Annotated in this window: 51 protein-coding genes and 1 pseudogene (2 of these 52 only partly in view); 16 read left to right on the top strand and 36 right to left on the bottom strand. The window is 52.8% G+C overall.

All coding sequences use genetic code 11. The features are described from left to right. Positions 1 to 2,555: the 3' portion of an EAL domain-containing protein gene (locus C2M36_RS08385; protein ID WP_105254514.1), read on the top strand. 1,999 nt of this gene lie to the left of the window's left edge; 2,555 of the gene's 4,554 nt are visible here — the last part of the coding sequence; its start codon lies beyond the left edge, outside the window; its stop codon occupies positions 2,553 to 2,555. A gap of 91 nt (positions 2,556 to 2,646) precedes the next feature. On the opposite strand, the gene C2M36_RS08380 is transcribed toward C2M36_RS08385, so the two are convergent. Beyond that, complete coding sequence (locus C2M36_RS08380; protein WP_105254513.1) at positions 2,647 to 3,570, bottom strand: cation diffusion facilitator family transporter; 924 nt, start codon at positions 3,568 to 3,570, stop codon at positions 2,647 to 2,649. 262 nt (positions 3,571 to 3,832) lie between these two features. On the opposite strand from C2M36_RS08380, the gene C2M36_RS08375 reads away from it, so the two are divergent. Then, a complete protein-coding gene (locus C2M36_RS08375) occupies positions 3,833 to 4,675 on the top strand; it encodes a patatin-like phospholipase family protein (protein ID WP_105254512.1) in 843 nt (280 codons plus the stop codon). A 57-nt stretch (positions 4,676 to 4,732) separates the two neighbouring features. Continuing rightward, a complete protein-coding gene (locus C2M36_RS08370; protein WP_158678892.1) occupies positions 4,733 to 6,028 on the top strand; it encodes a hypothetical protein in 1,296 nt (431 codons plus the stop codon). A 97-nt stretch (positions 6,029 to 6,125) separates the two neighbouring features. On the opposite strand, the gene ahpF is transcribed toward C2M36_RS08370, so the two are convergent. Both ahpF and ahpC read right to left on the bottom strand, forming a co-directional pair. Then, positions 6,126 to 7,679, bottom strand: coding sequence for an alkyl hydroperoxide reductase subunit F (gene ahpF / locus C2M36_RS08365; protein ID WP_105254510.1), 1,554 nt, complete (start codon positions 7,677 to 7,679; stop codon positions 6,126 to 6,128). Positions 7,680 to 7,753: 74 nt separating this feature from the next. Continuing rightward, positions 7,754 to 8,323, bottom strand: a complete 570-nt coding sequence (gene ahpC, locus C2M36_RS08360) for an alkyl hydroperoxide reductase subunit C (protein WP_105189139.1) — start codon at positions 8,321 to 8,323, stop codon at positions 7,754 to 7,756. Between the two features lie 315 nt (positions 8,324 to 8,638). Here ahpC and C2M36_RS08355 point away from each other — a divergent pair, with 315 nt between their 5' ends. Next, a complete protein-coding gene (locus C2M36_RS08355) occupies positions 8,639 to 9,658 on the top strand; it encodes a PliI family lysozyme inhibitor of I-type lysozyme (protein ID WP_158678891.1) in 1,020 nt (339 codons plus the stop codon). A gap of 247 nt (positions 9,659 to 9,905) precedes the next feature. Here C2M36_RS08355 and C2M36_RS08350 read toward each other — a convergent pair whose 3' ends face one another. The 9 genes from C2M36_RS08350 to C2M36_RS08315 all read right to left on the bottom strand — a co-directional run bounded on the left by C2M36_RS08350 (position 9,906) and on the right by C2M36_RS08315 (position 14,421). Next, positions 9,906 to 10,268 carry a hypothetical protein gene (locus C2M36_RS08350; protein ID WP_105254508.1) on the bottom strand — a complete coding sequence of 121 codons (363 nt, stop codon included), beginning with the start codon at positions 10,266 to 10,268 and terminating at the stop codon, positions 9,906 to 9,908. A 144-nt stretch (positions 10,269 to 10,412) separates the two neighbouring features. Beyond that, on the bottom strand, positions 10,413 to 10,868 hold the full coding sequence (locus C2M36_RS08345) for a macro domain-containing protein (RefSeq protein ID WP_105254507.1): 456 nt from the start codon (positions 10,866 to 10,868) through the stop codon (positions 10,413 to 10,415). A gap of 68 nt (positions 10,869 to 10,936) precedes the next feature. After that, positions 10,937 to 11,182, bottom strand: a complete 246-nt coding sequence (locus C2M36_RS17125) for a DUF6868 family protein (protein WP_105254506.1) — start codon at positions 11,180 to 11,182, stop codon at positions 10,937 to 10,939. 111 nt (positions 11,183 to 11,293) lie between these two features. Beyond that, on the bottom strand, positions 11,294 to 11,584 hold the full coding sequence (locus C2M36_RS08335; protein WP_105189144.1) for a DUF6966 domain-containing protein: 291 nt from the start codon (positions 11,582 to 11,584) through the stop codon (positions 11,294 to 11,296). 15 nt (positions 11,585 to 11,599) lie between these two features. Continuing rightward, entirely contained in the window at positions 11,600 to 12,088 is a 489-nt protein-coding gene (locus C2M36_RS08330) for a DUF523 domain-containing protein (RefSeq protein ID WP_105254505.1), read from the bottom strand. Between the two features lie 149 nt (positions 12,089 to 12,237). Beyond that, positions 12,238 to 12,555: a hypothetical protein gene (locus tag C2M36_RS16800; protein WP_158678890.1), complete on the bottom strand. Its 318-nt coding sequence runs from the start codon at positions 12,553 to 12,555 to the stop codon at positions 12,238 to 12,240. A 21-nt stretch (positions 12,556 to 12,576) separates the two neighbouring features. Next, positions 12,577 to 13,215: a Vat family streptogramin A O-acetyltransferase gene (locus tag C2M36_RS08325; RefSeq protein ID WP_105254504.1), complete on the bottom strand. Its 639-nt coding sequence runs from the start codon at positions 13,213 to 13,215 to the stop codon at positions 12,577 to 12,579. Positions 13,216 to 13,276: 61 nt separating this feature from the next. Further along, on the bottom strand, positions 13,277 to 13,786 hold the full coding sequence (locus C2M36_RS08320) for a GNAT family N-acetyltransferase (protein WP_105254503.1): 510 nt from the start codon (positions 13,784 to 13,786) through the stop codon (positions 13,277 to 13,279). A 176-nt stretch (positions 13,787 to 13,962) separates the two neighbouring features. Next, entirely contained in the window at positions 13,963 to 14,421 is a 459-nt protein-coding gene (locus C2M36_RS08315; protein ID WP_105189149.1) for an HPP family protein, read from the bottom strand. Between the two features lie 96 nt (positions 14,422 to 14,517). Between C2M36_RS08315 and C2M36_RS08310 the strand changes: the two genes are divergently transcribed. Next, positions 14,518 to 15,102: a TetR/AcrR family transcriptional regulator gene (locus tag C2M36_RS08310; RefSeq protein WP_234399127.1), complete on the top strand. Its 585-nt coding sequence runs from the start codon at positions 14,518 to 14,520 to the stop codon at positions 15,100 to 15,102. 22 nt (positions 15,103 to 15,124) lie between these two features. Here the strand turns inward: C2M36_RS08310 and C2M36_RS08305 are convergent, their stop codons facing one another. The 14 genes from C2M36_RS08305 to C2M36_RS08235 all read right to left on the bottom strand — a co-directional run bounded on the left by C2M36_RS08305 (position 15,125) and on the right by C2M36_RS08235 (position 33,049). Then, entirely contained in the window at positions 15,125 to 15,532 is a 408-nt protein-coding gene (locus tag C2M36_RS08305; RefSeq protein WP_105254502.1) for a GFA family protein, read from the bottom strand. Between the two features lie 425 nt (positions 15,533 to 15,957). Next, positions 15,958 to 16,623, bottom strand: coding sequence for a SapC family protein (locus C2M36_RS08295; protein WP_158678889.1), 666 nt, complete (start codon positions 16,621 to 16,623; stop codon positions 15,958 to 15,960). A 22-nt stretch (positions 16,624 to 16,645) separates the two neighbouring features. Continuing rightward, positions 16,646 to 18,217: a tryptophan halogenase family protein gene (locus tag C2M36_RS08290; RefSeq protein WP_234399126.1), complete on the bottom strand. Its 1,572-nt coding sequence runs from the start codon at positions 18,215 to 18,217 to the stop codon at positions 16,646 to 16,648. Next, entirely contained in the window at positions 18,214 to 19,707 is a 1,494-nt protein-coding gene (gene nhaC / locus C2M36_RS08285; RefSeq protein WP_234399125.1) for a Na+/H+ antiporter NhaC, read from the bottom strand. The genes C2M36_RS08290 and nhaC overlap by 4 nt, the downstream gene beginning before the upstream one ends. Positions 19,708 to 19,789: 82 nt before the next feature. Then, entirely contained in the window at positions 19,790 to 20,944 is a 1,155-nt protein-coding gene (locus tag C2M36_RS08280) for a saccharopine dehydrogenase family protein (protein WP_105254499.1), read from the bottom strand. A gap of 11 nt (positions 20,945 to 20,955) precedes the next feature. Next, positions 20,956 to 22,023: a saccharopine dehydrogenase gene (locus C2M36_RS08275; protein ID WP_105254498.1), complete on the bottom strand. Its 1,068-nt coding sequence runs from the start codon at positions 22,021 to 22,023 to the stop codon at positions 20,956 to 20,958. A 98-nt stretch (positions 22,024 to 22,121) separates the two neighbouring features. Then, a complete protein-coding gene (locus tag C2M36_RS08270; protein WP_105254497.1) occupies positions 22,122 to 24,842 on the bottom strand; it encodes a TonB-dependent receptor in 2,721 nt (906 codons plus the stop codon). A gap of 217 nt (positions 24,843 to 25,059) precedes the next feature. Further along, on the bottom strand, positions 25,060 to 26,034 hold the full coding sequence (locus C2M36_RS08265) for an aldose epimerase family protein (protein WP_105254496.1): 975 nt from the start codon (positions 26,032 to 26,034) through the stop codon (positions 25,060 to 25,062). Further along, complete coding sequence (gene galE / locus C2M36_RS08260; RefSeq protein WP_105254495.1) at positions 26,031 to 27,053, bottom strand: UDP-glucose 4-epimerase GalE; 1,023 nt, start codon at positions 27,051 to 27,053, stop codon at positions 26,031 to 26,033. The genes C2M36_RS08265 and galE overlap by 4 nt, the downstream gene beginning before the upstream one ends. A gap of 24 nt (positions 27,054 to 27,077) precedes the next feature. Beyond that, positions 27,078 to 28,343 carry an NAD(P)/FAD-dependent oxidoreductase gene (locus C2M36_RS08255; RefSeq protein ID WP_105254494.1) on the bottom strand — a complete coding sequence of 422 codons (1,266 nt, stop codon included), beginning with the start codon at positions 28,341 to 28,343 and terminating at the stop codon, positions 27,078 to 27,080. Between the two features lie 21 nt (positions 28,344 to 28,364). After that, the gene (locus C2M36_RS08250; RefSeq protein ID WP_105254493.1) at positions 28,365 to 29,933 is read right to left on the bottom strand and encodes a sodium/sugar symporter; all 1,569 of its coding nucleotides are present in this window, start codon (positions 29,931 to 29,933) and stop codon (positions 28,365 to 28,367) included. 16 nt (positions 29,934 to 29,949) lie between these two features. Beyond that, on the bottom strand, positions 29,950 to 31,101 hold the full coding sequence (gene galK / locus C2M36_RS08245; protein WP_105254492.1) for a galactokinase: 1,152 nt from the start codon (positions 31,099 to 31,101) through the stop codon (positions 29,950 to 29,952). Beyond that, positions 31,101 to 32,159 (bottom strand): UDP-glucose--hexose-1-phosphate uridylyltransferase, encoded by a 1,059-nt coding sequence (locus tag C2M36_RS08240; protein WP_105254491.1) that lies wholly within the window; start codon positions 32,157 to 32,159, stop codon positions 31,101 to 31,103. The genes galK and C2M36_RS08240 overlap by 1 nt, the downstream gene beginning before the upstream one ends. Positions 32,160 to 32,323: 164 nt before the next feature. After that, on the bottom strand, positions 32,324 to 33,049 hold the full coding sequence (locus C2M36_RS08235) for a FadR/GntR family transcriptional regulator (RefSeq protein WP_105254490.1): 726 nt from the start codon (positions 33,047 to 33,049) through the stop codon (positions 32,324 to 32,326). Positions 33,050 to 33,255: 206 nt separating this feature from the next. On the opposite strand from C2M36_RS08235, the gene C2M36_RS08230 reads away from it, so the two are divergent. The 7 genes from C2M36_RS08230 to C2M36_RS08200 all read left to right on the top strand — a co-directional run bounded on the left by C2M36_RS08230 (position 33,256) and on the right by C2M36_RS08200 (position 43,335). Further along, complete coding sequence (locus C2M36_RS08230) at positions 33,256 to 36,450, top strand: glycoside hydrolase family 2 TIM barrel-domain containing protein (protein ID WP_105254489.1); 3,195 nt, start codon at positions 33,256 to 33,258, stop codon at positions 36,448 to 36,450. Between the two features lie 68 nt (positions 36,451 to 36,518). After that, positions 36,519 to 38,843, top strand: coding sequence for an aminotransferase class III-fold pyridoxal phosphate-dependent enzyme (locus C2M36_RS08225; RefSeq protein WP_105254488.1), 2,325 nt, complete (start codon positions 36,519 to 36,521; stop codon positions 38,841 to 38,843). Positions 38,844 to 39,200: 357 nt separating this feature from the next. After that, positions 39,201 to 39,614: a DUF3429 domain-containing protein gene (locus tag C2M36_RS08220; protein WP_105254718.1), complete on the top strand. Its 414-nt coding sequence runs from the start codon at positions 39,201 to 39,203 to the stop codon at positions 39,612 to 39,614. 64 nt (positions 39,615 to 39,678) lie between these two features. Next, a complete protein-coding gene (locus C2M36_RS08215; protein WP_105254487.1) occupies positions 39,679 to 40,050 on the top strand; it encodes a hypothetical protein in 372 nt (123 codons plus the stop codon). 6 nt (positions 40,051 to 40,056) lie between these two features. After that, the gene (locus tag C2M36_RS08210; protein ID WP_105254486.1) at positions 40,057 to 40,866 is read left to right on the top strand and encodes a Rossmann-like fold-containing protein; all 810 of its coding nucleotides are present in this window, start codon (positions 40,057 to 40,059) and stop codon (positions 40,864 to 40,866) included. A gap of 215 nt (positions 40,867 to 41,081) precedes the next feature. Further along, positions 41,082 to 42,575, top strand: a complete 1,494-nt coding sequence (locus C2M36_RS08205; RefSeq protein ID WP_105189154.1) for an FG-GAP repeat domain-containing protein — start codon at positions 41,082 to 41,084, stop codon at positions 42,573 to 42,575. Positions 42,576 to 42,768: 193 nt separating this feature from the next. Continuing rightward, positions 42,769 to 43,335 (top strand): DUF2799 domain-containing protein, encoded by a 567-nt coding sequence (locus C2M36_RS08200; RefSeq protein WP_105254485.1) that lies wholly within the window; start codon positions 42,769 to 42,771, stop codon positions 43,333 to 43,335. Here the strand turns inward: C2M36_RS08200 and C2M36_RS08195 are convergent. Together C2M36_RS08195 and C2M36_RS08190 are read right to left on the bottom strand one after the other, a co-directional pair. After that, positions 43,315 to 43,980, bottom strand: coding sequence for an SGNH/GDSL hydrolase family protein (locus C2M36_RS08195; protein WP_158678888.1), 666 nt, complete (start codon positions 43,978 to 43,980; stop codon positions 43,315 to 43,317). The genes C2M36_RS08200 and C2M36_RS08195 overlap by 21 nt on opposite strands. 39 nt (positions 43,981 to 44,019) lie before the next feature. After that, the gene (locus C2M36_RS08190; protein WP_199774868.1) at positions 44,020 to 44,835 is read right to left on the bottom strand and encodes an MBL fold metallo-hydrolase; all 816 of its coding nucleotides are present in this window, start codon (positions 44,833 to 44,835) and stop codon (positions 44,020 to 44,022) included. Between the two features lie 53 nt (positions 44,836 to 44,888). On the opposite strand from C2M36_RS08190, the gene C2M36_RS08185 reads away from it, so the two are divergent. Then, on the top strand, positions 44,889 to 45,854 hold the full coding sequence (locus tag C2M36_RS08185; RefSeq protein ID WP_105189157.1) for a GlxA family transcriptional regulator: 966 nt from the start codon (positions 44,889 to 44,891) through the stop codon (positions 45,852 to 45,854). Positions 45,855 to 45,890: 36 nt separating this feature from the next. Here the strand turns inward: C2M36_RS08185 and C2M36_RS08180 are convergent, their stop codons facing one another. The 5 genes and pseudogenes from C2M36_RS08180 to C2M36_RS08160 form a co-directional block, all read right to left on the bottom strand. Continuing rightward, on the bottom strand, positions 45,891 to 46,538 hold the full coding sequence (locus C2M36_RS08180) for an NAD(P)H-dependent oxidoreductase (protein ID WP_158678887.1): 648 nt from the start codon (positions 46,536 to 46,538) through the stop codon (positions 45,891 to 45,893). A gap of 212 nt (positions 46,539 to 46,750) precedes the next feature. After that, a pseudogene (locus C2M36_RS08175) lies at positions 46,751 to 48,198 on the bottom strand (SLC13 family permease). Between the two features lie 12 nt (positions 48,199 to 48,210). Next, complete coding sequence (locus C2M36_RS08170) at positions 48,211 to 49,158, bottom strand: porin (protein ID WP_105254483.1); 948 nt, start codon at positions 49,156 to 49,158, stop codon at positions 48,211 to 48,213. Positions 49,159 to 49,323: 165 nt separating this feature from the next. Continuing rightward, positions 49,324 to 50,664 carry a sigma-54-dependent transcriptional regulator gene (locus C2M36_RS08165; RefSeq protein WP_105254482.1) on the bottom strand — a complete coding sequence of 447 codons (1,341 nt, stop codon included), beginning with the start codon at positions 50,662 to 50,664 and terminating at the stop codon, positions 49,324 to 49,326. Further along, positions 50,661 to 52,358, bottom strand: a complete 1,698-nt coding sequence (locus tag C2M36_RS08160) for a sensor histidine kinase (RefSeq protein WP_234399124.1) — start codon at positions 52,356 to 52,358, stop codon at positions 50,661 to 50,663. Before C2M36_RS08160 ends, C2M36_RS08165 begins: the two co-directional genes overlap by 4 nt. Positions 52,359 to 52,579: 221 nt before the next feature. On the opposite strand from C2M36_RS08160, the gene C2M36_RS08155 reads away from it, so the two are divergent. Next, complete coding sequence (locus C2M36_RS08155; RefSeq protein WP_105254480.1) at positions 52,580 to 53,452, top strand: EamA family transporter; 873 nt, start codon at positions 52,580 to 52,582, stop codon at positions 53,450 to 53,452. Here C2M36_RS08155 and C2M36_RS08150 read toward each other — a convergent pair. From C2M36_RS08150 to C2M36_RS08140, 3 genes are all read right to left on the bottom strand, one after another. Beyond that, positions 53,449 to 54,381, bottom strand: coding sequence for a patatin-like phospholipase family protein (locus C2M36_RS08150; RefSeq protein WP_105254479.1), 933 nt, complete (start codon positions 54,379 to 54,381; stop codon positions 53,449 to 53,451). The genes C2M36_RS08155 and C2M36_RS08150 overlap by 4 nt on opposite strands. Before the next feature lie 60 nt (positions 54,382 to 54,441). Continuing rightward, entirely contained in the window at positions 54,442 to 54,837 is a 396-nt protein-coding gene (locus C2M36_RS08145) for a DUF4019 domain-containing protein (RefSeq protein ID WP_105254478.1), read from the bottom strand. Between the two features lie 75 nt (positions 54,838 to 54,912). Next, the gene (locus tag C2M36_RS08140; RefSeq protein ID WP_105254477.1) at positions 54,913 to 55,362 is read right to left on the bottom strand and encodes a hypothetical protein; all 450 of its coding nucleotides are present in this window, start codon (positions 55,360 to 55,362) and stop codon (positions 54,913 to 54,915) included. Positions 55,363 to 55,871: 509 nt separating this feature from the next. Between C2M36_RS08140 and C2M36_RS08135 the strand changes: the two genes are divergently transcribed. Further along, entirely contained in the window at positions 55,872 to 57,107 is a 1,236-nt protein-coding gene (locus C2M36_RS08135; protein ID WP_105254476.1) for an HlyD family secretion protein, read from the top strand. Between the two features lie 5 nt (positions 57,108 to 57,112). After that, positions 57,113 to 57,671, top strand: partial view of an ABC transporter ATP-binding protein gene (locus tag C2M36_RS08130; protein WP_234399123.1) — the 5' portion only. The gene runs 116 nt beyond the window's last position; 559 of the gene's 675 nt are visible here — the first part of the coding sequence; it begins with the start codon at positions 57,113 to 57,115; its stop codon lies beyond the right edge, outside the window.

The raw sequence follows: 57,671 nt of genomic DNA, 5'->3' as shown, positions 1-57,671 counted from the left end.
TTAACAGCAATAATCATTATATTGCCCCGGCGCCGCAAATTACCGACATTAACCTGCTCTCACGGCCTCTGGACTATACGCCCAGCAAATATGCCAACACCCCGTTACAGTTACAACATGACGATCTGGGCCTGACCATTTCCTTTTCCAGCTTCGATTATATTCATCGCGATCAGGTACGCTATAAAATCAGCCTCAGCGGTGCCAGTGAGTTTAAATACCCAAACTACGCCAGCAACAACTTGCAATTTGCTACCTTGAACCCTGGCGCTCACCAACTCAGTATTAGCGCCTTCGATCCGGTCTCGGGAAAGTGGTCCCGTACCCTACACCTGGGTATTGAAGTGGCCTATGCGCCTTGGCGCTCACCGCTGGCGATCACCCTCTATATTGTTATCAGCGCCCTGCTCCTTGGCAGCTGGATGCTGTGGCTAAGACGACAACAAAGACGCCTGCACAGTGCTCACGGCAAGTTGCTGGCCTCGCAACAACAAACCGACCTGGCACTGCAAAGCTCCAACAGCGGCATCTGGCACTATCAGGTGCAGGAACGGCGCTTTATGCAGCGTCGCTTGGCGGCGGAGCTGGGTTATCGCGAAATCCAAAATCGATGCACATTCGAGCAATATGTGGAGTTAATCCACCCTCAGGATGTCGACCGTTATCGCCTAAACTGGAAGCGCTTTTTAAATCAGGGCGAACAAGCCACCTGGGATTTCACCTACCGCTTATGCCATAAACAAGGCACCTGGCACTGGTATCACGAGGTGGGACGGATCACCGAATACGATGCCACAGGCCAACCCAAGGAAGTATCGGGAATTTACACCAATATTACCGATGCCAAGGCCTCGGCCCAGCAGGCCACGGTCCTTGGTGAGGCCATAGGCCAAATCAGCGATTGGTTGTTAATTCTAGACGAGCATCTGCAGCCGTTTTCCGCCAATGACAGTTTCTTACGGGCGTTTTCCGATCCCAACAGCCCGGGACTGAGTATTCAGCCCTTCGTGCGTGCCCTGGGTAAGCAAAAGTTCCAGCGTTATATGGGACTGATCGGCAAGTTAGCGGCGGGTGATAACTGGCGAATAGAGGAGCAAATTCGCACCAAGCATGATATGCGCCATCCGGTGCAGATCAGCGTGACGGCGGTATGTCGTGACAAGCAAGAGCAAAGTGATGAGATCAGCTACTATGTGGTGGTGATCACCGACCTGACCGAGCAAAAGCGCGCCGAAGACGAGCTGCGTTACCTGGCCAACTACGACCCCCTCACCGGGCTTCCCAACCGCACCATGATGCGCGGCAAAATAGCCCAGGCCATCGACTACGCGAAAGAAAATTCATCGCTTCTGGCCCTGCTGTTTATAGACCTGGATAAATTTAAACCGGTGAATGACTCCTTCGGCCATGCGGTGGGCGACCAAGTACTCTGTTGTATCTGCGAGCGCATCAGTGAGCAACTCGATGATAACTCGCTACTGGCCCGCCAAAGTGGCGATGAATTCTTATTACTGATTGAGCAGGTACAATCGCCGCAGTCACTCAGCGAGCTTTCCGAGCACCTGGCCAAGACCTTGGAAAAACCGATTAAAATCGGCAACATCACCATCAATATTTCCGTCAGTATCGGTATCGCCCTGTCTCCTTTTGATGCCGACAATGCCGAAGACCTGATCCGTAACGCCGATATGGCGATGATATACGCTAAAAATGCCGGACGTAATGGCTATAAGTTCTTCACCGAACAGATGAACAACCGCATCACCCATAAACTGATGCTGGAAAATGCCCTGCAAGATGCCTATCGCGACGAGCTACTGACCAACCACTATCAACCCATAGTGCATATTCACCAAAAACGCATCGTCGGCGTTGAGCTCCTGCTGCGCTGGCAAAGCGAGGGCCAGTTTATATCGCCCGCCGAGTTTATTCCGGTGGCCGAGGAGATAGGGCTGATCGATGCCATCACCGAGCAGGCGCTGCACCGCGCCCTGCGAGAGCTCAAACAATGGTTTAGCACCTATGATGACTTCTATCTGTCGGTGAATCTCTCGCCCATACATATTCTTAAGTCCAACCTCACCGAGCGCCTGGTGGATATTCTCGCCATGCATGATGTCAGCCCAGGGCAATTGCGCTTAGAGATCACCGAAAGTACTCTATTGGACGACAAGACCAAGGCGGCGGCTCAGCTTAATAAGTTGCGTGCCGCCGGCTTAAAACTCTTCTTGGACGATTTTGGTACCGGCTACTCGTCGCTGACCTATCTGAATCAGTTCCCCATCGATGTGATCAAGATAGACCAAAGCTTTGTGCGCCAAATTGGTATCAACCCCACCAACGAGGCCATTATTCGCACCATACATAACCTGGCCAGCAGCCTGGGACTGTACTGCATTGCCGAAGGGGTGGAAACACGAGAGCAAATCTTCTTCTTAAATAAGCTCGGTTGTCACCACTTGCAGGGCTTCTTCTTTGCCAAGCCGTGTGATGCCGCGACCCTGGCCGCCAAGTATTATCTGGAAAAGACGCTGGATAAGATGAATAGCCTGTAGCAAGGCGGTATTTTTAGAGCGGTTTTTGTCGCTTTGGGACGGACAGAGCACGACGTCGGCATGGCCCGCAGGGTATGTTGAAAAGCGCCTGTTAGCTTGCCTCGCTGGCGCCGCAGTGCTGATGATGAGTGCCGTTGGCACTGGCCTCGATTTGTAACACGCTGTGGCGGATATTAAATTTGCTCGCCAGCATCTGCTCCGCCGCAGCGCGGCAGATGGCATCGTGGGCGGCCACGGTACAATGATGCTTCAAAACGATATGCGCACCGACCGCGGGGGCATTATCCATCATGGACACGGTGACATTATGGACACTGGCAACATGATCGAGTCGGCTTAAGGCCTTCTCTACCCGGGTCGCCTTAGGCAACGCCTCGGCAGACGCTCGCAAACGCTGCAAGCACTGGAATATCAGGCGCAAGCCGGTCACCAGCACAAATACCGCAATCAACATGCTAAAGAGCACATCCACCTGCTGCCAGCCGGTCAGCACAATAATCACGCTTGCCACCAAGGTAGTGACCGTGGAGAGCAAATCGAAAAAGGTATGCAAAAACACCGCATACACATTAATGCTTTCTTTGCGGCCCTTATAAAGCACCCAGGCGGCGGTGCCATGAAACACAAAACCCAGCATGGACACCAACGCCATAATTTGCGGGTTCACATCGCCACGCTCATGGCCGTGTTGCAAATCGACAAAGCGATCCGTCCCCAGGGTGAGAATGGTCAAACTAATGGCCAGATATAAACTACCGTTGATCAGGCCCCCAACCAACTCCGCCTTATTAAAGCCATCGTTAAAATTGCGCGCCAAGTGAATGGCGATGGACGAAGCCAGAATAGCGATAAACAAGGTGCTGTTATGCACAAACAGATGTCCGGCATCGGCAAATACCGCCAGGGAATTAGCAAAATACGCCGCCACCAGCTGAATAACCATAAAGCTGCACGTGATGCTCAAAGCCAGGAGCAAGCGTTTACGTGAAGCCTGATGGGTGGTGATGTCGGTCATGGGCGCAAAGTCACTAAAGAGGAGAAATGATATATAGTAGCAATTGTAATTGTTTTGCGACAATATTACACCCGTTTTCAGCACTTCGCCGCAGCGAATGCTGTAAAATCAGCCATGATGACATGAGTGACGCGCAACAGCTTCTGAGCCCTCACAAAGTAAAGCCCCGGCGCTGGTCCCATTTTCTGGCTCCTCTGAACGTTAGGTGGTAGGCTGAATTTAAAGATAAACTCCACAATAAACAAAGTGTTGGTTTTTAAACATGGCAACTTCTTCTCTTAAGCATGCCCTAGTCGTAGAAGGCGGCGCAATGCGCGGTATCTTTGCCACCGGCGTACTCGATGCCTGGCTCGCGGCCAATTACCAACCCTTTGATATGTATTTTGGCGTGTCGGCGGGCGCCACCAACATCGCCGCCTTTTTATGTGCCCAGCACGGCCGTAATTATAAGGTGATCACCGACTACTCCTGTCGCCCCGAATTTATCAGCTATGGGCGCTTTATCCGCGGTGGGCACCTGTTTGATTTGGACTGGTTGTGGCATAAAACCATCAGTGACATTCGTTTAGACCTGCAGACCTTCGCCAACCAAAGTGCCCCTTTTTATGTGGTGGCCACCAATGTGCATAGCGCCCAGGCCGAGTATATTCAAGGCACGGCTGAAAACCTGGAGCAGGTGTTAAAGGCCTCCTGCGCCTTGCCATTAGCGTACCGAGATTACCCCGAGTACCAGGGACAATACTATACCGATGGCGGCATTGGCGACTCCATTCCCGTGCGCCAGGCCTACGCCATGGGCGCTCGTAAGATCACAGTGATCCTCTCTCAGCCCCTGGGCTATCGTAAAAAACCGGCGAAATTCAACTGGCTCACCCAACGCCTGTTGAAAAACACGCCGGCACTGGCCAAAAGCATGGCTACCCGCTGGGCCGATTATAATGCCAGCCTGGATTTCATTATGCAGCCGCCAAGCGACTGCGAGATCCATATTATTGCTCCACCGACTGAGTTTGACATCTCCCGCACCACCCGGGATTTAGCCAAACTCGATGCCGGTTATGCCATGGGCCGCAACGCCGCACAGGCGTTTATCAGTACACCCTAACGGTGCCTTCTACGCCCATTTCTCAGCCTTAATGGCCAATACGACAGGATGTCAGATATGAATAACGCAGTTACTAAACCCGCCACCGCATCGACTTATTCTCGAGGGACGTCTCCCTGGCAGGGGCCAGAGCAACACACACTCAGCCTGGCAGAAGCTGTGGCCGACGAATTTGACTTCCCACGGCCGCCCTCCGCCTATCGCACCCTGGACAAGGTGTTCTTTATACTTGCCCTGCTTGCGGTCCCCGTACTGCTCATTGGCACAGGAGTAAGCGTCGGCCTGGCTCTTAGTCATGGCCTGTTTTGGCAAAACATCATCGCCGATAGCCATGCCTGGCAATTTGCCGGTTATTGGTTTGCGGTCGCAATAGCGGCGGGAGCACCTTGGTTGCTTTCTCACCTCTACCTGCGTTGGCGGTATCAAGAATATCTGGATGCCGGCGGGGATATGCTCTGTCCCGAGGAGCACGTTAATATGCATAGGCTCGACTACAGCACGCTGATCAATTTGCAGCCGCTGCATATCCTATCTTTGCTAGACATCAAGCCGTCACAAAGGCTGGATAAAGCCCATTTTATTGCCAAGTACCGTTATTACTGGAGCGATACATCCCTGACTTTCTATGGTTGGAAACGATCTTGGCTTGGCAAGTTGCTGTGGGGGCTAAATGCCCTGAACTTCTTGATGATCTTTTTAGGCTGGCCTTTTATGCTGATCCAGGTGTTGTCAGAGCCCGTCAATACTCCCGCCTATATCGCGCTTTTTCTAATCTCCGCCGCACTGCCCTTTATCTATAAAAAGACCAAAATGAAGGTAGCACGCTTTTATCCCTACTTGGTGTTCCAGCGCAACAAAGGCATGGTCGAGCATTACCATAATGAGGTGCTGCAGTGGCGCTGCCATTTTTCCGAGCTGAACGCCTACGCGAATTTTAGCCCGGGCAATCAGACCCAGCCGCCAAGCACCACCTTGGAAATGTACCCGCGCTACCCACAAAAAACGCCTAGACGGCGCGTGCCCTTGAGCACCTGGTGCGCCATTAACGTCAGCGCCGCCACCGAGCTATGGGGCGTTTTACAAGCCTTTATGAATATCAATTGCCCCCTGCCCTTGGTGTTGCCGCTTCTGGATAAACGCGACAAGGACGGCGCCAGTCGCGCTCACGCACAGGCGTTTGCAGAGCTCACAACTAATGCCATGGGTCCAGACTCCTTTGAGATGACCCCCACGGACGATGGTGACTATCGGGCCTGGGTTAAAAAACGCCTGACCCAGGAAATAGGCGCTTTTTACTGGCATGTTGGCGAGTTAGATGTGCAAGAGGAAGAGCAGGCAATGGCCGTACAATAAGCTCGCTCAACTAAAACAAAAAAAGCCGCTCAATTGAGCGGCTAGGACACTGCACCACTGGAGATTTCAGGGTGTAAGTGCAGTAGCTGGTTAGGCTTTACTCCTGGTGATGACGGATCAGGTAGTCAAAGGCGCCCAGGCTGGCGGTGGCACCTGAGCCCATGGCAATAATAATTTGCTTAAAGGCGGAGTTGGTGGCATCGCCCGCCGCATACACGCCCTCTACATTGGTGGCACCGCGATTATCCACTTCGATTTCGCCGAATTTTGACAAGGTCACGCCGCTTTCTTTCAACCATTCGGTGTTGGGCACCAAACCGATTTGTACAAATACCCCGGCAATGCTGAGCTGATGCTGCTCGCCCGTGTTGCGATCGGTATAGGCCAGCGCCGTTACCTTATTGCCATCGCCCAGCACCTGTGTGGTTTGCGCGCTTTTAATGATGGTGATATTGGCCATGCTCTGCGCCTTGCGCACCAAAACCTCATCGGCACGCAGGGTATCGGCAAATTCAAGTACAGTGACCTGCTCTACGATATTGGCCAGATCAATGGCCGCCTCAATACCCGAGTTACCACCGCCAATTACCGCCACGGGCTTGCCTTTAAACAAGGGGCCGTCACAGTGCGGGCAGTAGGCCACTCCGCGGCCGCGATATTCGCGCTCACCGGGCACGTTCATTTCACGCCAACGGGCACCGGTGGCCAGGATCACGGCCTTAGCCGTTAAGGTGGCGCCGTTTTCAAGCTCAATGTGGTTGCCATTGTCACTGTAAAGTCGCGATGCACGCTGGTTATCAATCACGTCCACATCATAGTCTTTAACATGCTCCTCAAGCTGGGCCACCAGCTTAGGGCCTTCGGTGGCCTTGACCGAGATAAAGTTCTCAATCGCCAGGGTATCGGCAACCTGGCCGCCAAAGCGCTCCGCCACCACGCCGGTGCGCAACCCCTTACGAGCCGCATAAATGGCCGCGGATGCACCGGCCGGACCGCCACCAACAACCAGTACGTCATAGGGGTCTTTTTCATTTAACAGCTCGGCCTGACGGGCACTGGCGCCTTCGTCCACCTTGGTGAGGATATCGTTTAGGCTGATGGCGCCCTGGCTGAAAACTTCACCGTTTAGGTATACCGTGGGCACCGCCATAATATTGCGGGCCTCCACTTCCTCCTGGAATAAGGCGCCATCGACCATGGTAGTGGTGATCCGTGTGTTCAGTGCCGCCATGGTATTAAGGGCCTGCACCACGCCCGGACAGGTCTGACAGCTTAAGGAGATATAAATCTCAAAATTCAGTTCCTTATCCAGTGCTTTAATTTGCTCAACCTGAGTCGCATCGGCCTTGGTGGCAACGCCACCACTGTGCAGTATGGCCAGTACCAAAGAGGTAAACTCATGGCCCATGGGCACACCGGCAAAGGCGATGGCCGTACCCTGCTCGCCCTTAACCGTCATCGATGGACGGCGGGCTTGTTCGTCGTTATTTGTACTGACGCGAATGCGCTCGCTTAGCGATGCAAGATCATTGGCCAGCGCCTGTAATTCGTTACTTTTGTTCGTGTCGTCGAGGGCAAGAACCAGCTCTATGTCACCCGTCAACGTACTAAAATGGCTTGATAATTGATTTTTAATTGCAGTGTCTAACATGGTTTGCCTCAACAATTTAGAAGAAAAAGGCGGTGTCTCCACCGCCACAGTCTGGCTTATTTAACTCGGACGACTTAGATTTTGCCGATTAAGTCCAGTGAAGGCGCAAGCGTCTCTTCACCTGGCTGCCATGAGGCCGGACATACTTCACCATCGTGAGTGGCGATGTACTGAGCGGCTTGAACCTTACGCAGTAGCTCTGACGCGCTGCGGCCAATGCCCAGGTCATGCGTTTCAACGACCTTGATTTCACCCTCAGGGTTAATCACGAAGGTACCGCGCAGTGCCAGACCTTCTTCTTCAATCATTACCCCGAAATTACGGGTAATTTGACCTGTTGGGTCGCCAATCATAGGGAATTGGATTTTCTTAATGGTGTCTGATGCGTCGTGCCATGCCTTGTGGGTGAAGTGGGTGTCGGTTGATACCGAGTACACCTCTACGCCCATTTCCTGTAGCTTGGCATAGTGGTCCGCCAAATCGCCCAGCTCAGTAGGACATACAAAGGTGAAGTCCGCCGGGTAGAAGAATACGATTGACCATTTACCCAGTAGATCCTGCTCGCTCACCTCGGTGAAATCGCCATTGTGGTAGGCGGTGGCTGTGAATGGTTTGATTTTTGTGTTGATTAAAGAGTTGCTCATTTTATCCTCTCATTTATCTTAATGATTTAAGTGATTTAGTGCGGGAAGTACCTTCCCCGCTGGCTTGATTACTAAGATAACGATGAGCAATCGATAAATAAAATTGATTGTTTAGATTACTTCAATCGTATTTTATGATTGATCTTGGGTGCAAATGATCTGCCCCTTTATTTTTCAGGGTTATCCACTCACAAAATTCAGGGCAAATCATGGACATGAGCCAGCACAAACTAGGCTAGCTCGCTGGGTAAAGCCATTATTCTATGCTAGATTGACAAGTCTCTTCTTTAGAAACAAAGCAACAAGATGCCGCTTATGATCAAGAACACCCTTATTCTCGCCTTAGCCATGAGTGTGGCGGCTTGTCAGGATGAACCTGAGGCCACTAAATCAGCCCAAATGCCTGCCAAAGCAAACACGGTGGAGGATGCCAAAACCAAGCCTGTGCCAAGTGCATTCAACCCTGCCGGTAATTATGTCAGTGGCGAATACCACAAACGCGACCAAGGTTATGACTGGATGGCGGTACAGGTTAGCCAAATTGGACCAGACGAAATCAATGTATCAATACGCTCTCGTATCGATAGAAAGCGCCCGACCTGTACCTACACGGACACGGCACAGCGATTAAGCGACACCCGCTATAAGGCCGAAACCCAGGGCACCGCCATACTCTTTGACTTCACTGAGCAAGGCATTGAAATCAACACAGAACACCCTGAAGCCGAAGGCATGCTTAATTTCTTCTGCTCCGGCGGTGGCTCGATTAAGGGCGGCTACAGCAAGCTGAGTGAGCCTTTGGATAACAGCCAGCTGGACCAAAGCATATTCAATAAAACTCTGGTGTTACAAGGTATTGGCTTTAATGTCACGTCTTTTAAGGGCGAAGGTGAAAACCGGCTAACCATAGCGCCTTTTGGTTTATCCATCAGCAATGAGGCGGTCAGCCATGGAATTAATGGCCGTGTGGTGGGCGCCGAGATTGAAGACTTAAACTCCGATGGCTCTCCCGAGCTCTTGGTTTATACCCAATCCGATGGCAGTGGCAGTTATGGTGAGGTGATCGGCTATTCGGTGAATAACAAAAAGTCCATGAGCCAGATTTATTTTCAACCCGTGACCGAGCAACCTAAGATCAGCGCCGGCTACATGGGCCATGATGAGTTCGCCATTGTAGAAACCTCTCTGGTGCAGCGTTTCCCTGTTTATGGCGAAAACGACACCAATGCCGGGCCGACGAAAAAAATGCGTCAGGTGCAGTACAAGCTGGTCGATGGCGAGGCAATGCGTCGCTTTGTTATCGATAAGGTGGTGGAGCTGGATTTACCTCAGTAATGACTTTACTAAGACCGCCTTTGGGTGTGGGCGAGGCCTTTGCCGATAGATCTTGTCGCGTTGGGCGACGAGCGACCAAAGCAAGGCTTCGCAGCGCAAATTCAAACGGGAGGAGCCTGATAGTCTGCGTTTTTTAGTGAATGGGTATGGCTAAAAACTGATATCAACGCCGTTGAAAGGGCATACAAGCCAACGGCTTGGCTGTAACGCGCAGGCCCGAAGGGCTGGAGAGAACTTGACAACCTTGCTAGGCATTTCTTTCCAAATCATCCGTATACTTTTTAAGCCCTTCAGCGTACCACTTTAGAACCAGTATTTGCCTCTTTGAAGGCTTTTTCATCCAGGAGAAAGGCTTTCTATGGTTAGGGAACATGAACATAAGAGGCATAACCAATAAGGAAATAACACCAAAGCCAGATACAAGTGCACCCAATCCAAAAAACAAAATTAGAACCCACAACTTTGGTGATAAAGCTGTGTATGGGCCGACCAATATTTCTGGGCCAAATAACTTAACTGCAACAGCTTCACCACCGTATACTCCAGCTACACCAGCGGATAATGTAATCCCAATTGTAACTACAAATAATAGAGCTCTTTGAATCAACATTTCAGATGCCTAATAGGTTATTAGTAATTCCTTATAAGGTAGCTTACCTTGTAAGCTTGATACCTTCCACGGTACACGGTTCACTTTAACTGGACCATATGTAAGGTGCGTTGAGGCGCGCTAAAAACCGCATGTCAAAGTTCGTTAGGGTGCGAATTTCACTAGGGTATGGTTTTCACCAGCTAGCTCGGTTTCAATAATTTGCGCTATGACATTCCAGTCACCGCCCGCCAGCCCAGCGCCAATTAGAGGGTAACCAAAGCGAGAGCCACCGAACTCTTTTTTAAGCCGCGAAAAGACACTTTGGATTGCTTGGTAGTCTGCTTTTACACCGCGTCCATGCCCATTAAACTGGGTGTAAGCATTGATGACAGTTATGGTGTTACCGTTTCTTTCAACACTAGCTTGAGAATAAGTACCCAGTTTTTGTTTTAAACCTTTTTCAGTATCCAGGTCGGCCTTGAATGCTTCAGGAAATTCAGCTTTTATTGCTTTTGCAATACCTGCCCCCATGGTGCAAAAACAATTGCACCCATGAATGATGACATCAAATTCACCAGCCAGGGCGAGTTTTATTAAATCACCTTCTACGATTTTCATTATTACTCCCTGGCATCAGAGGCTTGTTTCACAGTTCCACCTTAACACCTTATTATGCTGAGCTTTGTCTATCCCATTAACTTGAGTGCGATATAGGGTGTAAGGTTTAAAAGCAATATACCGAGTTTATAATTACCCATGAAATTAAAGTATATACGTGGCAATTCGGAAGGCGCGACGTCTGCAATTTTACTGTGAAGATTAATAGTGAAATCTTTAAATACCAAAATAAAAAATGCGGACAGCAAATAAAAAGCCAGATTTATTACAGTACACCAACCGAAAAAAGCAGTAAGTTCATTTACACCGAGCATAATTTATATCTCCGTTGTTTGGGTTCACCCTAACGCGCCGCTAAGGGGCTGCACTTTAGCGCGTACCGCATCGACCTTGAGGGCGAAGTCCGACATGACCTCAGCACCTTGTTAAGTGATAAATTCATGATTTTCCTTAATGTAATTTGCCAGGTCCCAAGCCTTGGACCTTAAAAAACAAAACCTTTCATCTTTTTCTTTGCTTGATTGGATCCAAACATCATTAAATGAACCCAGCCCGCCATAGCCAGCCAACAAATGCTCTATCCCTGAAAAGTCAGACTTTTTTAATCGGGTTTCAGCAAGGAGCAAAAATTTAACCCAATGCTCTTGGTCATCTTCTGATGTTAACTGTCGAAGCTCGGTTAAAACCTCAATTAATTGATTCGTTTTTTCACCCATACATATCACGCCGTGTTAGCTATCTTGTTCCAGCTCTGCTCTAAGGCTAGCTATGGTATATTGACTGAATACGCGAATACCCTCACGTTCTAGTAATGCGGCCGTTACTCCCAAACCATCTACTTTAGTGCCGCTAAATGTACCATCGTAGATTTTTGCACTACAGCAGGAGGGGCTGCCCTCAGCGAGCACCGCGTACTTTATTTGTTGTTCTTGGCATAGCTTCAACGCATTTTTGGCGCCAACAATAAACTGATGAGTGACATCAACACCATCATTGCCCACAACACTTGCAGCACCTTGCAGGACGTCAACTCCTTGACCTGCGATTATTTCAGCCGGGGCTCTGGGAATGGGTAAACCTGCCGAAACTTCGGGACAACAAACCACAAGTTCAACACCTGTTTGCAGCCAATTTAAATCAGACTCTGGTACAGATAAGCAACTCGCATTGTAGCGAACCTTGTTTCCAAGCAAGCACGCACTGACTAACACCTTTTCCAAGTGTAGCTCCTTAAATTTAAAAAATAGCTAACGCGGCGGATCGCCTTGTTATAAATTATTTTGGTACTTTGTCGCCCCAACCAAAACACCCCCATCAAAGTCTTCAATGCAAGCAAACACGTTATCATCTCCCTGATACGAAACGCGCGCTAGCGGTTTGCATGGGTAAAGAGGTGATTAAACTTTCTAACCAGGCCGATAAAAAGGGCCGCCACCAGGGTAACAACGACAAACTGGCCAATAAAGAGCAGCGCGAGCTTAGGCCAAAAACTCACTTCTTCTGTGAATAAGGGGTGCCACACATGGATCAGAGTCAAATTTCCGGGAAACAGCAACACCTGAATTCCAGGCATGGGGCCGCCCCAGTAATCCCACAGATTCCAACTAAGGGTGAAGGCGATCGCGCCAACTACAAGGGCAACAATGCCAGCAGAGATGGCGAGGGTAAGAGTTTTAACCTGGGTCATGGTGCTGGTTAATACTGCCCTTTACGGCTTATTGGCTTTGCGCAGTGCCGCCAGATCACAGCCCACAATTGCTTCTAAGTGTTGTGTAATTTTTTCGGCGCTCCAGTCCCACCAGGCTATTGCTAAAAGCTCTTTGATTACGCTTTCATCGAAGCGGTATTTAATGACCCTGGCTGGGTTGCCGCCGACCATGCTGTAGGCTGGAACATCGGCCGTTACCACAGACTTACTTGCAATGATTGCGCCATCACCCACTTTAACGCCGGGCATAAGAGTGGCGTCATAGCCAATCCAGACATCGTTGCCAACTTCGGTATCACCTTTATAAGGCAGATCGCCCGGCTTGGGCATCACCTTATCCCAACCGTTAGCAAATATCTGAAACGGGTAAGTAGAAAAGCCGGATACCTTATGATTGGCGCCATTCATAATGAATTTTACATCCTTGGCTATGGCGCAAAACTTTCCGATTATGAGTTTGTCGCCGATAAACGGGAAATGATAAAGCACATTGCTTTCGAACCGCTCTGGCCCTTCGGGGTCGTCGTAATAGGTGTAGTCCCCGACAATAATATTTTCAGACGTAATAAAGTTCTTTAAATACCCTACTTGGGGAAACCCTTTCATGGGCTCTTTATCTTCTGGGCTTGGTCCGTTCAAAATGCCTCCATGAAGCCTGTGACGTTAAGATATATTCTTGCGTTATTTTATAGGTACTTGCTTACAAGCTGCGGTACTCAAAGAGGTTATTTTCTAAGCCATACAGCTCCTGGGTCCCTTTTAAATTAAAGCCGATACTTTCCAACAAGTGCATGGATCTTAGGTTATTTGGGGCGGTAACGGCCAGCACTGTTTGCATGCCGCGCTTGACCACCGCTTGTTTTAACAGAGCTTCGGCCGCTTCCCTAGCATAGCCCTTGCCGCAAAACTCGGGTAAAAACGCGTAGCCCAAATCCGGATAATCCAACTCTTCCCTTTTTAATAACCCGCACATGCCTATGGCTGTTGATTCACCTTTTAACTGCACCAGGTTCAGGCCAAAGCCATGGTTTTTGTAACTGGCCATGGGGCCATTTGTCAGATGGTTTATCGCATCTTCCCGGGTACGAACCTTCTTATCGCCAATATAACGTAGAAAGGACTCGTCATTGAGTAAGTGCAGAATAAACTCGGCATCACTTAAATCAAGTTGCCTGATGGTCAAGCGCTCGGTTTCACATACATGCCTCATTGGGTTACCTCGAATATTAGGCAATAGCTAATAGCTTAGTGGCGGGAAAGGTGTCACGTGAGTGCGTTTAAAAGCTTCCCTGCTCGTTTATTGCTCCATTGATAACAAATAGCTTAACCTTTTGCCAGCACTGGCTGATAACCTCGCCGTTGTCAGCCAGCCTCAGCTCCCCTTTGTCAGTTAGCCGTTTTTTGGTATTGCTTCAGCACCATCTGCATACCTTTACCGACCAAAACGATCAAAATCGCCCCCACCAGCACCGGAGTAAAAAGAAACGACCAAGTTTGCCCCGACAACATAATCAGCAGAGGGTTAGCGCCTGCGGGCGGATGGGTGGTTTTGGTTACCAGCATGGCACTGACGGCAATGCCAGTTGCTAAAGATAATGTTAAGGGTGATACCTCCAGATATTGGCTGAAGAATACACCAACAAATGCAGTAATTAAGTGACCCAGAATCACGTTTTTTGGTTGCGCTAGTGGGCTCTCCGGCACGCCAAAAACGAGTACCGCCGTCGCTCCAAACGGAGCCATAAGTAAGGCCACATTGCTCATTGTGGCGTCAAAAAAAGAAAGTAAACCTATGGCCAGGAAAGCACCCACACCCGCAATAACCGATAACACTAGATTGTTCATTTAAAACTCCCAAAAAAGTAGACCACTCTGTCTACCTCGCATTAATGTAGACAATTCGGTCTACCTTTGTCAATATGCATATAAAGGAGGCACCCCATGAGCCAAAAACGTCAATTGCTGGTAGATACAGCCCTCACGCTTTTTTATAGAAATGGAATTAACTCTATTGGTATCAATGAAATACTGAATGTTTCCGGCGTTGCCAAGCGCACACTCTACGCTTATTTTCAAAGTAAAGAGGCTTTGGTGTTAGCCGCCTTGCAGCAACGACACGATACTTTTGCCGCCTGGTTAGAAACAGTGTTGACGGGAGCTAAATCAGATGAGGAAGTTGTCCTGAAATTATTTTCGGCATTGGAAAGTTGGTTTAACGGTGGAGAATCCCAACTCGGAGACTTTAGGGGCTGTTTTTTTATCAATACCTCGGCGGAGTTTAGTGATGTTAACAGCGATATCCTTCGCTTTTGTCATCACCATAAAGAAGCGACTCGCGAAATCATCGCTCGCCACCTCAAGAGCGCCGATGGCCTATTGCTTGATGCCATTTGCCTGATGAAGGAAGGAGCCATTGTCAGTGCTCATCTGGCGGGAAAAAACAACTTATTACGAAAAGGTGCATCGACATACTGCACACTTTTGCAACCAAAAGTCCCGAGTAAACGGTGGGTATCAAACACCTAAGTTGGCAAGCTACCAACTGCGCCTATTTTCGTCCGGGCTCGTGCTTCTCATAACGGGGAAGCATCAGATCCAAGTCTTCCCAGTTTGCCTTAGAAGTTACAAAATTATGGGAAATGGGACGCTCGGAAATATCACTGTCCAGGGCTCCTAGACGAAGACGGTATCTTGTTGGGGATTGCGCGTTTGCACTATAGATGGGCGCGCCGCATGTTTTACAAAAGTATTTTCGCTTACCCTCACTACTTTCAAAAAAAGTCAGCGTACCGTTATTATCCGTCAGCTCCAGCTCATCGGCATTTATAAAGCCATTAGTAGCGTAGGCACTGCCACTGGCCTTGCGGCATAACGAACAGTGGCAGTGAATGATGTCCGTCACACTGCCATGCAACAAAAACTGGATTGAACCACACAGACAACTTCCTTTGTACATCGCTTTTCCTTATTAGCCGGAAACCCCCTCACCGTTTGATATTGATGAGGGTATAAATAGCTTATTTTTCTTTTAGTTACAGAGTGCCTCAGCGGCGATTAGACATCAAGCAAAGAAAAATGATGGCTGGCAATATCAAAGCACTCACGCAGATAAAAACGGTGGGCGGGGAAGCGCTGCACACCGGAGTCGAGGTGGATTTGCGTGTATTGATTGGCCTGAGCGTAGCCCTTAAACCAGCAGATAGCCCTGGGCCTGTTGCTTTTTCACCTGCTCGGTCAAGGTCTCAGGCGTGTATTGACCACGCACTGCCATAAGACTTCAAGTACCTCAGTGTACACTGCTGGGACATCCTGATCTTGTGTTAAGAATTTCACCTGCATATCCCTGTTCCCTTTTTATCAATATGGTTAATCCTTAAGCTATCAGTACCTCGAACCGCAGGCAAGTGCGCCCGCCAGTTTGATATCCACCAGCTTTTTAAGGTGCTCTCGGGAAGCCGCCAAGGCATAAAGCAGGTCGGACTCAGAAGCTGACAAACTTCCCGGCTGCAAACCACCAAGACGCGCAATGTCTATGGTGTATAGCCCTTCCACCCGCAGCAGACTGCCATCCGGCCTAGTAATTTCAAGCGCCAACGACTCCAGTAAAACATTTTTCTTGAGCTTTTCGATAAAGTCATGGTTAACCTGATACCCGCGGGCTACCCCCACCAACAGATCCACCTTGTGCTTGAGAAAAGCCGTGGCGCGTCCTTCCTCAAACAGAGCATGCCCATGCTGCGCCTGTACGCGCCCGTCGCCGATGTCCAGCATAAGTTCCGGTAAGCCGTTTGGGTGGGCAGGCGCCTGAAGGTATAAGGGTTGCGCCTGCAATTTCAGCGGCAGGTAACAGCCCCGCCAGATATCACCGGCGTAGTAGAGATTCTCATTCGGCTCCAGCCCCAGCACAGCGACAGCTTGCATCGAGGTGCCGCCATCCTGCTCGATAAAAAGCACAGGGTAATCCGCTGCCGCCTGGCCCCACTCGGAAAAAACCAGGTCGCAGAAATGCAGGTGGCGGTTACGCGCTAATCCACCCTCCTCAGTCACTTTGAGCGTCCCATGCCGGTCACTACTTAACTTCTGCAAGCGAAAATCCATGCTTCACCTCCTCTCGTATCTTGTCCAGCAGCGCACGGTTGCTCGGTAAGCCAGCAAGGTAGCGCTGCGTTTTAAGCCTATTTTCCTCAAACAAGCGCTCGGCATAAGCCGTTTCACCTTTGTGATTGGCTCTCCCCTGTGGACGCCAGCCCATGCCCGCCAGCACATAGAGGTAGCTGGCCGCGGGAAACACCTCTCGCTTGCGCTCGAAATCATATTCGCTCGGGGCACGGCTGCGCCACAACAGCAAACGCTCGCGCAGACTTTCCGACATACTCGACTCTCTTTGGTTGTCACGCCAGAAGTCGCTGTCCCGGCGAGCGCTGGCAACATAATGCAGTTTTAAAAAATCGACAATTCCCTCCCAGTTGTAGCGCATGATCCGGTTGTATCTGGCTGCCACCAGGGGCATCTGCTCACGACAATCGGGCAGGAGGTCACACAAGGTGTTGGCGGCAATTTCCACCATGGACAGGGCCGATGCCTCAAGGGGCTCCAAGAAGCCCGCGGCCATACCAATGGCTACACAATTATTAACCCAGACATGCTCGCGAAAACCTGGTCGGATAGGTATGGAACGAAACGCTAGATCGGCGTCCAGATCCGCCCCCTGCGCTAATAAATAGTCTTGCAATACCCGCTCGGCCTCGCCCCTGCTTTGATGGGCACTGGAAAACACATGCCCTATGCCACGCCGTCCCGGCAAGCCTATGTCCCAGATCCAACCCGCCTGTTGCGCCGTAGCCAGGGTATGGCTGGCAATAACTTCGTCATTGCGAGTACGCGGCAACTGCACGGCCAGCGCAGTATCGGCAAACAGTTCGTCACCCTTGCCAATAAAATCCACTCGGTAGTGCTGCGCTATCAGCAGCCCCTGGCTGCCAGAGCAGTCGATAAAGAGATCCGCCCCAAGCGTACCCCCTTCTCGCGTACGCAACGCCTGAATGTCTCCATTCGGATATGACTCGACCCCGAGCACGTGATCACGCACATAACGTACGCCGAGCCGCTCGGTGCAATGTCGTTTGAGCAAGGAGGCAAACTTGCCCGCATCCAGGTGATAACCGTAATTAAGCACGCCTACATAGTCGGGGGAGTCGGCCAGTTTGGGCGCCAAACCCTGCTCGCAAACAACGGCCTGGCTGCCCACCGCCTCGGCGAACGGCACCCCGGGATTTGATGCCAGCCAATGGGGAGTGAGATCCAGATCGAAGTACCCCTGCGGCAGGGTAAAAGGGTGGTAATAGGTGTCATGCGCCCGTCCCGTGCCCCAACCAACAAATTTGGATCCCTGTTTAAAACTGGCATCGCAGCAGCTTAGAAATTCCGCTTCGCCTATGCCCATGGTCTTCAGGCTAGCACGCATGCTGGGCCAGGTGCCCTCACCGACCCCCAAGATCTGAACGTCCGGTGACTCAATCAGCGTGACTCTGACCCGGGTGCTGCCGGTTTTTCCGTGGCGCACCGCCAGCAAGCCGGCACAGATCCAGCCTGCGCTGCCGCCGCCGACGATGATAATCTCAGTTATTTTATCCGTCATCATGCTTCTTTCTCCCTTTGCGACATATTAGCGAACGGCGGTTGCTCGACGCTCTTTGTGGTCACCAGTCGTTTAATACGTAGACCAGCCAACGCACAAGCTATCCCTATCAAGGGTGACAGCCAGTTGAAAAAACAAAACAAGGCGTATTCGAGCGGGTTGATCAACAGCACGGATTGCATATAAGCGCCGCAGGTATTCCAGGGGATTAAGGCGGAGGTTACAGTGCCGCCGTCTTCCAGGGCGCGAGAAAGGTTTTCCGGCGCAAGTCCGCGGCGCGCATATTCTTCTTTGAACATACGCCCGGGCATCACTATGCCTATATACTGGTCGGCGGCGATGCAGTTGGTGCCGAATGCGGTAACTATGGTGGTGGAAATCAGACTGCCAGCGCTGCGAGTCACCCGAATTAGGCGCTGTACCAGGCAGGCCAGCAAACCGGTTCGCTCCATCACACTCCCGAACGTCATGGCGCAAATGATCAGCCAAATGGTGTTAAGCATGGAACCCATTCCGCCGCCGCTCAGCAGCTCGTTGATAACCGGGTCACGGGTTTCCAGCGCCACCCCGGCGTACATCACTTGCCAGACCACGGTCAGGTTCGCCGCCCAACCACTCAATTCTTCATGGGCCAGCAAGGTGACTAAATCAGACTGAAACAGCACGGCCCACACCCCGCCCATCAGCGCCCCCAAGCCAATAGCCGGAAAGGCCGGTACCTTTTTCATTGCCATGACCAGAGTAAATACCAGCGGCAGGAGCAAATACCAGGCGATGAAAAACTCCTCTTCCAAGCGGCTCATCAGGCTGTGGATCTGAGCATCGGCAATACCCACCCCGACCATTCGACCAAGCCAAAGGAACAACAGCAAGGCGAGCAGGTAGGCAGGCACTGTGCTCCAGATCATATTGCGGATATGCACAAAGAGATCGGCCCCAGCAACTGCCGGCGCTAGGTTGGTGGTATCGGAAAGGGGAGACAGTTTGTCGCCGAAATAGGCGCCGCTGATAATGGCCCCGGCCGTCACAGGTCCGGACGCTCCCAGACCGCTTGCCACCCCCATCAAGGCTACCCCTATTGTGGCCGCAACGGTCCAACTGCTGCCGATACACAGCGCAACCAGGGCGCAGATCAGGCTAGCGCTGACGTAGAAATAACTGGGCTCTAGCAGCTGCAAGCCGAAATAAATCATAGTCGGCACCGTTCCTGCCAGCAGCCAGGTGCCTATCAGAGAGCCGACCGCTAAGAGGATCAAAATCGCCCCAAGCGTCAGGCTGATCCCCTGCACTATCCCTTGCTCCATTTCCTGTCGGGTGTAGCCGTTTTTCAGCCCGATGAGGCAGGCCAGCCCGGCGCACAATAGCAGGACAATCTGGTTCGGCCCGGACGATGACTCATCGCCGAAAAAAAATACCGACATAAACAAGAGTATCAGCAGCGACATAAGGGGAACTAGCGCGTCCATTAATCCGGGAGTTTTATTGTTTTTCATCGTGTTCCTCTGGATTTGGTTCATTAAGCACAAGCGAAATACAAAAAACCCCGTGACACTGCAGCGTTCACGGGGTTTCTAATCAGGCTAGGTGGTCGGCATGGCCCAGGGATTCACCCAAGAGAGTCAAGCGCTCGAGCCAGGCATGGATCTGTTTTGGACAGTGAGGCGCGGCGCTAACCCCCGCAGGCAATTCGCCGGCCAGCACGGACTCGATGGCCAAACCAACAGGATAGGACACTAGGCGAGCCATGGCCTGCCCCTTGTCGTTACCGTGGGCGTCAATCTGATAGCTTTGGTGCCACACGGTCCGCCCTTCGCGTTTGACCTCCAGTTCAACGCACATCACCACACGATCTGCCTCGTTCGCTTCATAACTATAATTGCGTTCAAGCTCGGCGCTGATCTCGCTCAACCTAGCATCCCCTTGGGGACCGCTTAATCCACCGATCTCGTCGAACAGACCCTGCCAGGCCGTCGACCAGCCATCTAGGCGCAAGGTGCCGCGCACAAACTCCTGCACATCCCAGTCGGCCCCAAACTGATATTGCGCCATAAAGGGCAAGGAATCCCGGTTCGGGTAGGATTCAAAGGTTTCACTACCACCGCCTGGTAAACTGGCATGATAACGGCTCAGCGCCTCCCATGGCGCCTTAGAAGTTCGCACTTCCCCGTGCTCGCGCCATTGGGCGCTTGAGCGCAGCGCCTTCAGCACCCCGAGTGGCGACCAGCTGAACTTGTATTTGAAATCATTCGCGACACTCGGAAAACCGCCACAGTAAGAGCGGAAGTAATGCTGGTTGTCCGGGGCAAATACCTCGCTGGCGGTGTAGGCGTCGACCAACAAGTGGGCCAGCAGGTGATCCAGACCCGGGTCCAGTCCCACTTCATTAACAAAGCTGAGCCCGGCGTCTTTCGCCTTCGCGTGCAGCGCCTGCATCTCGGGAGAGATATAGCTGCTCGAAACAAAGTGAGCGCCCTTACGCAAACAGAGCTCGGCCACTTCAGGGTGCAGGGTCGCCGGTAACATAGAAACCACAACATCGCCGCTTTCAACCGCGCCGTCCAGCGCGTCCCAGGTTAGCGCGCGTACATCGAGCTCACATCCCTTCAACGCGAGCAGGGCTTTTTCCAATGAACGGTTCCACACGATCAGCGCCTGCTTGTTGCGCGCCAACTCTTTAATGCCGGGAACGGACGACAGGCCCGCTCCCAGCCAATGAATTCTAGCTGTCATAACTTTCCTTTTTAGATTTCTTTTGTCTTTTCTTTAAAAATCGTCAGCGCCCTGCTCCATACACCCGTTGCTAAGGCATCCAGGGTCAAAAGATGAGGGACCAGTTGAGCGCCGTAATCCTCACTGCTTTCCTTGGGCAGCAGGGACGGCAGATGATCTATGGCGATCAAATCGAGGCAAGGCTCCTCATCGATGCGAAGGCAAGGACGCGCAAACGTAGTGCACTCGCGGTAAAGCGGCAAGGGGTTGTAGCTGCCGTATGGGTCGCAGCTAACGTCGGCAATTAGAGATAAGCGTCTATCGGGCGTGTCCAGACTTGCGCGCGTCGCAAAGGGAGGTAAATCCCGGTTGATCAACACGCAATTGACTAGAATATCGACCTGGTTTATCTCGCTAAAGGGCCCGCCTTTTTGCGTTTCGGCCAGATCCCACTGTTTGATATCCAGAGCGAACGCCTTGCCAAGGTCAACCGCACCGCTGCCGCTGCGTCCCTTGGCGCCTATCACCATCATACTCGGCCGTGTTTTCAACCCGGCCAGGCGCGCATCAATTTCAGCCAACAATTGTTGCTTGTCGCGATACGCCGAAATGTCCGCCAGCGGCGGCGTCTGGCCGCTTTGCTGGTTTATCCAGCCCTTTAGCGCCAAGGCTGCACCGGCGAACCCGGCCCAATAACCGAACGCCGCAATCCGTCGCCCCTTGTCGTCGACCAGGTATTCCAGGTCGTACAGCTCGCCACCGCCTTGTTTGAAGCGCGTCAGCAGAGCCTTCCATCCCGCCTGCTCTTTATAGGCATGGGCGAAATAAATATGGCGGTGACGCAGCGGGAAGCTCTCTTCCGGCAATTCCTTTAGACCTAAAATAATGGCATCGAGCGGCGCATCGACCCAGCTGCCGGGCTCGGCAAACCGTACGCCGGTTTCCTGATAGGCTTCGGGCGCGAAGATCGACTGTTCGGATTTTTCCACCGTCACATCGAAACCGGCCGCAATCAGTTGACGTGCGCCTTCCGGGGTCAGGGCGGTGCGCTCTTCCTGCGGTTTGGTTTCCGCTCTCAGCCAAATATGTGCTTTGCTCATAAGGTTTAAATCTGTCTACTCAGTGAATTGAAAAAAGGGACGTCAAGGCCGCGACCCTGCGCCCCAGAGATAGGTATATCCGTATGCCCCAGGGGTGATTAGAACGATGCGCGCAGACCGATCGAATACCTCGGACCGGTTTCGATTATGTTGAGCACATGATTCTTATACAGACCGCGCTTACGCATGATCTCGTTGGTCACATTGATCCCTTCGAAAAAGACCGTCACGTTATCGTTGATGTCGTAGCTGCCGCTCACATCGACTTGGGCATAGTCTTCGACATAAATCGGCGCACCACCGGCCCAGTTAGTGGTCGACTGCATAAACTCTTCGCGGTTGTTGTAAGCAACCCGGAACTGGAAGGCATCTTTCTCATAGAAGATCACCAGGTTTTGCGAATCGCCTAGACCGGGCAAGGGCAAAGGATTATCGACCGTATCTGCACTCGACTCGCTGTCGACGAAGGTCATGTTAGCCATAACGCCCAGACCATCGAAGGGTTCAGGCAGGTAGCCGAAGCTATGCTGGAACGCCAGCTCCATCCCGTCTATGGTGGCCGAGTTAAGGTTCATGGGGCGGCTGACCGTATAGTCGTAAGAGCCGCTGGCCAGGTTCACGGTTTCGTGAGATACGCCGCCATCGATAAAGTTGTCTATGTCCTTTTTGAAATAGGCGACGGCCGCATAGCTCTGCGCGTCGAAATACCACTCCAGGCTGAGGTCATAGTTGGTCGACTCGTAGGGCGACAGTTTGGGGTTACCGCCCCCGGCCTGCAACGCATCCAGCTTACCGCCGCCATAGCCCGTGCTGGGCGACATTTCGGTCAAAGTCGGGCGAGTAATACTCTCTGAATAGGCCGCTCGGGCCACCAAGTCTTCCACCAGTTCAATATTGGCGTTTACACTGGGTAGCAGGTGGTCGTAGGAGTGACGCACTTTAATCGGCACATAGTCTTCGGATTCAACGGCCTGATAGTCGCCGGTACCATTAGGGTCAACCAGATCCAACAACGCTATCTGAGCGCCGCGCGATTCGGTGTCGGTTTCCACATAACGCAACCCCGTTACCGCCTGCCAGGGCATGCTCCCCAGCTCACCTTCGAATGACAGGTCGACATACATGGCGGTCACTGACTCGTTAACCTCGTAGGCATCGGGTTGTTCATGGGCCGTAAAGCCCTGGTATTTGGCGATGGTTTCGCGGGCCGCATCCGGGTCGTCCAAGCCGTTGATGCCCGCATCCGTCAGCAGAAAGTCCATAAACTCGTAAGAGTCAAAGATCAGCCACTGATCAGCGGTTTCGCCGCTCACACCGGACAAGAAACCATCCGCATCGAACAGGGTAAAGAGTTCATCGGGCAGGTCGACGCCCTCAGGATAACCACCGTGCAAAACGCTTACCCGCCAGTTGGTTTCCGAATACACACTAGACAGGGTGCGATCTGAGTAATAGGCGCCAAAATCCATGGCAACCAGGGGACCCGCATCCAACACCCATTCGGCATCAAGCTTGGCTTCAAGCACTTCGTCCTTGACGTCGGTACCGAAAATGCTTGCCCAGTTTGAGCTGACAATACTCGGATCGAGATCCTCAGCAAAGGTCAGGGTCGGCAGCTCGGCGCCCGTGCTGTTATCAAAAGAGTAGCTGTTGAAAAAGCCGGCCACGGTATCCGTGGTGCGTCCGCCGTTAAGAGACTCCGCATCCGAATAAGACAAGTCGGCCACCAATTTCAGGGTATCATTGACCTGCCAATCCATATTGACAGCGGCGGCACGGGTAGTGGTCGGGCGGTAAGAAAGGCGATTCAGGTAATCGGTTGCACTGCTGCGCGCCGAGTCGAGTTTTACTATGGTTTTGTTTTCATCCAGGGTGGCGTCGACTATATTGGCGTTATCGAACCAGTGAGCCAGAATATCCTGGCGGTAGCTGACGTCATAGCGGGAATAGAGCAGATCCGAGCTCAGCATTAGGTCGTCCGACGGCTGATATTGCAACACCAGGTTGGCGCTCTTACGCTCGCGGTTTTCTCTTTGCACTATCTGATCGTAGTTGCGCGGCATAAAGACATCCGAATGCTCGGTGCCATCTTCCAGGCTCAGGTCACGAACTAGGTAGCCGAAGGTCTGGCCATTGTCGCTGCGGCTATCGCGGTCGCTGTAGGCAACCGATGCCAGCACGCCAAAGGTATTGTCGGCAAAGGTGTTGCTGATCAAACCGGAGAAGGTCGGATTGTGCGAGTCGGACATTTCATCATAGGTGTCCTTGATGCTGCCGACCGCCTTAAATTCCTTGATCGTCAATGGCCTATGTGTGGTGATGTTAACCGTAGCACCTATACTGCCCTCTTGCAGCTTACCGGTCTGGGTTTTATGTACTTCGGCGCCGTTGATCAACTCTGAGGCCAGGGTGTCGAAACTGAATGCCCGGCCACCACTGATGGTCGCCATGGTACGGCCATTCACCAGCACGGAGTTGAACTCCGGGCCTAGACCTCGCACACTGATCAGCTGTCCTTCGCCCCCCTCACGATCGATGGCGACCCCGGAAATACGTTGCAGGGACTCGGCCACGTTCTGATCTGGAAACTTACCTATGTCCTCCGAGGCGATGGCATCGACCACACCCTCGGACGATTTCTTTACATCCATGGCCCGCACCATACTGGCGTGGATGCCGGTAACGGCGATCACCTCGATATCGTTTTCTTTCTTGTCTTTGGTTTCGGGTGCATCGGCCGCGTGCACAGCGCCGGACAGGCCTAGCGCGAGCATAACCCCACGGGAAAGATGACTTAGTTTTGGTTGTTTGTGATTCATTGTTTGTATCCCTTGATGACGTCGCGGTTCATTCTTGGTTTTGTTACTTAAAAGCGCCGGTTTTGTGACCAGCTAATCGAATACTATACCGGCGATTTTTAAATTACAATATTTATACTACAAATAATATTTATAATATTGGATCCAATATACTTAATAGGGACAGAAGCATGGTGCGGTACAATGGCGACGCAAACGAGCGTCGCCGGTGAAAAGGTTAGCGTCGGGTTCGGCTGAATCTGTAACTGACACGGCGGCGGTAAAGATCACCGGGCGTCAGCAGTGAAGAAGGAAAATCGGGCCGGTTAATAGCGTCGGGAAGGTTTTGCGCCTCAAGGCAGAGCGCCTGATACGGCCTGAAAGGCGGCTCCAGATACTGCCCCGTATAAAGCTGCATACCGGGTTGATCCGTACAGATCTCCAGCTCGATACCATGGTGGCGTCCGCGTAAACGAGCTGACACGCTGTGTTGCGCAGACAACAAATAGCAATGATCGAATCCCGAATTACTCGCCAACTGATCGTGCTCTAGATTAGCCAGCCGCTCCCCGACCCAGGCAGGCGAGGTGAAATCGAACGGGCTCCCAGCCACGGGCTGTGGCCTCGTCAGAGGAATACCGCCTTCTACGGGCAGGTAGCGGGAGGCAAAAAGCTGTAAACCAAGATCCGCCACTGCGCTCTCACCCAGGTGGAAATAGGCGTGATTACACAGGTTAATCGGGGTCGGCGCATCGCTTGTCGCCTCAAACTCGATTGTCAGCCTGTTATCGTCATCAAGCAGATAACGCACCCTGGCACAGACCCGACCGGGAAAGCCCTGATCACCCGATGGCGAGATCAGCGCCAGTACAGCCTCGGTGGTGCTAAGCATAGGCTTAACGAAGCTCCACTGCCGGGCGGAAAACCCGCTTTCGCCGCCATGCAGGCAATGCCCGCCACTGTTACGGCTGAGGCTGAACGTCTGCCCACCGAGCTTGAAGCTCGCATTATTAATACGGTTGCATACCCGGCCCACGGTTGCCCCAAGATAGAAGGGATCCGTCTCGTACTCCTCTATTCGATCGTAGCCGAGTATCATGTCCAGCATCCGGCCTTCGACCGGAATACGGACAGCACCGATACGCGCCCCGCTCGCCAGCAGATCAACCTCCATGCCGTTGCGGTTTTTCAGTGTATGGCGCACCGGATTCATTCGGACCCACTCGCATAGCCGTCAGGGTTTTGCGACTGCCAACGCCAGGTATCCGCCATCATGTCGTCGAGTCCCAAGCTTGCTCGCCAGCCTAGTACCCGTTCGGCAAGCCCGGGCTTGGCATAACACACTGCAATATCGCCGGGTCGGCGTGGTGCAAATTCATAGGGCACGGCTCGGCCGCAAGCTTTGGAAAATGCGTTAACCATTTCCAGCACCGAATAGCCACGTCCCGTGCCGAGATTAAAGGTGTGGCATCCCGGCTTGCCGTGCAGCGCCTCGAGCGCCTTTACATGGCCACTTGCCAGATCCACCACATGGATATAGTCCCTGACGCCCGTTCCGTCGCGAGTGTCGTAATCGTTACCGAACACGGACAGGCGCTCGCGCTTACCGACCGCCACTTGGGCTATGTAGGGCACCAGGTTGTTAGGAATACCGCTCGGATCTTCGCCGATAAGTCCCGAACTGTGGGCGCCGACCGGGTTGAAATAACGCAGTAGTACCACGCTCAGGGTGGGGTCCGCTGCCACCACATCCCGGCACATACTCTCCACGACCAGCTTGGTCTGACCATAAGGGTTGGTAGTGCGCAGCGGCGCGCCTTCGTCAATCGGCACAATATCTGGGTCACCGTAAACGGTTGCCGACGAGCTGAATACCAAGGTTTTAACCCCATGCTTTTGCATCAACTCCAGCAGCAAACGAGAGCCGTTTACATTGTGATCATAATAGGCAAGCGGATCTCGGGTTGACTCACCGACCGCCTTGAGACCCGCAAAGTGGATCACCCCCTCTGGCGCATGTTCGGCAAACACCTGGTCCATGGCGGCGCGGTCACGAATATCCGCCTTAACGAAGGTCAGTGTCTTTGCACTGATCGATTCCACCCGGCTTAATGCCTCCCTGTGGCTGTTGCTTAGATTGTCCACCACAACCAATTCGTACCCGGCCTGCAACAACTCAACACAGGTATGGGAGCCGATGTAGCCGGCTCCTCCTGTAACCAATACCTTCATAAATACTCCCTAAAATTCAGTCTATTAAATGCATAATTCGGCGCCATGCAAGGCCGCGGCGCCGAGGTCGTACCCCAGACCCTTAATACGGTTGAACGCCTCCCGCCGGGTTGGCTCGAGGGGAACCGGAAGCGTATCGGCGTCCCCGCTCAACAAAAAGTCCGCCAGCGCACTGCCAAACAGGGTACCCGGACAAATCCCTCGCCCAGAATAGCCATACAGGCTGTAAGCACCTGGGCCGATTTCCACTATGTGGGGCAGATGATCTCGGGTGTAGGCAATGCGCCCATACCAGGCATGTTCAAACCCAGGAAAATCGAGTTCAGGGTAAAGCAGGTGCAACTGACGCCGAGCCCAACGGGTGTGGATCTCTCCCTGCCATCCGCCCAGCTTGCCAACCGCCCCCAGTATCAGTCGTCCGGCGGCGTCGCGCCGCCAGGAACTCATGACGGGCGCAGTATCCCAGCATCCCTGGCGTTCAGGCAGGATGTTGCGCAGCGCCGCGTCACTCAGCACGGCTGTTGCCACCTGGAAGTAATGTACCGGAGTAAAGGCCGGCGCGGGACAACCTGCTATCCAGCTGTGATATGCGTTGGTCGCCACGACCAGAGCGTTACAGCGCACGCTTTCCCCGTTGACATCAAGCTGCCAGGCCGAGTCGCGGCGCGTCACCGCATCGACCCGCGCACCTTGGTAAATTTTAACCCCGGCCCGCATTGCCGCCCGAGCCAGTCCCCGCGCATAGGCCAGGGGCTCAATGGTGCCTGCGGTGCTCAGGTGGAGCCCACCCGAATATCTTGAGGAACCCGTTTTAGCCTCCAGTTCATCCGCATCAAGAAGCCTGGCTTCCACCCCAAGTTCAGCGTATTGGCGCTGACGTCGCGCCAGTTCTACTAGTGATCCGGGACGATGGGCGCAATGCAGGGTGCCGGTGCGGGTGGGTTCACATTCGATGCGGTGCCGTTCGATAAGCTCGAACACCCGGTCCGGCCCCTGCGCCAAAAAGGCGTTCAATTTACCGCCTTTCCTGGGTCCGAGCCGAGCCAGAACTTCGTTAGGCTCCAGCCAGAGCAGGGCATTGACTAGGCCGACGTTGCGCCCCGAGCCGCCATGGCCTATCTGTTCAGCCTCAAACAGGCTGACTTGTGTCCCCTGCTCTGCCAGCCTGAGGGCGCAGGCGAGACCGCTAAACCCGCCGCCGATGACAACCACGTCCGTGCTGTGGCCAACCGGCGCCACCGTGTCCAGCCTCAGTCTTGGCGCACTCGCCCACCACAGGTTCTCAGTCATGACACCGCTACCGCCATAAAGCTACCACCACAAGGTGTAAAGACTTGCCAGGATCACCACCACGCCGAACGAGGCCAGATTAAAACTGCGCTCGGTCGAGAAGCTGACCTCATCGAGGCTGACACAGGCGTCCGTGTTCACTTGCGCTTTACGCCCCAGTAAGGAGACACCTACCATCAGCAGCAGGCACATTAAGAAAACCAGCCCCATACGGTCCATAAACGGCAGATCAGGGAACGCCAGGCGAAGGGCGAACGAGAACACCGCAGAGCCGAGCGCCGCCGACAAAGCACCGAGCGATGTGGCTTTACTCCAGAACATGCCGAGCAGAAAGATGACTACAATCCCCGGGGTAAATACACCGGTAAATTCCTGAATATACTGGAATGCCTGATCGAACTTGCCAAGCAGCGGCTCCGCCATGATAAGGCCAATGCCCAGCGCTATCAGGGTTGTCACTCGACCGACCATGACATAATGACGCTGGCTCTTGTCGGGGCGGGCCGGACGGTAAATGTCCATGGTGAAAATCGTTGAAATACTGTTGGTCATGGAGGCTAACGACGACACTATGGCCGCAACCAGGGCCGCAAAAACCAGTCCCTTAATACCCACCGGCATCAGTTCCATCATGGATGGGTAGGCTTGATCTGCCGCCGGGAGATCCGGATACAGCACCACAGCAGCAATACCGGGCAGCACCACTATCAGTGGCATCAGCAGCTTAAGGTAGGCGGCCAACGCTATGCCCTTTTGCGCTTCCTGAATGTTCTTTGCCGCCAATGCACGCTGGATAATGTATTGATTGAAGCCCCAGTAAGACAGGTTCATCACCCACATGCCGCCGACCAGCACAGAAATACCCGGCAAGTTGATGTATTGCTCGTTTTGTGGCGACAATATCATATCGAAATGATCCGGCAGACGTTCGGTCAGAGTCGCAAATCCCTGCACCAAGCCGTGCCCGTCGGCGATCTTGTCGAGGGCCAGATAGCTCAGCATCAGGCCGCCGAAGATCAACAGCACCACCTGGATAATGTCCGTATAGGCCACGGCTTTAAGTCCGCCATACAGGCTGTAGGCAATAGAAAAAGTCGCCAGAAACAGCATGCCGTACCACCAGTCGACCCCGGCCACTGTTTCGATTGCCAGGCCGCCGAGCCAGAGCACTGCGGTCAGGTTCACAAACACGTATACGGTCAGCCAAAAGAGCGCCAGGGTGGTTTTCACCCTGTGATCGAAGCGCTGCTCCAGGTACTGCGGCATGGTGAAAATTTCATTTTTCAGAAAAATGGGCAACAGATATTTACCCACAATGACCAGGGTAATGGCCGCCATCCACTCGTACGAGGCTATGGCCATGCCCACCACGAAGCCGGAACCGGACATGCCGATGATCTGCTCGGCGGAAATATTAGAGGCGATCAGCGACGCGCCAATCGCCCACCAAGGCAGTGATCTGCCCGCAAGAAAGTAATCCTTGGTATCGGCGCCTTCGCGTTTATCGCTGCGGGAGATCCACCAAGCAATGATTAGAAGCCCTAGGACGTAGACGACAAATACGCCCGCATCAAACATATCTAGTTTCATAGTTACACCTGTTGTTTTAATTATCGGTCAATTCTTTTTGCGCAAACGCGCCGTCGACGGCATGACACAAATAGATATCGGGTGTGAGACCGGTCAGCGCTTCGTAGCGCTCGCGCACGGCCGTTTCGGCTCGGGCCAGAGCGGCCTTGCTGCCGAGTGCCACCACACAGCCTCCGAAACCACCGCCGGTCATACGCGCCCCGCCCTCTTCGCCGATCGCCTCGGTCAGAATCCCGACCAGGGCGTCGGTTTGTGCAACCGTGACTGCAAAGTCTTCTTTGAGTGACGCGTGAGACTCAGCCATCAAACTACCGACCCGTTTGAGGTCCTGTGCCTGCAGGGCCTCAAGCATGTCCAGGGTACGCTGGTTTTCGCCGAGCACGTGCCGGGCGCGGCGGTAGTCCGTCTCGTCGAGTTCGTGACGGGCCGCTTCCAGCATGGCCAACGTCACTTCCCGCAAACTGGGCTGGCCCAGATGACGGGCGACTGCCTCGCACTGGCGGCGACGGGTGTTGTATTCGCTGTCGACCAGGCCGCGCTTCACGTTAGAGTTGACGATCAGAATCCCAAGATCCGCCGGTAACTTGGCATAACGCCGGCTCAGGTTGCGGCAATCGAGCAACAAGGCCCTACCGCTGCGTCCTTCGGCGGAGATAAGCTGATCCATGATGCCGCAGTTGCAACCGACGAACTCGTTTTCCGCCTGCTGCCCCATCAGGGCCGCAGTCACCCCGTCCAGCGCCAGGTCGTAAAGGGAAGCAATCGCTCGCAGCAGGGCCATTTCCAAAGACGCCGACGAACTTAAACCGGCTCCGCGCGGCACATTGCCGGAAATGGCGAGATTGGCGCCTGCGAAATCGGGAAAGCGCGCCTTCAGCGCCCGCAGGCAACCGCGAATATAGTTGCTCCAGGTCTGATGCTCGTCGAACTCTATGTCGTCGAGAGAAAAGATGACCTGGCTGGCGTCAAGATCCAACGCGGTCACACAGATCCGGTTGTCGGTTCGCTTTGACGCAGCAATGTCGGTACCGAAATTGATCGCCGCAGGCAACACGAACCCCAAGTTGTAATCCGTATGGTCGCCCATCAGGTTGACCCGTCCTGGAGCATGGCATATCACCTGAGCCCGTTCCCCATAAAGGAATTGAAATTTGTCTTTTATCGCCATTATTCAGCTTCCTTATAATGTAAGGGGGACACTGCCCTAAGACGCTCGGCCGCCTGCTCCGGCGTAATATCTCGCTGCGCCTCAGCCAGCATTTCATAGCCCACCATGAATTTTTTAACCGTGGCAGAGCGCAATAGGGGCGGAAAGAAATGAGCATGCAGAGTCCAGCCCGCATGGTCCTCGCCGTCGAACGGCGCACCGTGCCAGCCCATGGAATAGGGAAATGTGGTTTGGAATAGGTTGTCGTAGCGCACGGTGATCTGGTGCATGATATCGGCGAGGCTCTGCTGCTGGCTGTCGTTGAGCTCCGTCATACGGCGCACATCAAAACGCGGCAACACCAGAGTTTCAAAAGGCCAGGCCGCCCAGTAAGGCACCACCACCAGCCAGTCGTCATTAGCGCAGACTAGGCGCTCCTCACAGCGCATTTCTTTGTCCGCATAATCGCGAAGCAAGGGCCTGCCATGCTCTGCCAGATAGTCGCTAAAATGGCGACGCTTTTGCTCCGCCAGGGTCGGCAGTTGCTGCTGCGCCCATACCTGGCCGTGGGGGTGCGGGTTGGAACAACCCATAACGGCGCCTTTGTTCTCAAAGACCTGAACCCAACGATAGCGCTCGCCCAGCTCTTTGGTTTGCGCCTGCCAGGTTTTCACAACCTCGGTCAGGGCATCGAGAGAAAGCTCCGGTAGACTCTTGGCATGATCCGGCGAGAAACAGATCACCCGGCTTTCCCCCTGCTCCGCAATCATTCGAAAAAGGGGGTCGTCGGATATCGCCTCCGGGGTGTCCGGCATAAGTGCAGCAAAGTCATTTTGAAAAACAAAAGTGTTTTCGTAATGCGGATTGACTTCTCCGCTGATCCGAGTGTTCCCCGCACACAGATAGCAGGCTGGATCATGAGCTAGTTTGTCCTCTTGGTGAACTGATTCCTGCTGTCCCTGCCAGGGACGTTTAGCACGGTGCGGCGATACCAGCACCCATTCTCCGGTTAACGGGTTGTACCTGCGATGCGGGTGTTCCCGCGGGTCAAATGTGTGATTTAAGTCGATCTTTGCCATACAGATTTTCCATACGAGGGTACTAAATATCGACCATCCTATTATAATATTATTTATACTACAATATATTTTATATTGAATTATTCCCCCGTTCTAACCCGTCACGGCCGGAACCCGGTTGTGAAATTCAGACATAAAAAAGGCCACCTTAAGGTGGCCTTTTATCAGGCTGGAGCCTGCGCCTCTTCGAGCTCTGCGATTTGCTCGTTGACTATGGCCATGGTCGCCTTTTGCGTCACCATGGCCGCATCGAAGGCGGCTTGCGAGTCCTTGTTTTTGATGTGGGTAAAGATATCGACATGAGCCTGATACTCATCCCTAGTCACGGCCTGCATACGCTGGGTAAACCTCAGGTTGACCTTGAGGGCGGTTGCGATGAAGTTATTTAACTGAATAAAAAACGGGTTGGTGCTGGCGGCCAGTATGCTCTGATGGAAGGCGATATCCGCCTCATGGGTATCGTCCATACCATTGGTGGCGTCTTTCATACGCTCCAGCGCACGCTCAATTGCCTGCAGATCTTCTTCCTTGGCGTAAAGGGCAGCCAGATAGGCCGCTTCCGGCTCGATGGCAAAACGTAGCTGCAAAAAGTGGCGCAGCAGGTAGAGATCCGGCTTGCCCAACAAAATCCAGTTGAGCACATCCGCATCAAACAGGTTCCAGTGCTTGGTGTCCGCCACTCGAATGCCCTGGCGTGGGCGCGAAGTAATAAGCCCTTTAGCCGTCAGCATTTTTACCGCTTCACGGGTCGCCGTGCGGCTGATGCTGAACTGATTAGACAGCTCGGCTTCCGATGGCAGGCTACTTCCAACCTTGTAATGACCTTGCATGATTTGTTTGCCCAGTTCATGAACCAATTGCTGGGTGAGGTTACGGTGGCTCGAATCCATATATCTACTTAAAGAAGAAATTATTATTAATATGATAAATGACAGTTATTAAATAGACTAGCTATATTTTAAGCACTTAGGGCGTTTGTACTGACCCACCAGACTACGAAATTGATCTGACCAGATTTCACTCATCTGAAAGTACTTGCGTATCTCCTTTATATTTGTAGTATAAATACTACTGTATAAAAAATATAGAATAACTAATGAAAGTACTCATCGCGTTTAACCTAGCCCTGATTACCCTGGCCTCCCCGATTTGCTCAGCGCAATCCAAGGAGCCATGGCGCGACCATCAGGTCTTTGCCATCAACAAGCAAGCGCCCCACGCAACGCTTTTTCCGTTTTCGTCTCCCTTTGCAGCTTTAAACGACAACAAGGAATCCAGCCCTAATTATTTGGCTCTCAACGGGCTCTGGAAGTTCGACTGGCAGCGTGCACCGGGCGACAAACCTAAGGGATTTGAGCAACCCGAATTTAACGACAGTGGCTGGTCGTACATTAAAGTGCCCGGCAACTGGGAGACCCAGGGTTTTGGCTATCCTATATACTTAGATGAGCGGTTTCCGTTCACCACAAAATGGCCCGATGCCCCAACCGACTACAATCCTGTCGGCTCCTATCGTAAGCCCTTTAATCTGCCGGCGCACTGGCAGGATAAGCAGGTTTTTCTCCATGTCGGTGCCGCCAAATCGTCCCTGGATGTCTGGCTTAACGGCCGTAAAGTCGGCTTTAGCCAGGGTTCCAAAACCCCAGCGGAGTTCGATATCACCTCCTTTCTGAATGAAGGACAAAACCTGCTGGCGTTCCAATTGTTGCGCTGGACGGATGCAAGCTATCTGGAAAGTCAGGACATGCTGCGCATTTCCGGCATAGAGAGAGACGTTTATCTTTACGCCACGCCGAAACAGCACATATTCGACTTTCATGCTAAGCCGACCCTAAATACCACTTTTGATAAAGGCAGGCTTACAGTTGACATCCAGGTCAACAACTATGCCGGCAAACAAGCAGCCCTGAACCTTGATCTGCAACTGTTGGATCCCGCTAACGATATGGCCGCGGTGCTATCTAAGGCTGCTTCCCTTCGCCTGAACGGCGGCGAAGACAAAGAGATCAGACTGGACGCCAGTCTGGCTAATCCGGCGCTCTGGTCTGCGGAAACGCCAAACCTTTACACCCTACTTATCACCCTGAAGGATGACTCTGGCAAGGTGTTGGAGTCGGTGCGCGACGAAATCGGCTTCCGCCATCTGGAAGTGAAAAACGGCCAACTCACCATCAACGGCAAGGCCATCACAATACGAGGAGTGGATCGCCACGAAACCGATCCCCGCACCGGCCATACTGTGACCCGAGCCTCAATGGAACAAGACATCCGCCTGATGAAGCAATTCAACATTAATGCGGTGCGTTCAAGCCATTATCCCAACGACCCTTATTGGTACGATCTGACTGATAAATACGGCCTCTACGTTATAGACGAAGCCAATATTGAGTCCCACCCGCTGGCCATTAACGAAAAAACCCAACTCGGCAACGAAATGAGCTGGTTACCGGCCCACCTCGACCGAACGCGCCGTATGTACGAACGGGACAAGAACCACCCCTCTATCATTATCTGGTCCCTGGGCAACGAGGCCGGTGAGGGCAAGGTATTCGAGGCCACCTACAAGTGGCTCAAGGAGCAAGACGACAGCCGCTTAGTGCAATACGAACCGGCTGGGGAAGACGATTATACCGATGTATTCGCTCCCATGTACCCGTCGATAGAACGGCTGGAAGAATACGCGAAAAAGAATCCGCACCGCCCGGGCATCATGATCGAATACGCTCACGCCATGGGTAACTCGGTCGGCAACCTGCAAGACTATTGGGATGTAATAGAGGCCTATCCCGTTCTGCAAGGAGGCTTCATCTGGGACTGGGTTGATCAGGCGTTAGAATACACCAATAAAGATGGCGTAAAATACTGGGCCTACGGTCCGGATTTCCACCCTGAACTGCCAAGCGATGGTAACTTCCTCAACAACGGCCTGATGAACCCAGACCGCGAACCGCACCCACACGCCTTCGAAGTGAAAAAAGTCTATCAGGCGGTGCGTTTTGACAGCGACAACCCGGCCAAGGGTCGTTTCAAAGTTGAGAACTGGTATGACTTTATCGATCTAAACCGCTTCGACCTGCAATGGCAAATCGAGGCGGACGGCGAGCTCATCGCCGAAGGACACGGCCCCATGCCAAGCGTAGCCCCTGGCCAGAGCCGCACACTTGAATTGGCGCTGCCAGATCTGCCTGCACGCGACAGCCGCGAGTACTATATTCGCCTGAGCGCCCAGGTACGCGAACCCGAACCTTTGCTACCCAGCGGTTATGAAGTCGCGTTCGGCCAATTCGCCCTGCCGGTCGAGTTAATTCAGGCCGCAAAGCCGGTTTCGGCCCAGGGTATGCGAGTAACGGAAACGGCGGGCAAGCTGGTATTGGAAAACACCGACACCCGTATCGCCTTCGATAAACAAAACGGCTTGCTAAGCGAATTCAGCCATCAGGGTAAGCCCTTGCTCAAGGCCCCCCTCAAGCCTAACTTCTGGCGCGCCCCGACCGACAACGATCTAGGCAACGGCATGCATAAATGGGCCAAGATCTGGCAACAGGCCGCAAACAGATTGACGCCGAGCCAACTCAGCCACAGTCGCGATAATGGTGAAGTGACGGTTTCCGTGCGTTACGCATCGCCCGACTTTGGCGGACATTACCAACTCGACTATCGCATTAAAGGTGACGGTCGGGTCAAGGTAAACGTCGAATTTGCACCGACGCCGGGACAAGACCTGCCGGATATGCCTCGTTTCGGGATGCAGCTGACCATGCCGGGCGATTTTCAACGCCTGAGCTGGTTCGGGCGAGGCCCTCACGAGAGTTACGCCGACCGTAAACACTCCGCCGCCATTTCCCTGTATCGCAGCGCGGTACGGGACCAGGTGCACAGCTACGCCCGACCACAGGAAAACGCCAACAAAACGGATGTACGCTGGATGGCATTGAAGTCGCCGGCCGGCCAGGGGCTGCTCGCCATCGGCGATGCCCCGATGAACACCAGTGCTTGGCCCTATATGCAATCGGACATAGACTTCGATGCGGAGCGCGATGGCGGTGACTCGGCTTCCGGCCTGGTCCCCTTGACCTCCAAACACGGTGCTGAGGTACCGCTTCGGGACCTGGTGACTGTAAATCTGGATCACAAGCAGATGGGCGTCGGCGGCGATACTTCCTGGGGCCGCCCCGTGCACCCGCAATACAGAATACCGGCCACCGGCATGAAATACGGATTTACCCTGGTGCCGTTTAACGACCAACAAGATCAGGAAGCCAAGCTTGCACGCAGTGCTGCGCTTCGCTAACGCCTGTGCCCCGGCCGAGCCGCCGGGGCATTTTTGTGACGACAGATAAGAATCGACAGGAACTATGTATGCTGACGCTCGACCAAATCACCGAATTACTTAAACAACACTATGATCTCATGGGCGAATTAACCGAACTGCCCGGCTATTGCGACCAGAACCTGATCCTCAGCTACGGCGATACGCGTTACGTGGTCAAGGTGTCCGGCAATGGCGAGTCCGTCGCCGAGCTGGAGATGCAAAATGCTGCCATGGCCCACCTCACAGAAAAAGGCTGCGCAGTACCCCACGCGCTCGCCAACCGCAACGGAGCGCTACTGACTCCGCTAGATATAAACGGTGTCACGCTGCAAATGCGGGTGCTTAGTTACCTGCCGGGCAACTTTTACGCCACAGCAACACACGGGCAAAACTCGGCTCCCCTGCTGGCCTCCCTCGGCGGCTTTATGGGGCAAATCCAAAATGGGTTAAACGACTTTGACCATCACGGCGCCTACCGCTATCTCGACTGGGACCTCAGCCAGGGCTACGGTATCTGTATGAGTAAAAAGGCGCTGCTTGACGACGACAAAAGCAAATTGGTGGAGCGGTTTATCTCGCTCTATCGCAGCCAAACCTTGCCCCGTCTTCATACCTTACCAATGGGCGTGCTGCACAACGATGCCAATGATTTCAACCTGCTGGTCGACAGCGGCGTAGAGCCGACAGCGATCACCGGACTGATCGATTTCGGTGACATGGTGCATGCACATCTTATCAACGAGCTTGCCATCACCGCCGCCTACGCCCTGATGCATGTCCCCCAGCGCCCAAACGCAGTCCTCGACGGGCTGGCCGAATTAACCGCGGCATTTAATCGTGAGCGCCCGCTGGAACGAGGCGAGATCGAAAGCCTGTTTTCCTTGGTCGCCCTGCGTCTGTGCACCAGCGTCTGCCACGCCGCCAAAGCACTTCGAGAAAACCCGGACAACACCTATTTGCAGGTGTCGGTCGAGCCCGCCTGGCAACTGCTCGAGACCCTCGACAAACTAAACTCCTATGCCGTGGAGTGCCGCCTGCTCAACATATGCGGCCTGACGGCAGACAGTGGTCGCGGTAAAAGCGAAATCATCCACTACCGCAAACAGCACCTGGGCAAGACCCTGAGCCTCAGCTACCAAGAGCCCCTCAAGATAGTGCGCGGCCAAGGCGCCTACCTGTTCGACGAAAAGGGCACCCCTTACCTGGATATGGTCAACAACGTGTGCCATGTCGGTCACTGTCATCCCAAGGTGGTTGCCGCAGGACAAGCGCAAATGGCTCGGCTCAATACTAACACCCGTTACCTGCACGACAACATAGTGAGTTACAGCCAGCGCCTGCTGGCCACCATGCCAGAACGTTTGTCCGTGTGCATGCTAGTCAACTCGGGCAGTGAAGCTAACGAGCTGGCGTTTCGTCTGGCCCGCTGCTACACAGGCTCGAAGGAGCTGCTGGTCGTCGATGGCGCCTACCACGGCAACACCAACGCCTGTATCGCTGCAAGCCCCTATAAATTCGACGGCCCAGGCGGCGAGGGCGCTGAGCCCTATATTCACAAGGTAACCCTGCCTGATCCCTATCGCGGTCAATACAGGGGCAATACGACACACTCTGCTCGTGCCTATGCCGACAGCGTAGGCGACGCTGTTTCGCGCCTAACGGCCGAGGGCAAACGTCCTGGCGCCTTTATCTGTGAGTCACTACAAGGAGTCGCCGGACAGATCATTATGCCCGACGGCTACCTCAAAGAGGTCTACCGCCATGTACGCGATGCTGGCGGCGTATGCATCGCCGACGAAGTGCAGGTCGGGTTCGGTCGGGTCGGCTCGCACATGTGGGCATTCGAAACCCAGGGAGTAGAACCTGACATAGTCACGCTCGGCAAACCCATAGGCAACGGTCACCCCATGGCCGCGGTGATCACCACGCAGGAAATTGCCGATGCCTTCGTGACCGGCATGGAATACTTCAATACCTTTGGCGGCAACCCGGTTTCCTGTGCCATCGGTGAAGCCGTGCTGGATGTCATCGAACAGGAAGGCCTGTGTAAACAGGCTCTGGAAACCGGCGCCTACTTCAAGGACAAGCTGCACACCCTGATGCAGCGATTCCCCCTCATTGGCGATGTGCGCGGTCTGGGCCTGTTTCTCGGCGTGGAGCTGGTCGAAGACAGGGAGAGCTTGCAGCCGGCCACGGAGAAAACCGCCTGGCTGGTCGAGTTTTTCAAGCGCCATCACATCTTGATGAGCACTGAGGGACCCTACTACAACATACTCAAGATAAAGCCGCCGCTGGCGTTTGATAAAAGCGATGCCGACCGGTTTGTCGAGGTGCTTGCAGCGGGCCTGAGTGAACTTACAAATATCAAATAGTGTGGAAAAGTTTAACTTTACTGTACAAAGTTAACTCAACACTTCTGCAAGAAGTGCCAGAGTAAACGCCAGTGATAACATGCTGGTGTTTACTCTGGCATTTTGTCTTATTTGATTGATAATGAAGTGCTGTTTACTTCTGCAGTTACTTGTTCGGTATTTGTACTACCCCGACTCCTCTGTCAATGCCTGACCTGCATGCCTTATACCCTGCTGATAACTTTGTTAAACACTAAACTGTCTGCCCCTCGCACCATTGGCAATTGCCCAATATAAGTAAATGGATTCGTTATTGAACTTAATGCCCGCTGGCACGTACAATTGGTAGGTTGCTAATTTGCGGAGTTATTTGTGGCTATTGAGCGCTATGTAAATCATATTCAACTGGGTTATTTGGGTTTGTTGCCATTTTTGGCCATGCAGGGCTGGACCTTGTTGACCGGCCAGGGCGAGTCTGTGGCGCCTTTATTTATCTATTACAGCATCGCCATTGTCAGCTTTTTAGCCGGTCAGCTGTGGCGCCCGGGCAACCAGCCCCAGGGCCGCGCCATTGCCGCCATAGTGCCTATTTTACCCATTCCGCTGCTGGCGTTAGGCAACAGCATTTTCACCCTGGCCTGGCTCAGTGCCAGCTATTGGCTGGTGTTACTCTTTGAGGTCAAGGCGCCCGCCTGGCAAGAGTACCATAAGGACTATCGCAAGATGCGCTTTGTGCTGACTTCCGTGGTGTTTGTCACCCACCTGCTGATGATCGCCAGCCTTCTCGACTGAACCCTTAGACAGTCCGGCGCCTTTGCTTTACACTGCGCCGGCCTAACAGAACACGAGCAAAATTATGATAGATGCCCTGCGCCGCGCCTTAGATGAAATAGGTGAGATTTATGTTGAGAAGAATGCCGCATTTAAGGTTAAAGTGATCCCGTTTTTCTGCGCGGTCAACATCAAAAAAGACCATAAGCGCGAAGGCAAACTGACCTTCTACAGTAACCAGCTGCTGGAAATTGCCCTGGTCTTGCTGTTTATCATGTTTGGCGCCACCATTTACAACCCGGAGCTGGGCTTCACCCATGGGCCGGTGCATTTTGCCATTGCCGCCCTGATTGCCCTGCACGTGCTTATTCGCCAAATCGCCATCGAATCTCTAAAGGCACGTTTGTATGCCGCCGGAGCTCTGCGCCGCGACGAGCCGCAACCACAAGGCGAATAAGTAATCATGTATTTGCAGCGTACCTGGCGGGTGTTAACCGTAGGCGATGGTGACCTCACCTTCACCAAGGCCTTATTGGATTTCTACCCGGCGTCGCAGTTACACGGCAGTGTGTACGACAGCGAAACAACGCTGCGCGATAAATATCAGCACCACGGCATAGACGCATTGCGCGCTGCAAAGGTCAGCCTTGATTTTGAGTTTGACGTCACCGCCACCGAAAGCTGGCAGCGCCTGGGTGAAAAGCGCTTCGATCTGGTTATTTTCCAGTTTCCGCTGTTAAGCCAGCTCGGCTCAGAGCAGGCCTTTACCGCGGCAAAACAAAACGGCGGCTTGAATATTCTCAATCGCGCCCTGTTACACCGGTATTTACTTAACAGCGCCCGTTATGCCCTCGAACCACAAGGCGCGGGCCTGTGCTATATCACCTCCAAAGACGTTAAACCCTATAGCCATTGGGGGTTAGACCATGCCTTAACATCGCGTACGCCGATGCACTTCTTAGGCGAGCAGCCCTTCGATTTACGTCGCTTTCCCGGCTACAAGGTACGCAATGTTGACCGCGACAAGCATGTTAAAGACACCTTGGGCATTACCTACACCTACGCCCTCAACGCCGAGAGTGAGATGAGCACGCATTGCCACCGACGCCATCACCTTGATGACCCGCACTGCTGTCTACTGTGCCGCGCCGGCCCATTTCAAAGCGAGCGAGACCGCCAGGGCCACATGAACTCCAAACAACATCGCCATATGCAGGGCTATGACAGCCAATGGCAACGCTGGCTGGCGGACTTTCATAAAAACACAGATTAGCAACTAACGCTTGCTCGCATGGTGCCAACGCTTGCTCGCATGGTGCCAACGCTTGCTCGCATGGTGCCAACGCTTGCCAGCATGGTGCTAACACTTGCTCGTATGGTGTTAACGCTTGCTTGCATAATACGAACACTTGCTTACATATTGACCCTTGCACTCGAGTGCTGCTGTTGGCACTGTAGTAGAAATAATGCGAACTATTAGAGTTGACCATGAAGGGATTTCTACAAACAGCACTGTTGGCCAGCCTGCCTTTGGGCCTGATGGCAACGCCCGTTCAGGCCGAACCATTCCAGGCTCTGAGCATAGATCTTGATTTTAATATCAGTCGCACACCGCTAAGCGCCGATCTCACGCCTCATCCGGGCAAGGAAATTGTGGTCTTTGGTCGCAATGAAGCCCAGGCCCATCAGGTGGCGGTGCTGGCCGTGGTCGATGGCAAGCTGCAACAGGTTGACCGCTTTGCCATCGGCGAAGAGTATTTTGCTTACGATATCAGTGAGCAGAAAAAGGCCGAGCAAACGCTTTACTTCTTAGCCCATGATCATGTGGGCCGCTATCAGTATCCGCAGCAACAAGGCGAGGCGCGCCTGTTTGCGTTTGCCGATGTGTCTTCCATTTATCGCATTAAGCGCAGTAACTTTATGCGCCAAATCGATTTTATCCATGACTTTAATAACGACGGCGACAGCGACATCATGCTGGCGGATTTCACCGACTTGCACGTGTGGCTTTCACAACACGAAGGTGGCCATAAAAAGGTCAGCCTGGATATTGGCAGCCACAGCGTGCTTAAAGGCGTTGAACTCAATGCCTCGCCGGCACAGGTGTTTACGCTGGATCTGAATCGGGATGGTCGCCTGGATATTGCCAATTTGCATGAAGGTAAGTTGCACCTTTACTACGCCCATAAACGGCATTTTGAGCATCAGCAACTGGCGATCCGCGGTGGCATCTACAGCATAGACTGGTGGGATCAGCTCGATGATGACGGCCAGCCCCTGGACCAAAGCGACCTTAGATACCGCAAATTAGAGCGCTTTGAGGATATTAATGGCGATGCCATCCCCGATTTAGTGGTGCGCTACACCAAGAGCTCCGGGGTGTTCGATAGAAGCAATGATTACGAAATTTATTACGGTAGCCTGGATAAGCAGCGCCAGCTTAGCTACGCCAATAAGGCCGATACCACGGTCAGCGCCGAGGGCACCTTAACAGACCTGCAACTGCAAGATATCGACGGCGATGGTCGCCTGGAAGTGATGGTCGCCAGCTTTGAGCTCGGGGTCTCGCAAGTGATCTCGGCGCTGCTGGCCAGCAGCATAGATCAGGATATTCTGCTGTATTGGCAAAATCAGCAAGGGCAGTTCCCGAAAAAGCCGTCGCTGGATTATGAAACGGAAATGAACTTCAGCATCAGTAAGGGTCGCGCCAGTCAACCCCTGGTCATGCTCGCCGATATCAATGGCGATGGCCGCAAGGATCTGCTGTTTTCACAAGATAACGACACCCTGGTCTATCGCCTTAATCAGGGCCAGCAGGCCTTTGCCCGCAGCCAAAAACAAAAGCTCGCCCTGCCGCAATCCGGCAGCAATATTAGCAGCACGGATATCAACGACGACGGCAAAAGTGATCTGCTACTCTATTATGGCCAGCTCGACAAGCCCGAGCTGAAACGACGCTTAAGCCTGTTGTTTGCCCGCTAACTTAGGTGTTTTGGCGCCTCACTCGGAACGCGTCTAGCAAGCGCTGTTGATTCAAAAACAGCGCTTGTTCATCCTCACTACTCTTTAATAACTCACTGAACTTGGGTAAATTACCCCTAATTTGTGCCATTTTGACGGCGCTAGATACTGCTTCAAGTCGGTGTTTCAATAATAACTACAACAGGATATCACTATGGGTTTAGTCCGAAGCGGATTAATAATAATGATGCTGGCTTTGCTCAGCGGCTGCTCAAGCATATCGCAGCAACAATGTGAACGGGGTGACTGGTTTGATATCGGCTTTGGTCATGGCCAGCAAGGTCGCACCCTAGCCAATGGTAAAAACATTATTTATGACTGCCTCGAATACGGTGTGCGCCCGACCTTGGAAGACTATAAGCGCGGCCACCAGGAGGGCTTAAAAGATTATTGCGAGCCGGAAAACGCCTTTACCCAAGGCCTCAATGGCAGAGACTACAACCCCATTTGTCGCAGCGAAGAATTTCGCCTCGCCTGGCAGCAAGGCCATGACAGATACGTGGTGAATCGCCATCGCAATGAAATTTCCTCGCGACTCAACCAGATTGACGACGAACTGAAACACATTCACTGGCAACTGCACTCAGAAGAACTGACCCGCGAGCAGCGCCGCGAGCTTAAACACCGTCGTCATCGCCTTGAGCATGAACAGGACGACTTGCGTCGCGAGCGCGCCCTGCTGCCCATACTGGATAATAAGCTAGAGCTGCATATCCACTAGTGCCACAGGCTCTCCCTGGGTGATTTTCTCGAGGTGGCTATCAATACACTCAAACAGCAGCCGGTGTCCGGCGCTGTTGGGGTGTACGCCATCGGCGGTCAATAGCCCGAATCCACCCCGACTATTGGAAAACAAGGCCGCAACATCGATAAGCGGCACCGAGGTCTCCTCGGCCAACTGCGCCAAGGCCTGATTATAACTGGCTATATCCGTATTCAGGCGGCGCTTACCCAGGTTATTGGTCACACCATCCAAGCATTGGGCAACGGGCAGGATATTGATCAAAATCGGCTGGACGCCCATATCCAGGGCATGCTCGATACAGATGTGCAAATTGCTAATAAAACGCGCTAGGGGTACGCTGCGCTGCTGCGCCGTGATCGCCACATCATTAGCGCCATAAGCCAAGGTAACAAAAGTACGCTGCGGCGAAGCCATACGCGGCGCGAGCTCATTAGCAAAGCGCTGCACCAGACCATCGCTGGTCTCTCCGCCTATGCCCATATTGAACACGCAGGTTTCAGCCCGTGAACCGGTAACAAACCGACAAATTTCCCGTGCTTTTAATCTGTCGACCCAGCCGCCTGCTGCCGCGTCGTTTTCGCCTCGGGTAATACTATCGCCAAAACAAAGAATATGAGTCACCCTACTGCCTCCAAAAATAAAGCTCGGCGTTAATCGCCATTAAAATGCCAATGTCTGACCATCATCGGGGATCAGCACGCGCTCGCCCAGGTCGGCATCCAACGCCGCTTCGCCCAACTGTAGGCGACTTACCGGGCAATGATCCAGCGCTTCCAAGTGGTTGGCTATTACCTGCCCGTAAGCGATGGATGCCAGCTCCAACACATCCTCGGCACCCATAATAATTTCGCCACCAAAATCAAAGCGCGCTCCCCCCGCCGGAGCGATAATCACATCGGGCTGCCGGGCTTGCACAAAATCGATAATGGTCTCTGTCAGCAAGGTATCGCCGGTGATATACACGCTGGGCTCCCCTGGCATTTCAATGTAATAACCAACGCCATGGGCCATCAGCTTCCCCACTATGCCATGACCATGAACACAAGGCACTAGCTCAATAAGCCCACCGGCAAAAGCATTGCTCATTTTTGACGACAGGGGCATCACATGCAAACCGCGTTTTTGCAAAAACGCCTCATCGGCGTTAGCGGCCAGCACCGGAATTTGCCTTTGCCGTAACCAGCGCACCGCGGCACGGTCCAAATGATCAAAATGACCTTTTTGGCAATGGGTGATCAAGCAGTGAGTGACCTTGGCCAGTAACTCCTCGCTGTTATCCGGCAACTCTACCAGTGGGTTTTTGCGCCGTTTTGCCCCCAGGTATTTTAGCGCCGGCGCCTTGCCCTGTGGCGCCAGCATGGGGTCCACCAATAAGGTCACTTGTTTATATTCAATGATCACTGTGGCATTGCGTAACTGGGTAATTTTCATTGAGGTACTCGAAAAAGTAACAATGACCTTATTGTATTTCGCCATCGCGGCACCTAATATGGCTAATTAAGTCACAATTAATACAATTATTGCCAATTATGCGTATAGGTCTTGTTGTTTACCCCGGCTGTATCCCCTCGGGCCTCATGGCCTTTGCCGAAATACTCACTGCGTGCAATCAAAGAACACAACAGCGCACCTTCGAATGTGTCTTTACCAGCGTCGACGGCGCTGCCGTTACCCTGACCTTAGCCTCTCAGGGCCCGAGCATCACTATCGAGCCCGAAACCAGCCTTGCCGAAGGCCAGTTTGATGCCCTTTTATTGCCCGGCTTTTGGGCCAGCTCGGAGCAGGATTGCACAAAAGCGCTGGCGGTAAATCGCGAGCTGATCGACACGCTCAGTCGGCTGCCGTCAACGACCCAGCTGTGGGGCTATTGCTCCGCGGTGTGTCTGCTGGCCGCCAGCAAACAATTGGAGGGCCGCCGCGCCACCGCTACCTGGTGGTTAGCCCAATACCTTAGCACCGCTTTTACAGGCGTTAACTGGCAATTTAATGACACCCTGGTTCAGGACAAGCAGTTATCCACCAGCAGTGGCGTACAGGGCTATTTGGCCATTGCCAACACGCTGATCCAAAGTCATTGCGGCGCCGCTATTCTCGCCGATATCACTAAGCTGATGGTGATTGCCAGACCTCAAAAAGCCTCCCTGCCGTGGCAACGTATCGAAATGATCAAATCGAAATCTCCGGAAGTGGCGCGAGCCTATCGCTGGGTTGAACAAACGCCGGTGCAGGATTTAACCTTGAGCAATTTTGCTTCAGCCATGAATATGTCGACCCGAACCCTGGCGCGGCGTCTCGCCAGCAGCACGGAGTTGTCGGCGGCGCAGTTTATGCGTTTGGTAAAAATTCAGCAGGCGTGCGATCTCATCACCTACCAGGGGTTGTCGGTGAAGGAAGTGGTGGATCGATTGGGCTATGGCGATGAAACCTCGTTTCGGCGCACCTTTAAGCAAGTTACCACGCTAACCCCGGCGCAATATCGCCAACTTATCGCCTAGAGACAATCCCTCGGTGCGAGAAAGTCTATCGAAAAGTCAGGCATGCTCAGCAACGCCTGTGGTTTGGCTTTCGACTAGGTGCGTGAGCAAGTGCCGTTCGTACTGCTCAAGCAGCGACCGACGCTCGGGCAGTGATTTTTTCTGCACCCCGTGCGCAATAAATGGCGGCAATGCCTGCCAACCGATAAAGCCAAAAATATCCTGATATAAGCCGGCTATTTTATCGCGGTAGTAATCAAGCTCCGCCTGATCGCTGGCTCCGCCTGTGGTGATAGAATACATTACCTTTTTAGGCGCTAAACTAGCCCCCTCACCATAGGCAAAACCTGAGCTCAGCACCCTGTCTATCCAGCCTTTGAGCACCGCCGGAAATGACCACCACCAAAGCGGAAATTGCATCACCAGGACATCACTTACGATTAGTTTTTCCTGCTCTTGATAAATATCCGCGCAAAAGGCCTGATGCTCAAGGGCCCAGCGCTGAGCCTTAGCAAGGTTGAAAGCTCCCAACTCAGGCAAATTGCTAACATCATTATGGCCGGCCACAGGGTCAAATTGTTCGCCATATAAATCAGTGATCCGTAAGGTCGCCCCCTGCTCTGTCAATACCCTGACCGCCAGTTCATGCAGGGCAAAATTGAAAGACTGTTTTTCTGGATGGGCTACAACTAAATGTATATTCACGGAACTTCCTGTCGACACTAGGTAAAGGGATTATTTTTGTATTTAGGCAAAGGCTGATAAGCACTCATGCCGGATATTTTGGCGTTTCCATCAAACTAGTCACGCTAAATAAAGAAACAGAGGACAACAAAAACGCCCTAAAATCAAGTAATAAAAAAGGCCGCTAGGCGGCCCTTGGTTAGGAAAGATATGTGTCTATTAAGCCTTTGCCTTTAAAAGCCCAGCACTAAGGGGGCCAGGGTTAAGGTCACCAGGGTGATAAGGCCGATGGCGATCAGGTTAAGCACAAAACCGGCGCGTATCATGTCCTTGATCTTCAGCTCACCCGAGCCAAAGACGATGGCATTGGGTGGCGTGGCCACGGGCATCATAAAGGCACAGCTGGCGGCGATGGCGGCGGGGATCACCCACACCAAAGGCGTGCCGGTAATCGACTCGGCCACAGGGCCAAGCAGCGGCAAGAAGCCGGCGGCGGTCGCCGTATTACTGGTGATCTCGGTTAAGAAGGTGATAAGCGCCGTGACGATTAAAATCCCCAATGCCAGCTCCATGGCGCCGGCGCCACTGAGCATATTGGCGATATAATCGGCCAGGCCCGATGATTTAATCTTGGCAGCCAGGGTTAAACCTCCCCCGAACAACAATAAGATCCCCCAAGGCACCTTGGCAGCGCTGTCCCAATTGAGAATACGCTCTTCGCTGTCTTTTTTGGCGGGCAAAATAAACAGCAACAAGGCCGCGGCGATGGCAATGCCGGTGTCGGAAATAGCCAGCCCGGAGGCCTTAGCCAACAAGGGGCGCAATACCCAGCTGACGGCGGCAAGAGCAAACACGGCTAATACGCCTTTCTCCGCCCGTGACATGGTACCCAGTGCCGCAAGCTGTTGCTTAAACATGCCTCGGGTTTCCACCTGCGCCGCCGTTTTATCCACCTTGTACATCACCTTGGTGAGCCACAGCCAGGTCAATGCCAGCATCACCACAGACAGCGGCACACCAATCAACATCCAGGTGGCAAAACCAATTTCTATGTTATAGCTGTCAGCCAAATAGGCAGCCATCAGCGCATTAGGCGGGGTGCCAATCAAGGTGGCGATACCACCGATACTGGCACCATAGGCAATAGACAAGAGCAGCGCCTTACCGAAGTTATCGCACTCGCTGCCGTTATCGCGCAGCAGGTGCACCACGGACAGGGCAATGGGCAGCATCATTACCGCCGTGGCGTATTCGACATCCACATGGATAAGAACGCAGTAACCAGCATCATGGCCATGATCTGGGTGCTGGGTTTGCTGCCCGCCAACAACAAAGTAGTTAGAGCAATACGCTTATGCAGGCCCCAGCGCTCCATCGCGATGGAAAGCAAGAAGCCCCCCAAAAACAGATAGATAAGCGGGTGCGCATAGGGCGCTGCCGCGGCCTTGATGGAGGCAATATCGGCCAGGGGCACCACCACCAAAGGCAGTAGGGAGGTCGCCGGAATGGGCACCACCTCACTGACCCACCAGGTGGCCAGCCACACGGTTAAGCCGGCGGTGCGCCAGGCCGCCACCGACATGCCGCTCGGCGGGTCGATTAAACAGGTCAGCAGCATCACCAGGGGCCCTAGCCATAAGAACACCAGGCGATTGATTTTATTTGGTTTGTTTTCGGTCATTTGTCGCTCCCCTTAGAACATATACTTTAGACCCAAAGCGGTGCTGGTGTCATCGCTGGTATCGAGTTCCAATTGGCTGGCAAGGAGATAAAAGGTGGTTTGCTTGTCGACCACATAGTCAACGCCCACCGTAAACTGCTCGGCATCCCCCTCATGGCGCAGGCCGCTGTCATCACGGCTGTATTGCAACTTGGGCTGCCAGGCGTCGCTGAGCCAGTAGCGTGCACTCAGTACCAGGCCATCGCCCTCTTTATCGCCGGCCAGGTTTTCGCTGCGTTGAACGATGGCGCCCAGTTGCAGCTGCTGCCAGCGATAGGCGGCCGTGAAACGAGTGGCCTGTAAATCGCCCAGGGCATCGGAGTAGCTCAGAGCAACAAAGTAAGGGGTGCGCTTAAGGCCGCGGTCGCCATAGCTTACTAGCGCCGCCACACCATTGTCTTCGCTGTTGCTGTCATCTTTGGGAACCCAGGTCAACGCCGCCGCCCAAAGCCCAAATTTCGGCGTACTGTAGGTGATGCTGTCGCCCACCCGGGATTGACCGGACAACACCTGGGCGATATCGCCCTGGTTTTCGTTAAACTGATCCACCTTGCCTTCGGAGTATTTAAAGCGGGTGTCGTTGCGCCCCACCAGCACGGTGCCGTATTGAGATTGCACGCCAACATAGGTGTTACGGGCTGAAAACGGGTCATTGGTTGAGTCGCCATCAAAGCCCTTTACCTGTACCTCGTATTTAAAAACTAAGTGGGTGGTGTCGTTCAGGGCGTGCTGACCCTTGACGCCGATGCGCGAAAAGGGTGCATCTATCTGGGTACCTTCCTCGGTATAGCGCATCACCCCTTTATCGGTGTGGGCAATCTGCACCTCCGCCTTGCCGTAGATGTCATAGTCGGCCGCGTGGACGGTGGTGGCACCAGCCATAAGCATGGCGGCGCTGGAAAATGTTAGTTGTTTTATCATTGCTGTATCCTACTTGTTGTTAACAAAGACACATACAAAAACCCAACCAACTTTTTTAATTCATATTTTACAATGAGTTATGGATAAATCATGGAAATACATCGGAATAAACGTGCGGATTCCCGCACACCGATTTACGTATTTATCACCAAACCCACACAAGGGTTAGGTGTACATGGTGCGTTGTAAACCATATTTGGCCATTTTGTCGTACAGGGTTTTGCGCGGTATTTGCAATAATGCCATCGCCTCTTTAATGCTACCCTGACTTTGGGCCAGCGCATCTTCGATCAGCGATTGCTCGTAATAGGCCACTTTTTGCGCCAGACTCAAGACTTCCTGCTCCTGTGTCCCGTCGGATTGCTGCGCCAACTGCTCACCCAGCAACAAGGTGCGCTCGGCATGATTACGCAGCTCGCGCACATTGCCTGGCCAGTCATACTGCATTAACCGCGCCCGCAGCTCATCACTGAGCGGCTGGGTTGGTTTATGAAAACGGGTTGCGGCGATGGATAAAAAATGCTGATAAAGCAAAGGAATATCCGCCTTACGCTGGCGCAGCGCCGGGATCGGCACCTTCACCAGATTAAGACGAAAATACAGATCGGCGCGGAACTGCCCGGCATCGACCAGGGTTTGCAGGTCGACCTTGGTGGCGGCCACCACGCGAATATCGAGCTCAATGCCCTGATTGCTGCCCACCGGCGTCACCTGACGCTCTTCCAACACCCGTAGCAGCTTCACCTGCAGGCTTGGCGACATGGCTTCGATTTCATCCAAAAAGACGGTGCCACCATTGGCATAGGTGAACTTCCCCTCGCGGGCCTGATTGGCGCCGGTGTAGGCGCCACTGGCGGCACCAAAAAGTTCGCTTTCTATCAGCTGCTCGGGAATGGCGCCACAGTTAATGGCGACAAAGTGATGATTGGCACGCTGGCTTTGCTCATGCAGGTAGCGGGCGACCAGCTCCTTGCCGGTGCCGGTTTCCCCTTCAATCAGCACGTCCGCCGGAGTGTCTATTACCGCATCAAGTAGTTGCATCATCTGCTGCATTTGTTGGGTCTCGCCCAAAATCCGTACCCCGGGTGCCGATTGTTTTTGCACCTGGCGTTTTAGTTGGCGGTTTTCCAACACCAGGGTGCGCTTATCTAGGGCGCGCGCCAGGCAATCAAGGAGCTGCTCGGTAATCGGCTTTTCAAACAGATCATAGGCGCCCAGTTGCATGGCCTTTACCGCGGTACTGACATCGGCATAACCGGTCAAAAAGATCACCGGCAGCTCGGAGTCAAATTGCTGCACCTGCTGCAAAAAGCTGATGCCATCCATATTTGGCATGCTGATATCGCTGAGTACCACGCCATCAAAGCGGCGATTAAGGCTATGCAAGGCCTTGCTAGCATCGTCGAAACATTGCACCCGATAGCCCTCAAGCTCGAGCAGTTGTTGTAGCGAATGACGAATGCTGGCTTCGTCATCAATAACATAAATGGTTTGTTCTCGGCTCATGATTGTGGCTCTTGTTGGTGCAGGCTAAGCAAAAATTCGGCGCCGCCATCACGATGATTATGGGCGCTGAGGTTACCCTGAAAGGATTCGATAATTTGTTTTGAAATTGACAGCCCCAAGCCTAAACCATGTTCCGACTTAGTGGTATAGAAGGGCTCGAAAATGGTGTTTAAGGCATGCTGGTCGATGCCCGGACCATTATCGATAATGGACAAGTACACCTTGCCCTCATTGCTACCGGCTTCCAGACGCAGCCATTTATCCTGGCTGTGCTCCATGGCCTGACAGGCATTGGATAGCAAGTTCACCAGCACCTGCTCAAACTGGTAAGGGTCGACCCACACCGACACCTCGAGCCCGGATTCATGCACACTGACATGATGTTTATTGAGCTCGGGGCCAACTACCAAGAGGGCATTTTGCACGCTTTGTTGCAGCGAGATGCGTTGCATCTTCACCGGACGCTTTTGACTAAAGGATTTAAGCTGGCCGGCGATGGCGTGCACGCGGCGGATCAACTGCTCTATCAACTGCAGGTTTTCCATCGCCTTCTCCGGCTCAGAGCGCATCAGCAGGCGTTTGCACGCGGCCACATAGGCGCTCATGGCACTGAGCGGCTGATTGATTTCATGATTCACACTGGCACTCAACTGGCCTATGGTGGCCAGCTTGGTGGCACGGATCAGCGCGTCCTGGGCCTGCTCTAACTCCCGGGTACGCTCCTGCACCTGCTCTTCCAGCGTGCGTTGACTAAATAACAGTTGCCGATAGCCTGCGACCTTGACCGACAGGTATTCGACAAGCGCAATCACCAGTAGCAGCAGTAACATGGCCAGACCCAAACGCGCCGCGTGCACCTCGTTAAAGGGAACGATAGGACTGAGCATCAGCAGCCGATAGGAGGTCCCCTCCAAGGTCGAGGCGCTGACCAAATAACGGCGCTGCTCGGCGATAAGTTGACCATCGTCGGCCAGCCAGCGCCATTTTAACGGCGTGATCGCCTGCCCTAAAAACTGCTGCGACTGGGCCACCTGCTGCTGCACCTCAGTGCTGAGTGCTTTACCGGCGCGCAATTGCCAGTCGGGATAATCGGAGAGCAGCACCACATCATTAGCATCAAGCAGGACAAAATGGCTCTCTTCGCCCGTGTCTAAACGAGCCTTATCGGTTTCAAATTTACTGGCGTTGACCTTCAGCACGATAACGCCACGACCGCCCTCGGCAAAATTAACCGCCTTGGAAAAATAAAAGCCGCGGCGCATCGAACGTTGGCCAAGGGCGAAGTCAATCACGGTTTCTCCGGCCATGGCGCGGGCAAAGTACGGGCGAAAGGCAAAATTATTGCCCTTATAGCTGTGCGGCAGGTGCCAGTTGCTGCTGGCCACCACGGTTCCTTGCACATTTAACAGATAGACATCGGAGGCGCCGCTGGCCTGTTGCACATCGCTCAGGTAACGGTCGACGGCGTGACCTTGTTGACCATTTTTAAGAGCCTGTTGTACCAAGGCGCTACTGCTCAAAAACGACACGATATTACTAAAGCGGGTAAATTCACTGTGAATATATTCATTGAGCGCACTGGCATGGCGGGCGGTTCGCTCTTGATTTTGCTCCAGCAGTTGCTCTTGAGTCAGGGTGTGAGTTAACCCAAGGCCGAATACAAACAACACCAGATAGGCAGAAAACTTTATCAACTGATGCGACACCCAATGTCTCCAGCAACACAAACCAATACGAATCCAGCAGTGTAACAACCTAGCCCTCGCTAGGGTAGTGCCGATAGCTTGATAAGCACCGGGGCATAAGTGGTTTAGACCAAAACCAATAAAAATACGACCAGTGGCGCTTTGCAGTATTTACCCAAACAAGGGGCTTAGCTACACTAGCGCCACTTCATTAAACACGGGTTTCCAACATGTTTTTCGCTCACCACCGTGTGCTCCTCACCGCCATTGGCTGTGTTTTACTGGCCATGGTTACCATTCAGTCCGGTGCCTCTATCGCCAAGCAACTATTTCCCTTGATTGGCCCCGAAGGCACCACGGCGCTGCGCCTGGGTTTTTCGGCCCTGGTGCTGTGTCTTGTATTTCGTCCCTGGAAGGCGCTGCCAGAGGGCCAGCAATGGCGCAGCATTATCGTCTATGGCCTGTGTTTAGGCGGCATGAACATCACCTTCTATTACGCCATCGAGCGTATTCCCTTGGGTATCGGTGTGGCATTGGAATTCACCGGGCCACTGGCGGTGGCGCTATTGAGCTCAAAACGTAAACGGGATCTGCTGTGGGTGGCCTTTGCCATCACCGGGATTATTCTGCTATTGCCGGAAATCGATGCCGAAACCGGTCTTGATCCCGTGGGTGTCGCCTTGGCGCTAATCGCCGGCGCCTGTTGGGCCGGGTATATTTTATTTGGCAAGCGCACCGGCACTCAAAGCTCTGGCGGGCGCACCGTGGCCCTGGGCATGACGGTGGCAGCCATGGTGCTAGTACCCTATGGCGCCGCACACCAAGGCATGGCGCTGCTGAGCTGGGAAGTGATCCCGCTTGGGATTCTGGTTGCGATTATGTCCAGCGCCCTGCCCTATACCCTAGAGATGGTGGCGCTGCGCAATATGCCGGCACAAGGCTTTAGCGTGATGATGAGCATGGAGCCCGCCATCGCCGCATTGGCCGGCTTTTTGATCCTTAGCGAATTACTCACGCCACTGCAATGGCTCGCCATTGCCCTGGTGATCATCGCCTCCATCGGCAGTTCAATGCAGCCCGAAAGCAAGAGCGAAACTGATTAGGCAAGATGCTGGCAAACGAGGTCCAGCTCTGTTTTATGGGTCTTTAACAGCCTAGCGGCCTCGGATTTTAGATTGGCGATGTTACCCCGAGTGACATCGTCCATATCATCGGAAGCCAGGTCCAGGGTGGTTTGCAAGCGAATGTAGTTGTCCCCCAATAGCTTATCCATTTGGTAGTCGGCGGCATCCGCCACGCCATCAAAGATACAACTTAACAGGGGTGCCACCCAGCCGGCCTTGCCCCAATCCTTGGCGTCGCGCAGTTCAATGGGGCGATTGAGCTCACCGGTGCCGATAGAGACAAGCAGAAACTCCTTTTCTTCGGGGAAAATGCGTTGCGCCTCGGCATAGGCCGACACCGAGGGCGAATTAATAAATACGCCGCCATCGACCAGGGCGCGCTTGGCACCATCGACGGGAATATGGGCCGGTTCAAAATAGGTGGGCGCGGCGGAGGTGGCCCGCGCCGCGTGGCGCATCAAAACGGCGCGATGCTCTTGACGCCAACTTTTTAAAAACAACGGCTTACGGTTATGAATATCATAGCTGGTAAGCAGTAATCGGGTCAGCGACGCCCCCAGGGGCTCGTCGTCAAAGTAATGTTCAAGCAGGCGTTCCAGGCCTTTATGGGTATAGGTTTCATCGAGTAACCCCCCCACCGAAGACACGCCGCGCCACAGGGAGCGTGAAAATATTTCCTTGCCGTGCTGTTCATACATATCCGCCAGCGCCTGGGCGCTGTATTGCGGTACCCCCTCACCGTTATCCTTACCCAGGCCCAAAGCAAGAATTCCTCCGGTCGAGGTGCCGGCGATCAGATCAAAGCACTGGGCAACGGGGCGACCCACGCGTGTTTCAATGTGCGCCAGCACCAGCGCTGGTAGCACGCCGCGAATTCCGCCGCCATCAATACTTAATATTGCCTTCATACTCCTTCCTTGATTAGTTTACCCCTGAGCCTAAATAGGCTTATTTATAAACTCTAGTGGCTACTTGATAAAGTAACCCACCGGACGCCATTGCTCCTGATTTTTACTCAATGTCAGGGTCTCTATGGCTCCCGCCTTATTGGCGAATTCGGTTTGAAATTGCACCACCAGGTATTCACCTTCTGGGGCACCTGGCAAAGAAGTAAAGTTTTGACGGCCCAATTCGGTGCGGCTGATAACCTTACCCAAGGGCGAGCGTACCGCCTTGATGATGTCACGCCATTGGTCCTTGGTGACCTGCTCCTGAAAAAGCGCTCCGGCCTCATCCCAGCTTTGTTCATATTGACCTGCATCTATGCCGCCGAGCCAGGATTTCGCCACTTCCACGCTCGGCGTTTGCCCGGCCCAACTTAGGCTAGTCACCATCAGGCTCAAAATTACGAAGAGTGTTTTCATTATAAGTCCTTTTTATTTAAGGTTAATTTTCCTTATTAACCTTAGCTTATTTTGCCGCCTTGTAATGGCGCGCCGTCATTGTTCTTTGTGGATCAGACGCTGCCCCGGCAGCCTGAGCGCGCCGGAACTGGCCGCCAGCGCACATAAGTACAGGGCCAACACCAGATCCACCATGCCGCAAAATTGTGGCCACCAGATGGGCGTGCCGGCATTACTAAAGAGGGTATCGTGATAGAAATCATAGCCAGCATGTAAAAACATCCCGAGCCCCACCAGCCACCAACGGGCCGGATTACGACTTATAATGGCCCACCCGGCGAGCAGAAAAAAGACCACGGCGGTGGCCGCTTCATAGAGCAACGCCTGAAAGTCCATGGCCCAGAGAGCAAAAAGCCAGTAATAAAGGGGGAAGCTGGCAAGCAACAGGGGATAACCCTTACGACTGGCCCAAAGCCCACGCCGTGCGAAGGTAATCATGATAATAAGGGCCACAGCCAAACCAAGTAATAGCCAGACGCTGGTCATAAACGAGTGCTCATTCAATGCAACTGGTTAAAAACATATCATATTTTTCATTTACTTAAATGACAGATTCAGGCTTTTCGGTTTGTAGGGTCTGGCGACCTTTGATGCTGTCTATTCTCTCATCCACTCTTTTACCAATTTCACAGTAATATCACCGGCCACTTGTTAAAAAAATATAAACAATTGATAACTAATAGTTTAAATGATTTAATTCGGTCGCGCTTTCATTCGGCAAGGTACCTGCCACATAATCAAATAAACTTAAAATGGAAATTTTATGAAAACCAAAACAAAAAATATCATATTAGCTCTTGCGCTAGTCGCAACCTCAACAGCCACCTAAGCTAGTTGTCGCTATGCAGGATACGTTTGCTCTGACAATTACTGTGTAGGTGTTTGGGTTTGTGAAGAAAAATAAAAGCTTCTTTTAAAGGTTTTTGGCGGCATGCTAATAATTGACATGCCGCCTATTATTGTATTGCATTTAGCAGTCACTTATCGAGAAATGCATGGAACAGCATCTAGAAGAAAAGCAAAATAGACCCACGACTTATTTATTCTTAATTGCAGTCGCTCTTGGCCTCATAGTACTTGTTGTAAAACTTACCTGGTTTGCTACTAGCAAGGTGCCCGGTGAATTTTCACTGATCCATCAAGTAAAACAAGGCATAAAAAGTGAGACGATCAACGGCTTAGGTGCTATTACAGTAAGAGAAACCAGCTTAATTGATGCCCAGGATCCGGGGCGAATAACGCAATTATCCGTGCGTTTAGGACAAGCCGTTGAGCGAGGGCAAGCGCTCGCTAAAATCCAAAATCACGAATTAGAGCAAGAATATAAATTAGAGAAAGCGCAATTAATCACGCTTAAATCTGATGTTGCTATGCGCAAAAGTGAGCTATTAACCGAAAAATACCGTCTGGAGTCACAACTTGCAAAAGCAATCGCCGCAAAACAAAACCAGGCATTAGAGCTCGAAGCCTATGAAATACTGGTAAAACAAGGCGTTGTTTCGCAAATCAGGTATAAGCAAGCCAAAATACAATTACAACAACAACGAATTGAAGTGAGTTTGCTAGAGCAGCAACAAGAAGAATTTTCGCGAACGTATCAAGTGCATGAAGCTGCATTAGATGCAAAGTACGAAGCCAAACAAGAGCAGATCCGCTATCTAGAAAGCCGACTCGACGCGCTCACTATCACAGCTCAATCAGACGGCATAATCAGCGATATTAGTATTGAGCTTGGCCAACAAGTATTACAGGGTGATCCTCTTTTTAAGATCATCGAACCGCAGCATTTTATTGCTCAGGTCGCCATAGCCCAGTATTCATCGGAACAATTAAGCACGGGATTGCCAGCCACCATCAAAACCCCCAATGGCGAACTAGCGGGCAAGATAGAGCATATTGATACCGTTGTCAGACAGGGAAGTGTCAATATATATATCGCCTTCGATCAGACCCCGCCCAGCTGGCTGCGCAGTAAACAGAGTATTGAAGCGAGTATCGCCCTCAGCAAACGCACCAACTACATGTTTATCGACCAGCCGAACAACTTTACAACATATAAAAGGTGGCAGGTTTATAAGCTGAACCCGGGTGCCAATACGGCCGACAAACTAGAAGCTGACTTTAAGCTTAGCAACCAACAACTTATTCTCACTTCAAATGCGTTTGAAGCAGGAGATAAGTTACTGTTGATCCCACAAGCGGTGGTCACTGACGAACGATTGACGCTATAACGCAGATGATGAAACCACATTTAATCGAATTGAAAAATGTTTGCTTTAGCTACACGAAGTCAAAGCAAAAAGCCTTAGAAAACATCAATATCACTATTCAATCTGGCGAATACGTGGCAATTGTCGGTAAATCAGGCAGTGGCAAAAGTACACTCATGTCTATTTTGGGGCTTTTGCAGCAACCCACTAGCGGTAAATATTTGTTATTGGGAAGGGATACGACAAATTTAACCAATAAGTCGTTATCGAAAGTTAAAAATAGAGAAATAGGCTTTATTTTTCAGAACTTTAATTTGTTAAATAGACTTAATGTTTTTGACAATGTGGCACTGCCGCTAAACTACAACGACGAGATTAAACGCGCTGACTACCGTAAGTATGTGATGGAAGCGCTTAACTTTGTGGGGATTGCAGAGCTACATAATCGTTTGCCCAGTGAATTGTCGGGCGGTCAGCAACAAAGGGTCGCAATCGCAAGAGCCCTTATCAACCAGCCTTCCATCATATTAGCGGATGAACCAACTGGAAATCTTGATTCATATAACAGTGAGTTGGTTTTTAACA

This window comes from Pseudoalteromonas sp. T1lg75 (assembly GCF_002964705.1).
In the GTDB taxonomy this organism is placed as follows: Bacteria; Pseudomonadota; Gammaproteobacteria; order Enterobacterales; family Alteromonadaceae; genus Pseudoalteromonas.
This window is presented reverse-complemented; position numbering and strand designations above follow the sequence as displayed.

Excerpts from the sequence above, each read along its gene's own strand:
- C2M36_RS08380 (WP_105254513.1), bottom strand. The coding sequence starts at position 3,570 with ATGACCGACATCACCACCCATCAGGCTTCACGTAAACGCTTGCTCCTG.
- C2M36_RS08375 (WP_105254512.1), top strand. The coding sequence starts at position 3,833 with ATGGCAACTTCTTCTCTTAAGCATGCCCTAGTCGTAGAAGGCGGCGCA.
- C2M36_RS08370 (WP_158678892.1), top strand. The coding sequence starts at position 4,733 with ATGAATAACGCAGTTACTAAACCCGCCACCGCATCGACTTATTCTCGA.
- ahpF (WP_105254510.1), bottom strand. The coding sequence starts at position 7,679 with ATGTTAGACACTGCAATTAAAAATCAATTATCAAGCCATTTTAGTACG.
- ahpC (WP_105189139.1), bottom strand. The coding sequence starts at position 8,323 with ATGAGCAACTCTTTAATCAACACAAAAATCAAACCATTCACAGCCACC.
- C2M36_RS08355 (WP_158678891.1), top strand. The coding sequence starts at position 8,639 with ATGATCAAGAACACCCTTATTCTCGCCTTAGCCATGAGTGTGGCGGCT.
- C2M36_RS08350 (WP_105254508.1), bottom strand. The coding sequence starts at position 10,268 with ATGTTGATTCAAAGAGCTCTATTATTTGTAGTTACAATTGGGATTACA.
- C2M36_RS08345 (WP_105254507.1), bottom strand. The coding sequence starts at position 10,868 with ATGAAAATCGTAGAAGGTGATTTAATAAAACTCGCCCTGGCTGGTGAA.
- C2M36_RS17125 (WP_105254506.1), bottom strand. The coding sequence starts at position 11,182 with ATGCTCGGTGTAAATGAACTTACTGCTTTTTTCGGTTGGTGTACTGTA.
- C2M36_RS08335 (WP_105189144.1), bottom strand. The coding sequence starts at position 11,584 with ATGGGTGAAAAAACGAATCAATTAATTGAGGTTTTAACCGAGCTTCGA.
- C2M36_RS16800 (WP_158678890.1), bottom strand. The coding sequence starts at position 12,555 with ATGACCCAGGTTAAAACTCTTACCCTCGCCATCTCTGCTGGCATTGTT.
- C2M36_RS08320 (WP_105254503.1), bottom strand. The coding sequence starts at position 13,786 with ATGAGGCATGTATGTGAAACCGAGCGCTTGACCATCAGGCAACTTGAT.
- C2M36_RS08315 (WP_105189149.1), bottom strand. The coding sequence starts at position 14,421 with ATGAACAATCTAGTGTTATCGGTTATTGCGGGTGTGGGTGCTTTCCTG.
- C2M36_RS08310 (WP_234399127.1), top strand. The coding sequence starts at position 14,518 with ATGAGCCAAAAACGTCAATTGCTGGTAGATACAGCCCTCACGCTTTTT.
- C2M36_RS08305 (WP_105254502.1), bottom strand. The coding sequence starts at position 15,532 with ATGTACAAAGGAAGTTGTCTGTGTGGTTCAATCCAGTTTTTGTTGCAT.
- C2M36_RS08290 (WP_234399126.1), bottom strand. The coding sequence starts at position 18,217 with ATGATGACGGATAAAATAACTGAGATTATCATCGTCGGCGGCGGCAGC.
- nhaC (WP_234399125.1), bottom strand. The coding sequence starts at position 19,707 with ATGAAAAACAATAAAACTCCCGGATTAATGGACGCGCTAGTTCCCCTT.
- C2M36_RS08280 (WP_105254499.1), bottom strand. The coding sequence starts at position 20,944 with ATGACAGCTAGAATTCATTGGCTGGGAGCGGGCCTGTCGTCCGTTCCC.
- C2M36_RS08275 (WP_105254498.1), bottom strand. The coding sequence starts at position 22,023 with ATGAGCAAAGCACATATTTGGCTGAGAGCGGAAACCAAACCGCAGGAA.
- C2M36_RS08270 (WP_105254497.1), bottom strand. The coding sequence starts at position 24,842 with ATGAATCACAAACAACCAAAACTAAGTCATCTTTCCCGTGGGGTTATG.
- C2M36_RS08265 (WP_105254496.1), bottom strand. The coding sequence starts at position 26,034 with ATGAATCCGGTGCGCCATACACTGAAAAACCGCAACGGCATGGAGGTT.
- galE (WP_105254495.1), bottom strand. The coding sequence starts at position 27,053 with ATGAAGGTATTGGTTACAGGAGGAGCCGGCTACATCGGCTCCCATACC.
- C2M36_RS08255 (WP_105254494.1), bottom strand. The coding sequence starts at position 28,343 with ATGACTGAGAACCTGTGGTGGGCGAGTGCGCCAAGACTGAGGCTGGAC.
- C2M36_RS08250 (WP_105254493.1), bottom strand. The coding sequence starts at position 29,933 with ATGAAACTAGATATGTTTGATGCGGGCGTATTTGTCGTCTACGTCCTA.
- galK (WP_105254492.1), bottom strand. The coding sequence starts at position 31,101 with ATGGCGATAAAAGACAAATTTCAATTCCTTTATGGGGAACGGGCTCAG.
- C2M36_RS08240 (WP_105254491.1), bottom strand. The coding sequence starts at position 32,159 with ATGGCAAAGATCGACTTAAATCACACATTTGACCCGCGGGAACACCCG.
- C2M36_RS08235 (WP_105254490.1), bottom strand. The coding sequence starts at position 33,049 with ATGGATTCGAGCCACCGTAACCTCACCCAGCAATTGGTTCATGAACTG.
- C2M36_RS08230 (WP_105254489.1), top strand. The coding sequence starts at position 33,256 with ATGAAAGTACTCATCGCGTTTAACCTAGCCCTGATTACCCTGGCCTCC.
- C2M36_RS08225 (WP_105254488.1), top strand. The coding sequence starts at position 36,519 with ATGCTGACGCTCGACCAAATCACCGAATTACTTAAACAACACTATGAT.
- C2M36_RS08215 (WP_105254487.1), top strand. The coding sequence starts at position 39,679 with ATGATAGATGCCCTGCGCCGCGCCTTAGATGAAATAGGTGAGATTTAT.
- C2M36_RS08210 (WP_105254486.1), top strand. The coding sequence starts at position 40,057 with ATGTATTTGCAGCGTACCTGGCGGGTGTTAACCGTAGGCGATGGTGAC.
- C2M36_RS08205 (WP_105189154.1), top strand. The coding sequence starts at position 41,082 with ATGAAGGGATTTCTACAAACAGCACTGTTGGCCAGCCTGCCTTTGGGC.
- C2M36_RS08200 (WP_105254485.1), top strand. The coding sequence starts at position 42,769 with ATGGGTTTAGTCCGAAGCGGATTAATAATAATGATGCTGGCTTTGCTC.
- C2M36_RS08190 (WP_199774868.1), bottom strand. The coding sequence starts at position 44,835 with ATGGCGAAATACAATAAGGTCATTGTTACTTTTTCGAGTACCTCAATG.
- C2M36_RS08185 (WP_105189157.1), top strand. The coding sequence starts at position 44,889 with ATGCGTATAGGTCTTGTTGTTTACCCCGGCTGTATCCCCTCGGGCCTC.
- C2M36_RS08170 (WP_105254483.1), bottom strand. The coding sequence starts at position 49,158 with ATGATAAAACAACTAACATTTTCCAGCGCCGCCATGCTTATGGCTGGT.
- C2M36_RS08165 (WP_105254482.1), bottom strand. The coding sequence starts at position 50,664 with ATGAGCCGAGAACAAACCATTTATGTTATTGATGACGAAGCCAGCATT.
- C2M36_RS08155 (WP_105254480.1), top strand. The coding sequence starts at position 52,580 with ATGTTTTTCGCTCACCACCGTGTGCTCCTCACCGCCATTGGCTGTGTT.
- C2M36_RS08150 (WP_105254479.1), bottom strand. The coding sequence starts at position 54,381 with ATGAAGGCAATATTAAGTATTGATGGCGGCGGAATTCGCGGCGTGCTA.
- C2M36_RS08145 (WP_105254478.1), bottom strand. The coding sequence starts at position 54,837 with ATGAAAACACTCTTCGTAATTTTGAGCCTGATGGTGACTAGCCTAAGT.
- C2M36_RS08140 (WP_105254477.1), bottom strand. The coding sequence starts at position 55,362 with ATGACCAGCGTCTGGCTATTACTTGGTTTGGCTGTGGCCCTTATTATC.
- C2M36_RS08135 (WP_105254476.1), top strand. The coding sequence starts at position 55,872 with ATGGAACAGCATCTAGAAGAAAAGCAAAATAGACCCACGACTTATTTA.